Origin of the sequence: Curtobacterium subtropicum (assembly GCF_030362975.1) — a bacterium.
GTDB lineage: Bacteria > Actinomycetota > Actinomycetes > Actinomycetales > Microbacteriaceae > Curtobacterium > Curtobacterium subtropicum.
Genome location: NZ_JAUCMM010000012.1, coordinates 1 through 57176, shown reverse-complemented (window position 1 = coordinate 57176; position 57176 = coordinate 1). Strand labels below are relative to the sequence as shown.

Below are 57176 nucleotides of genomic sequence, written 5' to 3'. Positions count from 1 at the left end.
CCCCGGTGGTCGCCGTGCCGCCCAGGCCGCCCGCGCCGCCGAGGCCGCCAAGACGAGCAGCTCGGCCCGCAAGCGCCGCTTCCTGGCCCCCGTCGTGCTGACCGTCGCCGTCGGCATGTTCGGGACGGTCGCGGTCGCCCCGGCCGTCGCCGCCACGCAGCAGGGCGGTCCCTCCGCCGCCGACGCGCAGCGCCAGGTGCGCGCGACCCAGGCGCAGCAGTTCTCGGTCTCCGACGCGGTCGCACTCGCCGGGACCTCGCGTGACGGCTTCGGTGCCACCTCGCAGTCCACGCTCGACGCCGAGGCAGCGCAGAAGGCCGCCGCCGAGCAGGCTGCTGCCGCGCAGGCGCAGGCCGCGGCGACCCGGGCGGCGCGTGCGCAGACCGCGAAGCAGTACTCGTCCTACAGCGGCCCGTCCGCGAACGAGATCGCGACGACCGCGGCCGCCGCGAACACCCCGTTCTCGCTGCCGGCCGTCGTCGCCACCGCCAAGCAGTACATCGGCACCCCGTACGTCTTCGGCGGCGCCGACCCGTCCGGCTTCGACTGCTCGGGCTACATCATGTACGTGTACGCGCAGTACGGCATCAGCCTGGCGCACTCGGTCCCGCTGCAGGACGCCGCGGGCACCACGATCCCCGAGTCCCAGGCGCAGCCCGGCGACGTCGTCATCTTCAACGACGGCTCGCACGACGGCTTCTACATGGGCAACGGCATGATCATGGACGCGCCGAAGCCCGGCGGTTCCGTCTCGATCCGCCCGATCTGGACGAGCAGCTACCACATCGTGCGCTTCGGGATCTGATCCCGCACAGCCGCGCAGCGGTGACGACGAGTGTGTCGTTCCCGTGAACACTCCCGGAAACCGGTCCGCACACCCTCGTGTCGGGCCGGTTTCCGACGTAGCCTGGGGCTGCACCGGTCCGATCCGGCCCGAACACGGGAGACCTCATGTCAGCGTTCCGCACGACCCGCACCACGGGTCGGCGCGCGCTCGTGGACATACGGTCGACCGCCCCCTGCGTGCACCATCACGCACCTGCATGACGAGAGCACTGCCCATCCGGGTGGTGCTCTTCGTGGTTCAGGGCGTGGTCGCAGGTCGCGGTCCCCTGTCGACGTCGATCGACCCGACGCACCCGCAGCGCCTGGAAGCCGTCCAGGCACCGTCGGAAGGGAACCCATGCGCACTCTCGTCCTCAACGCCGGTTACGAGCCCCTCGCGGTGATCTCGGACCGACGGGCCCTCGTGCTGGTCATGAACCAGAAGGCCGCCGTCATCGCCGCCGACATCGACCACCCGGTCACCGGGTCGACCGCGAGCTTCGATCGTCCGTCCGTCATCATCCTCACCCGCTACGTGCGCATCCCGCACGCGAGACTCGTGCCCGTCTCGCGCCGCGGTGTCCTGCGGCGCGACGCCAACCGCTGCGCGTACTGCGACCGGCACGCCACGACGATCGACCACGTGCAGCCACGGTCGCGCGGGGGCCAGGACTCGTGGGAGAACCTCGTCGCGTGCTGCCTGGCGTGCAACAACACGAAGGGCGACCGCACCCCGCAGGAGATGGGGTGGCGGCTGCGGTTCCGGCCGAAGGCGCCGCACGGTGCGTCCTGGGTGGTCCGCGGGATCGAGCGTCCGCAGTCGGAGTGGGACGAGTACCTGGTGGCCGCGTAGCGGCGACCGTCGCCGCTGACGGACGGGAGGCGCGGGGCGGGGCCGCCACGCGCCTCCCGTCCGTGCCCTGGCCGCTGGCGTGTGCGTGCGTCCGTCGACCGTTTCGCGCGAGGGAGACCGATCCGCTCGTAGGGTGTCGTTCCTTCGGGCCCCCGATGCGCGGATCGTCCTCTCATCGCAAGCGTGATGGGACGGAACGTGCGGGCGTAGCGTGCGGGCCATGAGCGAGACGCCCGTGATCGACCACGCCACGATCGAGGACCTCCGGGCCCGGCTCCGCGCCACGCGGTGGCCTGACGTGCCCGTCGGCACCGGGTGGTCGCTCGGCGTCGACGTCGACGAACTCCGACCGCTGGTCGAGTACTGGGCGGACGGGTTCGACTTCGGTGCGCACCGGGAGCAGCTCGCCGCGCTGCCCTCCGAGTGGCACGACGTCGACGGCGTCCGGGTGCACGTGCTGCGCGCACAGGCCGGACAACCGGATGCGCTCCCGCTGTTGCTCGCGCACGGCTGGCCGGACTCCGGGTGGCGCTACCGCAAGGTCCTGCCGATGCTCGTCGCGGCCGGGTTCGACGTCGTCGTGCCGGACATGCCCGGGTACGGGTTCTCGGCAGCGCCGCCGGGGGTGCTCGACGCCCGCGACGTCGCCGGCATGTGGGCGACGCTGATGACGGATCTCGGGTACGAGCGCTTCGCGGCGTCCGGTGGGGACATCGGCACGCACGTCGTCCGGTACCTCGCGCTCGACCACCCCGACCGGGTCGTCGCCGTGCACCGGATCGACGGCGGGTTGGCCTGGCCGGGGATCGACACCACGTCCCTGTCGTCGGCCGAACGGGCCTTCGTGCAGGAGACCGACCGGTGGCGCACCGCCGAGGGCGCCTACGCGATGATGCACCGCACCAAGCCGCAGACCGCGGCCGTCGGACTGACCGACTCGCCCGCAGGGCTCGCCGCGTGGATCGTCGAGAAGCTCCGGTCGTGGAGCGACTGCGACGGGGACGTGTGGTCGGTGTACACGCGGGACGAGGTCCTCGCGCTGCTGACCGAGTACTGGGCCACGGCGACGATCGGGTCCTCGATGCGGATGTACCACGCGAACGCCGCGATCCCCGCCGAGCAGTTGAGCCGACGGGTGGAGGTGCCGTCGGGGTTCTCCGTGTTCCCCGGTGACATCGTCCGGGCGCCGCGGGAGTGGCTCGAGCGGACGACGAACCTCGTGTACCACCACGAGCTCGACCGGGGCGGGCACTTCGCGCCGTTCGAGCAGCCGCGGCTGTTCGTGGACGAGGTCTGCGCGTTCCTGGAGCCCTACCGCCGCTAGAGTGGACGGGCCAGCCTCTGTAGCTCAACGGAAGAGCAGTTCCGTCCTAAGGAAACGGTTGGGGGTTCGAGTCCCTCCAGGGGCACCAGTAGTCCTGATGAGGGTTCGAGTCCCTGCAGTGCTGATCCAGGGGCACCAGGAGTCGTGATGAGGGTTCGAGTCCCTGCAGTGCTGATCCAGGGGCACCAGGAGTCGTGATGAGGGTTCGAGTCCCTGCAGTGCTGATCCAGGGGCACCAGGAGTCGTGATGAGGGTTCGAGTCCCTGCAGCGCTGATCCAGGGGCACCAGGAGTCGTGATGAGGGTTCGAGTCCCTGCAGCGCTGATCCAGGGGCACTCCTCACCCGCGATCTGTCGCCGGGTTCTCCACAACCGTCGCGCTGGACGGTAGCCGGCCTCGTGCGCCCCGTACGATTGACCCCGTGTCCAAGGTCCTGAGCAGTCTCCCCGTCGGCGAACGAGTCGGCATCGCGTTCTCCGGAGGTCTCGACACCTCCTGCGCGGTCGCCTGGATGCGCGAGAAGGGAGCGGTGCCCTGCACGTACACGGCCGACATCGGCCAGTACGACGAGCCGGACATCGACGCCGTCCCGGGTCGGGCGAAGGAGTACGGCGCCGGGATCGCGCGCATCGTCGACGCGAAGAGCGCCCTGGTGGAAGAGGGCCTCGTCGCCCTGCAGACCGGCGCCTTCCACATCCGCTCCGGCGGCAAGACGTACTTCAACACGACCCCCCTCGGCCGCGCGGTCACGGGCACCATGCTCGTCCGCGCCATGAAGGAGGACGGCGTCGACATCTGGGGCGACGGCTCCACCTACAAGGGCAACGACATCGAGCGGTTCTACCGCTACGGCCTGATGGCCAACCCGCGCCTGCGTGTCTACAAGCCCTGGCTCGACACCGAGTTCGTCGAGGAGCTCGGCGGCCGCAAGGAGATGAGCGAGTGGCTCGTCGCCCGGGGCTTCCCGTACCGCGACTCCACCGAGAAGGCGTACTCGACCGACGCGAACATCTGGGGTGCGACGCACGAGGCGAAGAGCCTCGAAGAGCTCTCGAGCGGCCTGGACATCGTCGAGCCGATCATGGGCGTCGCCGCCTGGCGTGACGACGTCGAGGTCGCCACCGAAGAGGTCTCCGTCCGCTTCGAGGCCGGCCGTCCGGTTGCGATCAACGGCGTCGAGTACGCCGACGCCGTCGCGCTCGTGTACGAGGCGAACGCCATCGGTGGCCGTCACGGCCTCGGCGCGTCCGACCAGATCGAGAACCGCATCATCGAGGCGAAGAGCCGCGGCATCTACGAGGCGCCGGGCATGGCGCTGCTCCACATCGCCTACGAGCGCCTGCTCAACGCGATCCACAACGAGGACACGGTCGCGGCGTACCACAATGAGGGTCGCCGTCTCGGCCGCCTGATGTACGAGGGCCGCTGGCTCGACCCGCAGTCGCTCATGCTCCGCGAGTCGCTGCAGCGCTGGGTCGCCTCGGCGATCACCGGCGAGGTCACGCTGCGCCTGCGCCGTGGCGACGACTACACGATCCTCGACACGACGGGTCCGGCGCTGTCCTACCACCCGGACAAGCTGTCGATGGAGCGCGTCGGCGACGCCGCGTTCGGCCCGGACGACCGCATCGGGCAGCTCACGATGCGGAACCTCGACATCGCCGACTCGCGCTCGCGGCTCGAGCAGTACGCGGCCGCCGGACTCATCGGGGGCGCGACGGGCGAGCTCGTCGGGCAGCTGCAGTCGGGTGAGGCCGAGGAGATCCTCGGCGGGGCGGTCGTCGCCTCCGCGGCCGACGACGCGCTCGGCCGTGCGACGGACGCCGCGTCCGAGGGCGCCGCGTTCGACTCCGGCACCGACTGACGCGCACCGCGCCGACACGAACGGGAGCCCCTGCCACGCGCGGGGGCTCCCGTTCGTCGTACCGGTGGGCGCTGGACATCGGTGTCGGGCGCACCGCCCGACGTCGCGCGCGTCGATCGACAGGTGCGACGTCGTCCTGTGCGCACGCATTGATTGCGTCCGCACGGTGCGACATCGCGCGCGTCGATCGACACGTGCGACGTCGCGGCAGGCGTGCCGACGGAGCCCGCCGCGCCGATCGACACGTGCGACGTCGCGGCAGGCGTGCCGACGGAGCCCGCCGCGCCGACGGAGCGCGCCGGTGGACCTGCCGGCCCGGCTGCCGACGCGCCCGCATGACGGACGGGAGGCGCGGTGCCAGCCGGCACCGCGCCTCCCGTCCGTCCCGTGGGTGCGTCTACCGCCGCTCGGCGGTCTCCGGACGCTTCTGCCGCCACGGCTCCGCCGGCCGGTCCGGGCCGCCCCAGACCTGCACGGCACCCCACGCGGCCGCCAGGAGCGGCACCGAGATGATCGCGCCGGTGATGCCGGCGAGCACCGTGCCCGCCGTCAGGCCGATCAGGATGACCAGACCGTGCAGCTTCAGCGTCTTGCCCATCAGCACCGGCTGGAGCAGGTTGCCCTCGAGCTGGTTCACGAGCACCACGATGCCGACGACGATGAGCGCGGCGACGGGCCCGTTCGCGACGAGGGCGACGAGCGCGGCGAGGATGCCCGCGGCGGTGGCACCGACGATCGGGATGAACGCGGTGATGAACACGACGACGGCGAGGGGGAGTGCCAGCGGGACGCCGACGATCGCCAGGCCGACGCCGATGCCGATCGCGTCCACCGCTGCGACGCTCGCCGTGCCGCGTACGTACCCGCCGAGGGTCTGGACGACGCGGTCTCCGACGCGACGAGCGCGGTCGTAGCGGGCGCCCGTGAAGGGACGGAGGAGGAACTCCCAGATCGCCGGCCCGTCCTTGAGGAAGAAGAACAGCACCACGATCATCAGGACGAGCCCGGTCAGGAAGTTCGCCGTGGCCGATGCGCCGGCCAGGGCGCCGGAGCCGAACTGCGAGCTCGTCAGGAAGCCCTGCACCCCGTCGACGACCTGGTCGACCTGCTGGTCGGAGATCGAGAACGGGAGGTGGTCGACGGTGTCCTGCAGCTGCTGGAACCCGCTGATCGCGGACTTCTGCAGGTCGGGCCACTGGGCGATCACGGCGACGACGATGAGCCACCCGACCAGGCCGAGGACCACGAGGACACCGAGCAGCACCGCGAGGGTCGCGAGCACCGAGGGCACCCTGTGCCGGCGGAGCCACGAGACGACCGGGTGCATGGCAGAGGCGATGATCAGGGCGAGGAGCACCGGGATCGTCACGACGCTCAAGGTCGCGGCGGCGTACACGATGCCGCTCGCGATCACGAGCACGATGATCACCTGCAGGCACCGGGTGGCGAGGCTCCCGAACCCGTCGGTCCACTTGCGGGTGAGCGGACCGGGCTGTCGGTCGGGGTCGGTGTGCGGGCTGCCGAACAGGGGCATGGGGCTCCTCGAGGGTGGTGCGGAGCCTCCACGCTACCGACGCAGCCGACCCGCGGCCGGTGACGTCCGGGGACGCCGCTAAGCGCATCGCCCTGGACGCGCTCCGCACCCGCTTCTACGCTGGGCTCACCGGGTTCACTCACAGGGTCCCGTCGTCACGATGCCCTCGCGGTCCGCGAGGTCTGGCACAGCGGGACGGCCCGGTCGGATCCGGGGTGAGCAACACCTCGATGAAGGGCTGGTCCTCATGACCGCCACGTACCCGTGCCCCGCGCACCGCGACTTCTCGGCGGGTCACACCCGCACCGCCGCCTCCACCTTCGCCGCCACGACCCTGCAGGTGCTCTCGTGACGCCCCGCCCCACCGAGGACTGGCACCGTCACGGCATGCGTTCACCGGAGGAGGTCGCTGAGTTGATCGCAGATCGTGTCGGCGGCACCTCGGACGCCGCCGTGCCCACGGGGCCGGAGCACGACGAGCCCTCGTACGCGGACTTCCTCGGCGACCAGCTCTGACGACGGCGGCCCCCGGACGGGGGCTCGCGCACTCGGCTCCCGGCACGGATGATCCTCGGCAAGGGCTCCGTGCCCCCGTCCCGTCTCACCAGCGGGACCCTGGATCAGGAGGACCCGACGTGCACGACCACGACACCCACCCGTTCGACCGCCACATCGGCCCGCCGCACATCGAGCGCTTCCGGCTCACCCGGACCGACGAGACGCTGCGCGTGGTCTGCACGTGCGCGATCGGCACCGACCACGACAACACCATCCGGCACCCCGCAGCTCCGACGGTCGCCTGAGTCGGACGGGTGAACGCGAGCCGGGTGCTCCCGGTGAATCCGGACGGGTGCGTGCGAGCAGCGGGATACTGAAGCCGTGCGTGAACTCCAAGCCACCATCGCCGCGGACCTCGACGTCCAGCCGACCATCGACCCCGAGCAGGAGGTCGCCCGACGCGTCGGGTTCCTCCGCGACTACCTGACCACCACCGGCGCGAAGGGCTACGTCCTCGCCGTCAGCGGTGGACAGGACTCGACGCTCGCGGGTCGACTCACCCAGCTCGCCGTCGAGTCCCTCCGTGCCGAGGGACGCGAGGCCGAGTTCGTCACCGTCCGCATGCCCTACCGGGTGCAGGCCGACGAGGAGGACGCGCAGCTCGCGCTGCGGTTCATCGCGGCCGACCCGGGCATCGTCGTCAACATCGAGCACGGTGTCGACGGCGTGGTCCAGGACACGACCGAGGCAGGCGTGCCGCTGAGCGACTTCGTCAAGGGCAACGTCAAGGCCCGCACCCGGATGGTCGCGCAGTACGCCGTCGCGGGTCAGCGCGGCCTGCTCGTGGTCGGCACCGACCACGCGGCCGAGGCCGTGACGGGCTTCTTCACGAAGTACGGCGACGGAGGCGTGGACCTCACCCCCTTGACCGGGCTCACCAAGACCCAGGGCCGCCAGCTCCTCGAGCACCTCGGAGCGCCGGCGCGGCTGTACGAGAAGGCTCCGACCGCCGACCTGCTCGACGACCTGCCCGGACAGACCGACGAGGCGAACCTCGGACTGACCTACGCCGAGATCGACGCGTACCTGCAGGGGCACGACGTGCCGGACGAGGTCGCCGAGGCGATCGAGACGCGCTACCGCGCGACCGAGCACAAGCGCCGCGTCCCCACCACTCCCTTCGACAGCTGGTGGCAGCAGGGCGCGTAGGCGCGTCCGCACACGATCCGGCCGGGAGGCGCGGTGCAGGTCCGCCCTGCACCGCGCCTCCCGTCTCGTCTGCGGCAGGAGCGCGCGGTCGCTCCGTTCTCCACAGCCCCGGTCGACGGGCTGCGTCCGCGACGCCGCCGCTCCTAGGATGGTGGCAACGGAACAACAGGTGCGGAATCCCGGTCGCGACCGACCGTGACGGGTCCGCTGGGGGGAATCATGGAAGTCCTGCTCGCGCTCGGTGCCGTCCCGCTGGTCATCGCGGGGATCATCGTCCTCGCCGTGGTCGCGCTCGTGTACGCCAAGCTCGTCTACCGGAACGCCGGTGCCGACGAAGCGCTGATCATCACCGGCAAGCGCTCGCGCAAGGTGCGGAACCCCGACGGCACCGAGACCGTCGAGTCCGGCATCAAGGTCGTGCTCGGCGCCGGCGTGCTCGTCCGTCCGTTCTTCGAGCGGGTGGCGAAGATCTCGCTGTCGTCGCGGGCCATCGACATCAACGTGAACGCGCAGGACTCCCGTGGCGTCACGATCGACGTCGAGGCGGTGGCGCTCGTCAAGGTGGGCGAGGCCGACGCCTCCATCCGTGCCGCGGCGCAGCGCTTCCTCGGCCAGGAGAAGAAGATCGACGACTTCGCCCGCGAGGTCCTGTCCGGGTCCCTCCGCGCCTCGATCGGTGCGACGGACGTGTCGACCATCATCCGCAACCGCGACCAGCTGACCGTCGCGGTGCTCGACGTCGCGAAGGACGCCCTGCACAGCCAGGGCCTCGACGTGGACTCCTTCGAGATCAAGGGCATCTCGGACCGCAACGACTACATCAGCGACCTCGGTCGCGCCGAGCGCGCCCGCGTCCGGCTCGAGGCCGAGAACGCCGAGGCGCAGGCCGACCGCGAGGCGCGCGAGGCCCGGGCGACCGCGGACCAGGCGATCGCCGAGGCCGAGAACACCCTGGCCATCCGTCGTGCAGCGCTGCAGCTCGACGCCGACCGTGCATCGGCCGAGGCGGCTGCGGCGGGTCCGCTCGCCCAGGCGCGGGCGTCGCAGGGCGTGGTCGAGCAGGAACAGATCACCGCGCAGAAGCGCGCCGAGCTCCGCCGCGCCGAGCTCGAGTCCGAGGTCACGGCGGTGGCCGAGGCGAACGCCCGGAAGACCCGCGTCGAGGCCGAGGCCGCTGCGGCGGCCCAGGTCGAGACGGCCCGTGCCCAGGCCGAGGCCCGCCGCATCTCGGCCGAGGCGGTCGCGGCCGAGGCGCAGGCCGAGTCCGAGGCCCGCAAGCTCGCCGCCGACGCCTCGCGTGCCGAGGGCGAGGCGGCCGCCGACGCCATCCGCGCGAAGGGTCAGGCCGAGGCCGACGCGACCAAGGCGCAGGCCGACGCTCTCGCGCAGCACTCCGAGGCGGTGCTGCGGGTCAAGGCGATCGAGACCCTGCCGAGCATCGCCCGCGAGCTCGCCGCCCCGATGAGCAACATCGACAAGCTCACCGTGGTGTCCTCGGACGGTGCCGGTGCCCTGTCGAAGAACGTGGTGAGCCAGTTCAGCGAGGTCGACGCGCTGCTCGGGACCACCGCCGGCTTCACGCTGAGCGACATCGTCAGGAGCACGACGACCGGCCAGGCCGCTGCCCGGGCGGTCGCACGCGAACAGGACGCCGCACCGGTCGACTGACGCCGAGGGTTCGTGCGGGCGGGCGCGCTCGGGGTCAGCCCCGGTCGCGCCCGTCGTCGTCGTGGTGTCGCTGCTGGGTGCCGGCGTCCTCGCGGACGTCGCCGCGGGTGTCGTCGCAACGCCCGTCGTCGGGCGACTCCTGCGGCTGCCCCTGCAGCGCATCCCGCTCGGCGGCCAGGCGCTGCTGCCACACGACACTGCGCGCCGCGCCCTCGAGCACGTCCTCGACGTTCCCGCCGGTCTTGGCCGCGAGCGCTCCGCTCAGTCCGGCCGTGAGCGTCCCGCCAGCTGATGCGAGTCGCTCGACGACCTCCTCCTGCCGGGGCGTCAAGGGCTCGTCGACCATGCTGTCCACGGTCTCGCGGATGTTCTCCTCGCTGGCGTCGAGCGAGGCGTCGTCCCCGGCGTGCAGGGCGGCGGCCTCGCCGACGACGACGAGTCCGAGCCGTGCGGCGTCGTCCTCGGGACGGGGGCGTTCGTTCTCGTCGGTCATAGCGGGGACGCTACGCCCCGGGCGATGTGCGGCCGTCAGCCCGCTGTCCCCCCCCCCACCCCTCGCCGCCCTGCCTCATCCGTGCTCGGACGCGGCGTGCCGTGCTCGTGGCCGTGGCCGTGGCCGTGCCCGTCGTCGCGATGGAGGACGACGAAGGACCCCGGACCGTTTGACGGTCCGGGGTCCTTCGTCCAGCGTGCCCGACGCCCCCACGTCGGTCAGCGGTGCGCGCAGCCGATCAGCGGCGCGCACCCCGACCAGCGAAGCGCGTGTAGAGGAACAGCACGATGACGGCACCGATGATCGAGCCGATGATGCCGGCGGGCTGGAAGAAGCCGTCCATCGGGTCGTGCTGGAAGATCAGGAAGCCGAGGAAGCCACCGACGAACGATCCGATGATGCCGAGCACGATCGTCATGAGGATCGACATCTGCTGCTTGCCGGGGATGATGAGCCGGGCGAGGGCGCCGGCGATGAGGCCGATGATGATGAGGCTGATGATGAGACCGAGCACGGGGTCCTCCTTGGGTCAGACTCGCCGCGGTCCGGGGGTGTCCGCGGTCGTGGTCGGCCCCGATTGAACTCCGGTTGTCCCCAGCATGTTCACAGCCTGCGCGGAGTTACAGGCCCGGGTGGCGGTCAGACCGCGCCGGTGGCCTCGAGTTCGGCCTGCAGCTCGGCGTCCGAGGGCTCCACGAAGTGCTTGCCGTTCGGCAGCACCACGACGGGGATGTTCTTCCGACCGCTGATCGCCTCGGCACGGTCGGCTGCGGACAGGTCGGCCTCGACGTCCACGTAGTCGTAGTCGACGCCGAGCCGGTCGAGGAGCGCCTTCGACCGTCGGCAGTCGCGGCACCAGTCCGCGCCGAACATGGTCACCTTGTCGAACGTCGCATCAGTCATGTCCGTACAGTACGTCGGACGGCGGCCGGACATTCCCGCGACCGACTCCCGCGCAGGGGAGCACGATGGCGCCATGACCGCGATGACGGACGGCGCCGTCCACCCGCACCACCGCCACGGCTGGTGGTGGAAGACCCTGCTCGCCGGCTTCGTGCTGTGGGCAGCCACCATCGTCGTCACCGTCGTGACGAGCAACACGAACCTCGTGCCGACGATCATCCTGCTCGGCAGCTTCCTCGTCCCGTTCACCGTCGTGCTCTTCGTCATCGAACGGGTGACGGGCACCGTGAGCACGATGCAGCTCGTCACGGCGTTCTTCGTCGGCGGGATTCTCGGCGTGCTCGGCGCGTCCCTGCTCGAGGCCGACCTGCGCCAGGACGCCTTCGTCTTCGTGCTCGTCGGATTCGTCGAGGAGTTCGTCAAGGCCGTCCTGCTCCTCGTCGTCGGGTGGCGGGTCCGGCCGAAGTCCGCGCGGCAGGGAGCCCTGCTCGGTGCGACCGTCGGCGCGGGGTTCGCCGCCTTCGAGTCCGCGGGCTACGCCTTCAACGCGGCGATCACCCAGCGCGGCATCGACCTGTACTCCCTGCTGCAGACCGAGGTGATCCGTGCTGTCCTGTCCCCGGTCGGACACGTGCTCTGGACGGCGATCATCGGCGCGGTGCTGTTCGGTGCGGCCCGGGGCGGCGCCCGGTTCCGCTGGTCGTGGTGGATCCCCGGCGCCTACGTCGTCGCGGCGGTGCTGCACGGGCTGTGGGACAGCAACGGGACCCTCTCGACGCTGCTCGCGTTCGTCCTCACCGGGACGCCGCTCTCCGCCGCGGCCGCGGGGGCGGTCCCGCCGGGTCTCGCCGGCGTCGCGACGACCCTGTACGTGGTGGGCCTGGCCGTCGTGACCGCGATCGGCGTGGTCGTGCTCGTGGCGGTGCTCCTGCACCACCGACGGGTGGAGCGGGCACGAGGTCTCGACGACCGTGACGCTGCCGTACCGGTGTGGACGACGACCCCGCCGCCGCACGCGCTCTGACCGCACCGGCTCTCACCGCACCTGCTCCGACCGCACCTGCTCCAACCGCGCGCGACAGACGCCCGCGCGCGACTCCCGGCACACCCGGCTCCCCGTACGACACCGGCCGGACTCCCGCGCCCCCTACGATGGCCCCATGCCGCAGCGACCCGACCCCGAGCGGGCCGCCTGGGCCTCCGCCGCGGTCCGCCGCTTCGCCGCGGCGACGAACCTGCTCGTCGCGGGGCGCGCGGTCCGTGTGCTCGGCGGCGACCCCCGCGACGCCGCTGCGCTCGTCGCGCTGCTCACCGGGCTCGGTGCACGCGAAGCCGCGGACGTCGGAGCGACCGACCAGCTCTGGTGCCTCGGCGACCCGGACGAGTCGACGGCCGCCGTCGAACGCGAGGCCGACCGCCCGCGCGGCGCCACCCTCGTCGTCGTGGACGCCGGCCGGTACGCGCCCGCGGTCGACGAGGACGCCTTCGGCCCGGTCGCCCCGGCCCGACCCGGGGTGCTCGCGGTCCCGACGCTGTCGGACGACGTCTTCCTCGTCTCCACGGGACGGGAACCCGAGGACGACCCGGCCGCCGAGGCACGCATCCGCTGGGCCCGCCGGCACATGCCGGTCGCCCGCACGGTCGCCGCGGAACTCCGCGACGGCGGCCTGCTCCGCGGCACCAGGGTCGGCGTCGCGATGGTGCTCGAGCCGAAGACCGCCGTGCTCAGCCTGCTCCTGCGAGACGCGGGCGCCGAGGTCGTCGTGTACGCCCACGCCGACGAGACCGACGACGCGGTCGCCGAGGTGCTCCGCGGCGCCGGTCTGCCGGTCCACGCGGACAGCACCGCGTCGCTCGCCGAGCAGCACCGTCTGGCCCTCGCGATGCTCGACACCCGCCCGCACGTGCTCCTCGACGACGGCTCGCACCTGATCCGCCTCGCGCACCAGGAGCGGCCCGACCTGCTCCCGACGATGCTCGGCGCGGCGGAGGAGACGACGAGCGGCCTCCGCCCCGTGCGCGTCATGGCCGAGCGCGGCGCGCTCGGCATCCCCGTTGTCGCCGTGAACGACGCCCGCGCCAAGACCTGCTTCGACAACCGCTTCGGTACCGGCCAGTCGACGGTGTTCGCGACCCTCGACCTGGTCGACGCGCTCCCGTCGGGCGGGCACCGTGTCCGGTCTGGAGGCACCGCCGTCGTCGCCGGGTTCGGTCCCGTCGGCGAGGGGGTCGCCCAGGTCCTCGTCGCGCTCGGTCTCCGGGTCACCGTCGCCGAGGTCGACCCGGTCCGCGCCCTGCAGGCGCGCTTCGCCGGGCACGCGGTCGCGCCGCTCGTCGACGCGGTCCGCGACGCCGACCTCGTGGTGAGCGCCTCCGGGGTCGCGGACACCGTGGACCACGTGGTGCTGCGGGCCTGCGCCGCCGGAGCGGTGGTGTCCGTCGCCGGAGGCGTCGACGACGAGGTCGCCCTGATCGCGGCGACCGACGCCGGCGCGGTCCGGACGACCGAGGCGCAGCACGTGGAGCGCCTGACGTGGCCGGACGGCCACCACGTGCTCGTGCTCGCCGGGGGCAGCGGGGTGAACACGAGCGCCGCCGAGGGCAACCCGGTCGAGATCATGGACCTGTCCTTCGCGGTGCAGCTCGGCGCCCTGCGGATGCTGCTCGAACACGGGGACGAGCTCCCGCGCACCGTCGTGCCGGTCGACCCGGCGGTGGACGAGGCGACCGCCCGGGTGGCGCTCGCCGCCTGGGGGAGCCGGGTCGCGCCTCTCCCCACCGGCACGGCCGGTCTGCCGCTGGCGCGTCAGCCCGGAACCGGCGGCGTGGGCCCCGTCCGGATCGCGGAGCAGCCCGCCGACCGCGAGCCGGACGTCCGGACGCACCGCTTCGGGACGCCCCGGTGACGGCCCCGTCCGTCGTCGTGCACTCGGCGCGCGTCGTCGTCCCGATGACGGCGCCGCCGATCGCCGACGGGGCGGTCGCGGTGCAGGACGGACGGATCCTGCACGTCGGTGACCGGTCCTGGGTCGTCGACCAGCTCGGCGCAGCCGGGCGCACGTGGACCGAACGCCGGTGGCGGGGTGCGCTCCTGCCGGGCCTCGTCAACGCGCACACGCACCTGCAGTACACCGGCATGTCCGGTGTCGGCCAGCGGCAGTACAGCGGTTTCGAGGACTGGGCGGCCGCCTTCAACGTGGACTACGCGCTCCCGCACGACTGGCGGGCCGAGGCGTCCGCAGGCGCGGTCGCGTCGATCGCGGCGGGTGTCACGAGCATCGCCGACGTGGTGACCGACATCGAGGCGGCGGACGTCCTGGAGCGGCACGGTCTCGGCGGCATCGCGTACTGGGAGGTCATGGACTGGGAGAACGCGGCGTGGGAGTCCCACGGGCGCACCCAGGTCCTCGACGAGCTCGCACGCATCCCGACCACGCCGGGAGCCGGGCTGTCGCCGCACGCGCCGTACTCCCTCGACGTCGCGCCGCTGCTCGAGCTCCCCGACATCGTCCGCCAGCGGGGCCTCCGACTGCACCTGCACCTGGGTGAGGCGGCGTTCGAGGGGGAGCGGGTCGCGCTCGGACCGGTCCCGGGGCTCGAGGGCGTCGACGGTGTCGGGCACACCGCGGACTGGCACCTGGCGAACGTGCCGTCCTTCCGGGCCATGCGCGCGCTCGGGTTCGGTGCCAGCGCCACGGCGTTCGTCGACCGCCTGGGCGTGCTCGGGCCCGACTGCCACATCGCCCACGGCGTGTACGTGACCGCGTCCGACCGGGCGCTGCTGCGGGCACGTGGCACCGCGGTCGCGCTCTGCCCGCGGTCCAACGCCGTGATCGGCCTCGACCCGCCGCCCGTCGCGGACTACCTGCGCGAGGGCAGCCCGATCGCGATCGGCACGGACTCGCTGTCGTCGTCGCCGTCCCTCGACCCGATGGCGGATGTGACGGCGCTCCACCGCATCGCCCGGGCGCAGGGGTACGCGCACCGCGACCTGCACGAACGGCTGCTCGCAGCGGCGACCCTCGGCGGCGCCCACGCCATGGGGCTGGCGGTCGGACCCGACCGGACCGGGCACCTCGCCGTCGGGGCGCGCGCCGACCTCGCCGTGTTCGACGTCGACGCCCGGACCGTGCCCGACGCGCTCGCCGAACTCGTGGAGGACGGGGCCGGCCGTGCCGTCGCGACCGTGGTCCGGGGCGTCGTGCGAGCCACCGACGGCGTCGTGCACCCGACCGTCCCCGATGCCCGCTCCGCATCCGCGCCGGAGCGCGAGCCCGCTGCCGGCCGGGTCGTCGCGCCCGCGCCCGTCCCCGACCCCGCCCGTCCCCAGGAGGAACGATGACCGACACCGCACCCCGCCCCGGCATGGTCGCCCGCCGCACGGTCGGCGGCGAGCTGATCGAGTGGCTCGACGTCCCGCAGCGTGCCGCCGCCCTCAGCATGGACCCCCACCCGGAGGGGGGTTGGTACGTCCGCACGTGGACCTCGCCGTCGACCGTCGAGATCCCGGCCGGCGAGCGCCCCGCCGCGACCCTGATCCACTTCCTGCTGCCCCCCGGCGAGGCCTCGGCCTGGCACCGCGTGACGAGCGACGAGATCTGGATGTGGCACGGGCCGGACACCGTCGTGCTCGAGCTCGGTGGGTCGGGTGACCGCCCGGAGCCCGGAGACCGGATCACCCTCGGCCCGGACGCCGGACGGCACCGGCTGCACGACGCCCAGGCCTTCGTCCGCGGCGGCGTCTGGCAGCGCACCCTGCCCGCAGACGGCGAGGTGCTCCTCAGCTGCATGGTCTCGCCGGGCTTCTCGTTCGACGACTTCACGATGGCGTAGCGACCGGCGTCGCGGGCGGTCATCCGCATCGCGCTGGTATCCCAGTGACCGGTACACTGCGTCCTGCCCCCGCTCCACCCGTCCTGTCCCGCTGACGAAGGCCCTCCCGTGACCCGTACCCGCCGTCTCTCCCTCGCCGTCGCCACCGCCGCGGTCGCCGCCCTCGCGCTCGCCGCCTGCTCCGCCGGCGGCAGCAGCACCGGGAGCGACGGCACCGTCACCGACGGCAAGCTCACGATCGCGACCGGCCAGCCGGCGTACTCGCCCTGGGTCGAGGACGACGACCCGCAGTCCGGCAAGGGCTTCGAGTCCGCCGTGGCGTACGCCGTCGCGAAGGAGATGGGCTACGCGAAGGGCGACGTCGTCTGGAAGCGCAGCACCTTCGACAGCGCCATCGCCCCCGGCGCGAAGGACTGGGACCTCAACGTCCAGCAGTTCTCGATCGACGCGAAGCGCAAGAAGGCCGTCGACATGTCCACGCCGTACTACACGACGACCCAGGCCGTCGTGACGACGTCGGGGTCGAAGGCCGCGAAGGACACCACGGTCGCCGCGCTGAAGGGCGACACCATCGGCGTCGCCGCCGGCTCGACGAGCATCACCTCGGTGAAGGACGTGCTCGGCGTCACCCCGCAGGTCTTCAACTCGAACGACGACGCGGTGCTGGCGCTGAAGTCGGGTCAGATCGACGCCATCGTCACCGACCTGCCGACGGCTTTCTACATGGCCGCCGCGCAGCTCGACGACGGCAGGGTGTCCGCGCAGTTCCCCGAGGACGGCTCCGGCGACCAGTTCGGCTTCGTGCTGCCGAAGGGCTCCGCGCTGACGAGCAAGGTCGACGAGGCGCTCGCGAAGCTCGAGCAGGACGGCACGCTCGCCGCCCTGCAGACGAAGTGGCTCTCCTCGGCGACGAACACCCCCGTCCTGGAGTAGCCCGGTGACCGTCCCAGCAGGCGCCGGTGCACCGGTGACCGCTCCCGCACCGAGCCAGGTCGAGCTGGAGCGACGGCTCTACCGTCGGCAGCGCGGCCGTCGCTCGGTCGTCGTGTCGGTCGTCTCGACGCTCGTCGTGATCGCCGTCGTCTGGCTCGGCGTCGTGAACACACCCGGCTGGGCTGCGGTGCAGCAGTCGTTCTTCGACCCGCAGACCGCGGTCGACACGCTCCCGGCCGTCCTGCTCGGGCTCTGGCTGAACATCCGGATCCTGTTCTTCAGCGCGATCGGCGTCGCGGTGCTCGGGACCCTGCTGGCGGTCGTGCGCGGCCTGCGGAACCCGGTGTTCTTCCCGCTGCGGGTGCTCGCCACCGCGTACACCGACCTGTTCCGCGGGCTGCCGCTCATCATCGTGCTGTACCTGGTCGGGTTCGGCATCCCCGGGCTCGGCATCGTCCCGCGGCAGCCCCCGGAGGTCTGGGGCACGATCGCGATCGTGCTGACCTACTCGTCCTACGTCGCCGAGGTGCTGCGGGCCGGCATGGAGGCCGTGCACCCGTCCCAGCGTCTGGCCGCCCGGTCGCTCGGCCTGTCGCACGCCGGGACGCTGCGGCTCGTCGTGCTGCCGCAGGCGATCCGCAAGGTCACCCCGGCGCTCATGAACGACTTCGTGTCGATGCAGAAGGACGTGGGGCTGGTGTCCATCCTCGGTGCCGTCGACGCGGTGCGCAGCGCGCAGATCGCGCAGGCCGAGACCTACAACTTCACGCCGTACCTGGTCGCCGGACTGCTGTTCGTCGTGATCAGCCTCCCGCTCATCCGGGTGACGGACGCGATCGCGCGCCGACAGCAGCGCCGCGAGCAGATCGGGGGGACGGTGTGAGCGAGTCGGTGGTCCTGGAACTGCGCGGGCTGCGCAAGACGTTCGGCGAGCACGAGGTCCTGCGGGGGATCGACCTGACCGTGCACCGCCACGAGGTCATCTGCGTCATCGGGGCGTCCGGCTCCGGCAAGTCGACGCTGCTCAAGACGGTGAACCTGCTCGAGGGCATCGACGACGGCGAGATCCTGCTCCAGGGGACGGACATCGCCGATCCGCGGACCGACGTCGACGCCACCCGAGCCCGGATCGGGGTCGTCTTCCAGCAGTTCAACCTGTTCCCGCACATGCGCGTGCTCGACAACGTCACGCTCGCGTCCCGTCGGGTGCACGGCATCGCGCGGGCCGAGGCCGAGGCGACTGCCCGCCGACTGCTCGAGCGCATCGGCCTGGCCGAGTTCGCCGACGCCTACCCGGACCGGCTCTCCGGCGGGCAGCAGCAGCGCGTGGCCGTCGTCCGGGCGATCGCGACGTCGCCGGAGCTCCTGCTGCTCGACGAGGTGACGAGTGCCCTGGACCCGCAGCTCGTCGGCGAGGTGCTCGACCTCGTCCGTGAGCTCAAGGAGCAGGGCGCCACGATCCTGATGACGACGCACGAGATGTCCTTCGCCCGGAACGTCGCCGACCGCATCGTGTTCCTGCACCGCGGCGAGGTGGTCGAGCAGGGCGCTCCGGCCGACGTGCTCGACCGGCCGCAGCACCCGGCGCTCGTCGAGTTCCTCTCCCGCGTCCACGCCTGACCCGGGTCACACGGCGAGGAGCACCTTGCCGATCACCTCGCCGTCGCGGACCCGGCGGTGTGCCTCGGCCGCCTCAGCGAGCGGGACGACCGAGTCGACGACCGGCCGCACGCTGCCCTCGGCGACGAGCGGCCAGACGTGCTCGCGGACGGCGGCGACGATCGCGGCCTTCTCGTCGAGCGGACGGGCTCGGAGCGTGGTGGCGCTGATGGTCGCGCGCTTCCGCATCATCGCGCCGAAGTCGAGCTCGCCCTTCGCACCGCTGCCGGCGGCGATCACGGCGATGTGCCCGTTCGGGGCCAGGACCTCGAGGTGCTTCGCCAGGTAGTCGGCGCCGACGACGTCCAGCACGACGTCGACGCCGCGGCCGTCGGTGAAGTCGAGCGCCCGCTCGACGAAGTCCTCGGTGCGGTGGTCCACCACGAGGTCCGCGCCGAGCGCCTCGGACGCCCGCACCTTCCGCTCCCCGCCGCTCGTCGCGATCACCCGGGCCCCGAGCGCCTTCGCCCACACGACCGCGTGCGAGCCCATGCCACCGGTGCCACCGTGCACGAGCAGGGTCTGCCCGGGCCGGAGCCCCGCGATCATCCCCACGTTCGAGTACACCGTGCACGCTGCCTCGGGGAGCCCGGCGGCCTCGACCAGGTCCACCCCGTCGGGCACGGGCAGCACCTGGGCCGCCGGGACCGCCACCATCGTCGCGTAGCCTCCACCGGAGAGCAGGGCGCACACCCGGCCGCCCACGGCGAACCCGTCCACGCCGTCGCCGAGCGCGCGGACGGTGCCGGAGACCTCGAGTCCCAGGACCTCGGACGCCCCGGGCGGCGGCGGGTAGTTGCCCGCGACCTGCTGCAGGTCGGCGTTGTTCACCCCGGCAGCGGCCACCTCGACCAGGACCTCGCCGGGGCCCGCCACCGGGTCCGGGTGCTCGTCGAGTCGGAGTCCGCCGTCGTGTGCCGTGATCGCCTGCATTCCATCGACCGTACGCCCCGGCACGGGACGCCTCGGAGCGGCCCGCGGACGTCGGGGGCGACGCGCGCCGTGTACCGTCGGTGCCGATCCGCGACGTTCCGTGGCGCGGACACGACCAGGGGGGACATCCATGTCCAGGAAGACCATCGCCGTCGCGACCGCGGCACTCGCCGTCGCACTGCTCGCCGGCTGCTCGAACAGCGGCTCCGGGAGCGCGGGCTCCGAGGGCTCCGACGGAGCCGGTTCGGCCGTGTCCGCTGCGCCGAGCTCCGCAGCACCGCAGGCCGCGTCCCAGAGCAAGTCCGAGGCATGCACCGCGTTCCAGTCGAAGGTCGAGGACGCCGCGGAGGGCCTGCAGTCGCAGGTCACTGAACTGCAGTCGGACCCGCAGGCCGCCGTGGCGAAGCTCGAGGAGTTCGACCAGTCGCTGTCCGACGGCGTCGACGCCGTGCAGAACGCGGACGTCAAGCCGAAGGCAGAGGCCTTCCGGTCGGCGTACACCGACATGCTGACGCAGATCAAGGCGATCACGGCGGACCCGGGCTCGGCGGACCTCTCCGCGTTCTCGGCGACGACGCAGAAGGTCCAGGACGCGGGGACCGAGTTCCAGCAGGCCTGCACCTCCTGACGACCGCAGCGCCACGCCGCCGCGGTCGACCGTCGCACCGCACCGGCACGACGACGCCCCGCCCACCGATCGGTGGGCGGGGCGTCGTCGTGCAGGCGGAGGAGCGCCTCAGGCCGCCGGACGGGCCGCGTCCAGCCGGGCGACGTCCTCGTCGCGGAGCTTCACCGTCGCCGCGACGACCGAGTCCAGGATCGACTGCGGCCGCGACGCCCCCGGGATCGGGATGACCACGTCGCTCTTCTGCAGCTCCCACGCCAGCGCCACGACCTGCGGGGACACGTCGCGCTCCCGGGCGATCACGGCGAAGTCCTCGTAGGCGGTCCCGAGGTCGGCCGCCTTCGCGATGCCGCCGAGGGGACTCCACGGCAGGAAGGCGATGCCGAGCTCGTCGCAGAGCTCGAGCTCCGGCTCACTCGACCGGAACGCCGGCGAGAACTGGTTCTGCACCGACGCCAGACGCCCGCCGAGGACCTCGTTCGCCTCGCGGATCTGGTCGGGGTCGGCGTTCGAGATGCCGGCCATCCGGATCACGCCCTCGTCGAGGAGCTCCGCGAGCGCACCGACCGAGTCCGCGTACGGCACGGACGGGTCCGGCCGGTGGAACTGGTACAGCCCGACGGCGTCGACACCGAGCCGCTTCGCCGAGGCCTTCGCGGCCTCCTTCAGGTACTCCGGTCGGCCGTCCTGCGCCCACGCGCCCGGCTCCGGCCGCAGGTGCCCGCCCTTCGTGGCGACGAGCACCGCGTCGGTGTCGCCGTGGAACGCACGGATCGCCTTCGCGATGAGTTCCTCGTTGTGCCCGACCTCGTCCTTCGCGGCCTGGTGGTAGGCGTCCGCGGTGTCGATGAGCGTCACGCCGGCCTCGAGTGCCGCGTGGATGGTCGCGATCGACTGCCGCTCGTCGGGCCGCCCCTCGATGGACATGGGCATGCCGCCCAGCCCGATCGCGCTGACCGACACGTCTCCGATGACTCGTTGCTTCATGCGCCCAGCATGCGCTGACGGGTCGGCACAGCGCCCAGCGTGCGCCGATGGGACAGCGTGCGCCGATGGGACAGCGTGCGCACCACCGTTCGGTGGGACGGGGCGGACGGGAGGCCCGTGGCCGGGCCCGCCCCGCGCCTCCCGTCCGGCGGGTGTGCGGCTAGTGCAGCGGCAGTGCGGTGACCTGGTCGGTTCCCGTCACCGGGTCGGTCGCCTGCGCGAAGACGACACCGCCCCAGGTGACGACCACGATCGCCAGGACGAAACCGAGGGCGGCGATCCACCACGACGTGCGACGGCGCACCCACGCACCGACCGCGAGCACGACCGTGGCGACCCCGATCACGAACGAACCACCGACCGCGATCGCCGCTCCGCCGAGGAACCGGCCGGGTGAGCACCCGGTGGCCGCGTCGCAGCCCGAGGTGGCCGAGACGACCGCGATGATCCCGACCACCAGGGTGAGGAGCGTCAGCAGGGCACCCGCCACGAGCAGCAGCACGGTCGACACCCGGTCGGCGACGCGGCCGGCGGGGAACAGCGTCGTGCCGCCGCGGGCCCACTCGGCGCGCTCGGTGCTGCCCGGGCCGGACTGCGACGGTCCGGGCTGCGACGGGTCGGACGGCGGAGACGGGTGCGACCAGGTCATGCGACCGGTCTACCGCGCCTCGACGCCGAACGCCTGGGCGAGCCGCTGGATCTTCTGCGCGCGGCCGAGTCGCGGCAGGTCGGAGCCGTCGCGGATGACCTGCCCGCGTGCCTCGAAGTCGTCGAGGAAGTCCTGCGCCCACGCGACGTCGGTCGGCGTGGGGGAGATGACCTCGTTGATGACGGGCAGCTGCTCGGTGTCGAGGCAGAGCTTGCCGGTCAGGCCGAGGGACACCGCCACCTGGGACTGCTCGCGCAGGATGGCGTGCGCCGAGCCGACCGTGGGGCCGTCGATCGGGCCGGGCAGGTCGCCCACGCGCGAGGCCACGACGAGCCGTGAGCGCGGGTAGGCCATGGCGAGCGTGTCGGCCGAGGTACCGGTGTCGCGGCGGTAGTCACCCGAGCCGAACGCCAGGCGGAACGCGCCCTGGGCCCTCGCGATCGACGTCGCCTCCTCGATGCCGAGCGCCGATTCGACCAGGGCGATCACCGGGGTGTGGCCGCCGAGCCGGTGCCACGTGTCGGTGACCTGCGCCGGTGACTCGGTCTTCGCGAGCATCACGCCCTGCAGGCCGGGGAGCCCGCGGAGCTCCTCGACGTCGTCCGCCCAGAACTCCGTCGTCACGTCGTTGATCCGGACCCAGGCCTCGCCGCCGCCGGCCAGCCACGACGCGACGGTCGTGCGGGCACCCGGCTTCGCAGCGGGGTCGACGGCGTCCTCGACGTCGAGGATGATCTGGTCGGCGCGCGACCGCTGGGCCCGTTCGAAGCGGTCGGCCGCGGTGCCGGGGACCAGGAGCCACGACCGGGAGATCTCGGCGGGGACCGACCGGCGCCGGTCCGGCCGGGCCGACGAGGGTGCGGGGGCGGACGGGGCGGTGCGGTCGTCGATGGCCATGTCCACGTTGGTACCACACCGGCTGGTCGGACGAGGTGCCGGGCCCGCACGGAAAGCCGGAAACGTCGGGTCATTGCCAGGGAGGCCGCCCGCTTCCGCCTACAGTGTCGGATGTGTGGCGAGACAGGGTGACCGACGGCGCGGACGACGCGGATGACGACGTCCCCGTCCAGGGCGCCGACGCGCCCGCGGGCGGGCGCGAGCAGCGGGAGGGCGACCGGACCGACGAGCCGGACCGCACCCTGCGCCCGGAACTGCAGCTCACGAGCCCGCAGGCGATCAGCCTGGGTGACCCGCGCCTCCAGGCCGGCAACGCTGCCGAGCCCACGTGGGACGCCTGGCGGACACAGCTGACCGGCGTCGGCGGCGCCAGCCCGCTGACCCACTTCAGCGACCACCCGCGCGCCCGGATCGAGCTGTCGACCACGCACCCGGGTGGGCTCGCGCAGTTCATCACCGGCAAGACGACCCTGCTGTCGAGCCTGATCCGCGACGAGGTCGCGCTGCGCGCCGCGCGTGTCGCCGCCGCCCAGGTCGAGGCGAAGGGCACCGAGCTCGCGACGGTCCGGGGCATCGACGCGGTGAAGCTCGGCATCGGCATGGCCGACTGGCAGCACGGCGACGAGCACTTCCGCGGGCCGGTGCTGCTCCGCCCGCTCGCGATCCGTCGGCACGGCCGCGACTTCGAGGTCCGGCTGCTCGGCGAGCCCGTGCTCAACCCGGGTCTCGCGGACGCCCTGCACGAGCAGTACGGCGTCATCCTCGACGCGCAGTCGTTCGTCGCGCTCGCCCAGCAGGACGGCTCGTTCACGCCGAACCCGGTCATCGACCGCCTGCGTGGCCTGACCGCGCACATCCCCGGCTTCTCGGTGCACGCGCGCCTGGTCGTCTCGACCTTCGCCGAGGTCGCCAGCGGCATGGTCGAGGACACCGGCGACCTGTCCCACCCGGTGCTCGACGCCCTCGCCGGCAACCCCAGCGCGAAGTGGCAGGTCGAGCAGTCGTACCACCCGGTCGAGCAGACGCCGTCGGACGAGCGCAGCCCGGAGACCGACACGCTGCTGCTCGACGCCGACGACGAGCAGGAGAACGTGATCGCGCAGATCACGGCCGGGAACTCGATCGTGGTGAAGACCCTGCCGGGCACCGGTGGCACGCAGACGATCGTCAACGCGCTCGGCGGCCTGGTCGCCGCGAACAAGCGCGTGCTCGTGGTGAGTCCGCGCCGGGCGACCCTGCGGGGCATCGCCGCACGGTTCGCCGAGGTCCAGCTGCCGGGCGTCGCCGTGACGCCGGGCACCCTGCGCCGCGACGTCGTCCGGGCCATCGCGCGGAACGAGAAGGCCGCGCGTCCGAACCTCCGTGAGGTCGACGACGCCCTGGTCCGGCTCCGCAAGGTCCTGACCGACTACCGCGGCTCGCTGACCCGCGTCGACCCGGACTTCGGCGTCTCGGTGCTCGACTGCCTGGTCGAGCTCTCGCGCCTGTCGCTGCTGCCCGTGCCGCCGTCGACGACCGCGCGGCTGTCGAAGCGGTCCGTGACAAGCATGGTCGAGGGGCGTTCGCGCGTCGCCGAGACGATGGTCAGCGCCGCGAACCTCGGCGAGTTCCGCTACGGCCCCGACGACTCGCCCTGGTACGGCGCGAAGTTCGGCTCGAGCGACGGCGCGCAGCGGGCGCACAAGACCGCGAAGGACCTCGACGCCGACGGGCTGCCGACGCTGCTGCGCCGGGCGCACGACCTCGTGGCGTCGACGCACATGCGGCAGTTCACGACGATCAACGAGCTCGGCATCTACCTCCGCCTCCTCACCGAGATCCGGGACACCCTCGACCGCTTCCTGCCCGTCGTCTTCGACCGCTCGGTGTCCGAGCTCGTCGCCGCGACCGCCCCGCGCGGCGAGGGCGCCCCGATGTCGTCGACGAACCGTCGTCGGCTGAAGAAGCTCGCCCGCGAGTACGTCCGCCCGGGCGTGCACGTCTCCGACCTGCACGAGGCACTCACCCGCGTGCAGCAGCAGCGCGTGCTCTGGCAGCGGTACGTCGCCGCCGGCGTGAACCCCGAGGTGCCCACGGGCATCGGCGACGTGCAGGTGCTCTTCTCGAACGTCGTGCAGGACCTCGCACGCCTGGACGAACCGCTCGGCCGGACCGCACGCGAGGAGCAGCTGGCGAACCTGCCGATCGACGAGCTCGTGCCGACGATCGCGCGCCTGGCCGAGGAGTCCGACGTCCTGCACAACCTGCAGGAGCGCACCGAGCTCATGCAGACCCTGCGCGACCTCCAGCTCGAGCCGCTCATCACCGACCTGGCGAACCGGCACGTGCCGGACACCCAGGTGCCGGCCGAGCTCGAGCTCGCCTGGTGGCAGTCCGCGCTCGAGACGATGCTCGAGTCCGACCGGGCGCTGCTCGGCGGCAACACCGACATGCTCGACCGGGTCGAGGCCGACTTCCGGCTCGTCGACGACGCCCACGCCGCCGGGGTCTCCCAGGGCCTGGCGTGGCAGCTCGCCGAGAACTGGAAGGTCGGGCTCGTCGACTGGCCGGACGAGGCCACGGCGCTGAAGACGCAGCTCAAGGAGGGCGCGATCACCTCGCGCCTGCTGCAGGACTCCGCGCCGCACCTGTCCCGGTCGATCGCCCCGGTGTGGCTCGCCTCGCCGTACGAGGTCCCCGAGATCGCCGACACGATGCCGTTCGACACGGTGATCCTCGTCGACGCCGGGGCCGTCACGATCGCCGAGACCGTCGGCGCCGTCCGTCGTGCCCGTCAGACCGTCGTGTTCGGGGACCCGGTGACGCAGACGCCGTCGCCGTTCCGGACCGCGGTCGACCCCGACCGCCGGGCGCTGCAGGTGGACGAGGGCACCCTCGACGCCCTGCACGCCGACTCCGCGCTCGCGAAGCTCTCGACGCTCCTGCCGACCCTGTCGCTCACGCGGTCGTACCGCGCCGGCGGCGAGGACCTCGCCGAGCTCGTGAACCGGCGCTTCTACGGCGGCCGCATCGAGTCGCTGCCGTGGGCCGGTTCGTTCCTCGGGCACGGCTCGATCGCGATCGACTACGTCAGCGACGGCAAGGCCGTGCCGGACCCCGACTCGGGAGCGGTCGAGAGCGTCGACGCCGAGGTGGACCGCGTCGTCCGGCTCGTCACCGAGCACGCCCGCACCCGCCCGACCGAGTCGCTCATGGTGATCACGGCCTCGGCGAAGCACGCGGTCCGCGTCGAGCAGGCCGTCCTCACCGCGGCGCAGGGCCACAAGGACCTGACCGAGTTCGTCATCGGCGACCGCGCCGAGCCGTTCATCGTCGCGACGCTCGAGCAGTCCGTGGCGCAGAGCCGCGACCGCGTCGTGTTCTCCATCGGCTACGGCCGGACCCCGCACGGCCGTGTGCTGCGCGACTTCGGTCCGCTCGGCAAGCCGGGCGGGGAGCGCCTGCTCGCGGTCGCGATGACCCGGGCCCGACGCTCGATGGTCATCGTCACGTGCTTCCAGCCGTCGGACATCGAGGCCGAGCGGATGGGCCACGGCACCGTCGCGCTGGCCGAGATCCTCGCCGAGGTCCGTGCCCGCACCACCGCCGAGTACGTGCCGGACGACTCCGACCCGCTGCTCGTCGACCTCGCCCGACGCCTCGAGATGCGCGGCATCCCGGTCGCGCTCGGGCACCGCGGCAAGCTCGGCCTGGTCGCGGCGCACGGCGGCGTCTGCGTGACGATCGAGACCGATGCGTCGCTCGTCCGTGGCTCGCTGCGTGAGTCGCTGCGGCTCCGCCCCGAGGTGCTGCGTCGCCTCGGGTGGCACTACGTGCGCGTGCACGCCTTCCAGCTGTTCTCCGACCCGGACCGGGTCGCGGACACGGTGGCGTCGGTGCTCGGTGTCGACCGCGGCGCGACCCAGGAGATCTCGATCCCTCCGATCCCCGCCCGCCGGTGAGCACGTCGGATCTCGGTCCCAGCGTGCCCGCGTCGGGCCCCGCCCGCCGGTGAGCGGGTCCCGGCGCGCATCCCGCGCGGCCGGACCGGTGACGCCGGAGACGGACCAGCTGGTGGGCACGTGGACGCGGGCCGACGACGCGGCGCCGGTCGCGCCTCCCGTCCGCTCCGCGTCGTCCGCAGGAGCAGTCGCAGCGGCAGACGCAGCGGCAGACGCGAGCACGGATCCGGACGGCGATCCGGACGACGGGGTGGACGGACCGGCGGCCCGGCCGGGAGGCCCGACTCGCCGGAACCGGCGCGTCACCACCCAGCCGGCGCCGGGCAGCGACCCCTCACCGGCCCCGGGACCGGCCCGCCACCGCGACGGCGAGAACGACGCCCAGCTCCTGCGCGACGTGCCCCCACACTGGTGACGGGTAGCCTGGGGGCGATGACTGACACCACGCGGCAGCGACCCGACTGGCAGACGTGGCCGAACCTGATCACGCTGGTGCGCTTCCTGCTCATCCCGGTGTTCATCGGCTTCGTCGTGTCCGGGCACCCTGGGTGGGCGCTCGTCACGCTCGTCGTCCTCGGCGTCAGCGACTGGGCGGACGGCTTCATCGCACGTCGGTTCGACCAGGGCTCGGAGCTCGGCAAGGCCCTCGACCCGATCGCCGACCGGCTGGCGATCATCGCGATCGTGCTCTCGCTCGTCCTCGTCGGGCTGCTGCCGTGGCCGAGCGTCGCGATCATCGTCGTCGTCGACGCGGTGCTGGCGCTGCTGTCCGGCCTGTGGTTCCGCGGCAACCCGGACCTCGACGTCACCTGGACCGGCAAGGTCCGATCGGCACTCCTCTTCGTCGGGCTGCCGCTGCTGCTGTTCTCGTCGACGTCCTGGGCGTCGGAGCACGACTGGATCCGCGTGCTCGCGCTCGTGTTCGTCTGGGCGGGCACGATCGGCCACGTGGTCGCGGGCGTGCAGTACGCCACGGCCCTCGCCGCGAAGCACCGCACGGTCGCCCGCACCGCCTGACGCCCGGCCGGCCGCGGGAGTTCGGCCGGCGCCCTCCTGCCCCGTCGAACCAGGAAACCGACATCGAACCAACCCCGGGGGCTGGTTCGATGTCGGTTCCGTGGTTCGGTACGACCGAGGCTAGAGCTTCGTCGAGCCGCTGATCCCCGGTCCCTCGGGCGCCGTGGACGGGGCGACGTGCGCTCCGCCGCCCGACGTCGTCGCGGCGCCGTCCTGGGTGCGGAGCAGGTCGCGGATCTCGAGCAGCACCTCGACGTCCGTCGGCGGGACGTCCTGCGGCGTCTGCTCCTCGTTCTGCTGCACCCGCTCGAACGCGAGCTTCTTCAGGCGGTTGACGGGGACGACGAGCGCGAAGTACACGACCGCTGCGACGATCACGAAGTTCAGGACGGCACCGATGATCGCGCCGAACAGGATGTCGGCCGACCCACCGGAGACCGTCGGGATCGAGACGATCAGCGCCTTGTCCAGGCTCGACGCGTTGAAGACGGCGCCGATGAGCGGGTTGATGAGCGCGTTCACGATGGTCGTGACGATCGCGGTGAACGCCGCACCGATGACGACCGCGACCGCCAGGTCGATGACGTTCCCGCGCAGCAGGAACTCCTTGAAGCCCTTCACGTGAGCCTCCTTCCGTGTCGAGGAGACCCCACCGTACCGACGGGGACGAGCCCTCGTCAGGAGGCGCTGGGCGCGGCCGGCTTCGACTCGGACTTCGCCGGTGTGCTCGACGACGACGAGGACGACGACGTCGAGGAGGACGAGGCCGCCGACCCCTCGGCCTTGGGTGCCGACCGCGAGTCGGTGCGGTAGAAGCCGCCGCCGTTGAAGGTCACGCCCACCGGCGAGAACACCTTGCGCAGGGCGCCGCCGCACACGGGGCACTCGGTGAGGGTGGCGTCGGAGAACGACTGCTTGACGTCGAAGGCGTTGTCGCACTCGGTGCAGCGGTACGAGTAGGTGGGCACCCTAGCTCCGGAAGGTGATGATGCGCGACGGCGTGATGATGCCGTCGACGGGTTCGTCGTGGGCCTCGCGCGGGACCTCGTCGAGGTACTCCGCGTCGAAGATCACAGCATAGACGGGCGGCCGGTTCGCCATCGACCCGAGCGTCTTGTCGTAGTAGCCGCGGCCCCAGCCCATCCGGCACCCGTCGTGGCCGACCGCCGCCGCCGGGGTCAGGATCGCGTCGACGTCCCCGAGGGCGAGCGGGGAGAGCACCTCGCCGACGACCTCCGGCATGCCGTGCAGGCCCTGCTGCTCCGACACCCCGTCGCCGACGGCCCAGTCGAGCAGGCCGTCCTCGCGGGTGATCGGCAGGAGCACCCGGACACCCTGCTCGTGTGCCCACCGCAGGAAGGGGCGGACGTCGGGCTCGTCGGGCGCCGACAGGTAGAGCGCGAGCGAGCGGACCTGCCGTTCCTCCACGAACCGCTGCAGTGTCGCGGTCAGGGCGGTCGTGTCGGTGTCGCGCTCCGTCGTGGTCCGGGTGCGCCGCCGCTGCCGGAGCTCGGCTCGCAGGGCGCGCTTCTCGTTCCCGAGGTCGGCGGTCATGGCCGGGAGTCTACCGAGCGCGGGTTTGCGGCTTCCCGCCGTGGCTCGCGCGATGCCGTGTCCCCCGAAAGGCCCATGTCCCGGCCCAGCGGCCGTCCGGTACGTTCGCTCACATGGGTTTCCAGATCTCGAAGGCGGTGATCCCGGCGGCAGGGCTGGGCACGCGCTTCCTCCCCGCGACCAAGGCGATGCCGAAGGAGATGCTCCCCGTCGTCGACAAGCCGGCGATCCAGTACGTGGTCGAGGAGGCCGTGAACGCCGGCCTCACCGACGTCCTGATGATCACCGGGCGCAACAAGAACGCGCTCGAGAACCACTTCGACCACGTGGCCGAGCTCGAGGAGACCCTCAAGAAGAAGGGCGACCACGAGAAGCTCCAGAAGGTCAACCAGTCGACCGACCTCGCCGACATGCACTACGTCCGCCAGGGCGACCCGCTCGGTCTCGGCCACGCCGTCCTCCGCGCGAAGATGCACGTCGGCCGCGAGCCGTTCGCCGTGCTGCTCGGCGACGACATCATCGACGCCCGTGACCCGCTGCTCCAGCGCATGATCGAGGTCCAGGGCGAGAAGAACGCCACGGTCGTCGCGCTGCTCGAGGTCCCCGCCTCGCAGACCCACATGTACGGCATCGCGACCGTCGAGGAGACCGACACCGACGACGTCGTGAAGATCACCGGCCTGGTCGAGAAGCCCCCGCAGGGCGAAGCCCCCTCGAACCTCGCCATCATCGGCCGGTACGTCATCCGTCCCGAGGTCTTCGACGTCCTCGAGAAGCAGGAGCCGGGCAAGGGCGGCGAGATCCAGCTCACCGACGCGCTCATGAAGATGGCGGGCGCCGAGGAGTGGACCGGCGGCGTGTACGGCGTCGTGTTCCGTGGACGCCGGTACGACACCGGTGACAAGCTGGACTACATCAAGGCGATCGTGCAGCTCGCCTCGGACCGCGACGACCTCGGCCCGGACCTCAAGGCCTGGCTGAAGGACTTCAACGCGGGAGAGTAGCCACCCCGTCACGAACGGGTCCGGGGTCCGCCCCGGGCCCGTTCGTGCGTCCACCCGGCCGACCGCCGGGCACCGGAGGAACCACAGCGATGACGACGATCCCGACCCTGTCCCACGGGCGGGTCACCATCCGGCCCCTCCGGCTCCGCGACACCCGTGACCTCGACGTCGCCCTCGCGACGAACCGCTCGTGGCTGCGCACGTGGGAGGCCACCAACCCCTCCGGACACGTCTCCACCGACGTCCGGGGCAGCATCCGCGCGCTGCAGGCGAACGCCCGCGCCGGGCTCGGTCTGCCGTTCGCGATGGAGCTCGACGGCCGCTTCGTCGGCCAGCTCAACGTGTCCGGCATCAGCTACGGATCGCTGGCGAGTGCGTCCATCGGCTACTGGGTGGTCGAGGGCGCCGCCGGACACAACGTCACTCCGATCGCGGTCGCCATGGCCGTCGACCACTGCTTCCGCGTGGTCGGCATCCACCGCATCGAGATCTGCATCCGGCCGGAGAACGCGCCGAGCCTGCGCGTCGTCGAGAAGCTCGGCTTCCGCTACGAGGGCCTGCGCCGCCGGTACATCCACATCAACGGGGACTGGCGCGACCACTTCTGCTTCGCCCTCGTGGCGGAGGAGGTGCGCGAGGGCGTCCTCGACCGCTGGGTCGCCGGCCGGGTGCCGCCGGGTGTCGGGAGCGTCCCCGACTCCGCCCGCGACGAGGCGGCGACACCGCTCGACACCCGGCCGCGCACCTGACGGTCCGCCCCGTCACACCCGCGCACCGTCCGGGAGGCACGACCCACCGCCCGCGGATTCCGTCGCGACTCGCGCAACACGCGTCCGGCAATGGGCCGTCCGGGGAACGTGCACCCCTACCGTGTCCCCATGGCAGGTATCGGCTCCTGGGGCGGCGGCATCGTCCTGCTCATCGCGGCCGTGCTCTGGGTCGTCTACCTCATGCCGTCGTGGGCGGCTCGACGGCAGTACCTCGCCACCGAACGCAACGCGATCCGGCTGCAGCAGACCCTGCGCATCCTCGCGCAGACCGCCGAGCTCCCCGACGAGGTCCGGGTCGAGATGAACGCGAAGTCCCTGGCCGAGGCGCAGCGGGTCGCCCGGTCCGAGGAAGCGAAGCGCGCCGCGATCGTCCGCGCGCACGAGGCCGCCCGGCAGCGTGAGATCACCCGACGGCTCGCGGAGCAGCAGCCGAAGCTCGAGCGGGCGTCCTCGGTGCCCGCGCTGACCGCGATGCGGATGCGTCGTTCCCGGCTCGGGGCGACCCTGTTCGGCACGCTCGGCGTCGTCGTCGCGGTCGTCGTGTTCGTCGCGGCGCCCGGGGCCTGGCTCGTCGGCGTCGCCGGGCTCGTGGCGGCCGGTGGGTCCGCAGCCGTCCTCGCGCAGCTGCACCAGGTGGCGCAGGCGCGGAAGGCGCGTGCCGCGGCCGGTGCTGCGGAGGCGACCCGCGCCTCCCGGCCGGCGACCACCTGGACGGACCCGGCACCGCCGCTGTCCACCGAGCAGTCCGCGGAGCCCGCGCGCGACCGGAGCTGGACCCCGGCCCGCGTGCCGAAGCCGCTGTACGTGGAGCGACCGGCCGCACCGCCGGCGTCGCCGGAGTCGTCGGCCGAGCTGGCTGCGCGGCTGCGTGAGCGCGTGGCCGAGGCGAAGGCCGAGGCCGAGGCCGAGGCGGCTGCGATCCGGGCGGGGGAGACCGACCCGACGCTCGCGCGGGTGTCGCGGATGCGCTCCGACGTCGAGGAGGCGGCCGCGTCGCTGTCCGCACACGACCAGGGCCGGCTGGCGGAGCGCCTGGGCCTGCGCGCCCCCGCCGCTGCGGCGCGCCCCGGCGTCCACGCTCCTGCGGCGGCTCCGGCTCCCGCTGCGGCCGAGACGCCGTCGGCGTCGGAGCCCGAGCAGCCCGCGGCTCCGAGCCGCTGGGCCGGGATGGGCGTCATCGACGACGAGGCCTACCAGCAGACCGACCTCGACGCGATCATGCGTCGTCGCCGCGCGGTCTGACGCGACGCTCGGGGCTCCCGGGACGCGGCGCGCCCGGACGTGGCGAGCCGATTTCGGATCGCGCTCCCGGTGGTGCTAGTGTGGTCGAGCACTTGGGGCTATGGCGCAGTTGGTAGCGCGTCTCGTTCGCAATGAGAAGGTCAGGGGTTCGAATCCCCTTAGCTCCACCAAGCAGCAGCGAAGGGCCACCCGATCGGGTGGCCCTTCGTCGTTCCCGGTGGCGACGGCGTCAGCTCGGGATGCTGTCCGTCAGGACGCCCGCCTGCGCGAGTGAGGCGTGGATCGCGTTCGCGGCCTGTTCGAACGCCCGGTTGCCCCGCGCGACGCCGAGTGCACCGCCCTTGACCGCCGACCGGCCGGACCCGCGGAGCAGTCGCGCGACCGCTCGTCCGTCGGGCGCGACCATGAGCTGTACGTCGAGGCGGGTGTGGAAGGTCCGGTCGTTCAGCAGGCCGCCGACGATCAGGGTCAGTGCCAGGCTGCCGCGGGTGGCCAGCAGGGTCCCCTGGTCGCCGTCGGCGACGGTGTAGCCCTCGCGGACGAGGGCGTCGCGGACGATCGCTCGGGTGGACTCGGGATCGGCGGCGACGAAGAAGTCGTGGCTCTCGGGCATGTGCGGTCTGATCCTTCCGGCAGATGGTGTGCTGCCAGCGATCCTGCCGTACCGTCGCCTACCCTGGTCGGGACATGACTGCTTCGTTCACCCGCCGTTCCCTGCTGTCGCTCGTCGGCGTCGCCGGCATCGGGGTCGCCGTCGCGGCCTGTTCACGCGGTGACGATGCCTCGCCGAGCGCGACCGGTCGCGCCGGAGCCGGGTCCGACGGGACGCCCGCGAGCGGGTCGTCGTCGGACGCCCGCCCCGTGGCCTCCTCGATCGAGCCCGCGCAGGTCCCGCTCGCCGGCGGCGTGCCGGTGACGGTGACGGGGACGGGCCTCGCGGCGGTGCGGGGCGTCACGGTCGGCGGGATCGCCGCGCGTGACGTGCAGGCCTCCGCCACGACGGTCACCTTCACGGCGCCGCACCAGGCGATGTACACGGCCGGGTCCGCCGACGTCGCGCTGTTCACCACCGCGATCGAGCCGAGCCCGTCGGCGAACCAGTCCTCGGACGGCAACGGCAGCGCCGCGAACGACGGGCAGGCCGGCGCCACCCAGGACCAGGCGACCGCGAGTCCGACGCCGACCGCCGCGTCGACGCCGGACGCCTCCGCCGCGGTGGCGACGACGTCGGTGGCGTACACGGCGCTCACGGCGGTCGACCGGCAGCTCGAGTACGCGATGCGGTACTGGAAGGACTACAACCTCGCCGAGTACGGCACGATGAACCCGATCGGCGGGGACTGCGCCAACTACGTCAGCCAGACGCTGATCGCCCGCGGGTGGCAGCAGCGCGACGACTGGTACAGCCGCGCCGCCGGCGCGCAGCACAGTGCGACGTGGACGTACTGCCCGGCGATGGACCCGTGGATGACGAAGAACGCCGCGACGTTCGGGTTGACCCGCCGGTCCCTCGACGAGCGCAGCAAGGTCAAGGTCGGCGACATCGTGTTCTACGACTGGAACGACAACCAGTCGCCCGACCACGTGACCATCGTCTCCGAGGTCTTCACCGAACCGGACGGCACGGTCCGCATCAAGTCGGCGAGCCACAACCAGGACGGCCCGTACCGCGACCTCGACGAGATGATCACCGTGCAGCACCCCGGCGGCACGGCCTGGTTCCACACGTTCGACGCGTAGCGGCGCCGTCGCCGCTCAGGGGTAGCCGAGGAACCAGGTCAGCACGACCGCGACCGCCTGCAGGCACACGCCGACGACCAGCCACGCGACGGTCCGTCGCCGGGTCCCCGTGAACAGGTCCGCCCCGAGCAGCGGCGCCGTCGGCATGAGCAACCGCGGCAGGCTCTGCTGCGGCAGGAACACCGCCACCAGGTAGAGCGCGTACGCGGCGGTGAACGAGACGACGTCGACGCCGAGCGCCCGCACACCCCGGCGCGTCCAGAACCACAGCCCGCCGGCGAGCACGACCACCACGAGCACGACCCCGAGCGCCCCGAGCCACGTCGAGGCCATCGTGAACCACGGTGTCAGCGGCGCGAAGTGCTGCCGCCCGACGAACCCGACCCACCACGACAGCTCGGTCTCGAGGTACGCGTCCGGCCGCCCCGTCACCGCCGAGGCCACGACCGGCCACGCCAGCCCCGCCGCCGCGATCCCGAGCCCCGCGACGACGATCGCCACGGCGTCCCGGACCGGGAGCGCCCGACGCTCCTGCACGAGCCGCACGCCCAGGTGCACGGCGAGGGCCACGGCGAGCGCGAGCACCCCCGGTTTCGTGAACGCCGCGACGAGCCCGAGCGGCAGCACGAACCGGTACCGCCGCCGCACCAGGGCCAGCAGGGCGCCGAACAGCAGGAGCAGGAAGGTGCTCTCGGCGTAGGCCACCTGCAGCAGGAACGCGGTCGGTGCGAACGCGAACAGCGCCGTTGCCCGGGTCGCCCGGTGGTCGTCGGACACCGCACGCACCAGCCGCCAGAGCACGACGCACGCTCCCGCCCCGGCGACGGTGGCGACGAGCACGCCGGCCGCCCAGAAGGACCCGCCCACGAGCGGCTGCACCACCCGCGCCAGCGCCGGGAACACCGGCAGGAACGCCCACGGGTTCGGCAGCACGTGCCCGTCGGCGTCGGTCGGCAGCGTCGCCGGGTAGCCGTGCTCCGCGATGGTCCGGTAGAACGAGCCGTCCCACGACCCGAGGAACGACAGGAAGGTCCCCTCGCGTCGGTACGACGCGAACGGCCAGCCGTTCGCCCGGGCGAGCAGCCAGACCGTGAGCAGCAGGACGGTGCTGACCACACGGGAAGCCAGCCACACGGTCAGGGGAGCCGTCCACCCGCGGTGCCGTCCCTCCAGGCCGACCGCGAGCAGGCGACGGGCGCGAGCCGGCAGCCTCGGCCGGGAGGCTCGGGTCGTCTCCGCCGTGTCGGTCACCGACCGATCCTCCCACCTCCACCCCGCGGCGCCGGCCCGTGCGCTCCTGTCCGGTCGCCGCACGGGGGCCGCGGCGGTCAGGAACCGCCAGGCCGCGAGGCGTTGCATCGGGCACGTTCCCTGGAAACCATCGACAGGAGGAATCATGCCCTTCATCACCGTCGGCGCCGAGAACGGCCACGACATCGACCTGCACTACGACGACCTCGGCTCCGGCGACCCGGTCGTCCTGGTCCACGGCTGGCCGCTCTCCGGCCGCTCGTGGGAGGGCCAGGTGCCTGCACTGGTCGAGGCCGGCCACCGCGTCATCGCCTACGACCGTCGCGGGTTCGGGCAGTCGTCGCAGCCGTGGGGCGGTTACGACTACGACACCTTCGCCGCGGACCTCGACAAGCTCATCACCGAGCTCGACCTGACGAACGTGACCCTGATCGGGTTCTCGATGGGCGGCGGCGAGCTCGCGCGCTACGTCTCGACCTACGGCACCTCGAAGATCGGGAAGCTGGTGTTCGCCAGCGCCGTGCCGCCGTACCTCTGGAAGTCGGACGACAACCCCGACGGCGCAGTCGACCAGGACCTCGCCGACTGGTTCTCGAACGGCATCACGGGCGACCGTCCCGCGTTCCTGCACCAGTTCGTCGACATGTTCTACACCCCGGGTGGTGAGCCGGGTCTGCTGAAGAAGCCGCTCGTCAGCGACGACCAGCGCGCCTACGACCTGGCGATCGCAGAGCTCGCGTCGCCGAAGGGCACGCTCGACTGCACGGTGGCGTTCGCGACGACCGACTTCCGCGACGACCTGACGAAGGTCGACGTCCCGACGCTCGTCATCCACGGCGACTCGGACGGCATCGTGCCCTTCGAGGCGTCGGGCAAGCGCACCGCCGAGGCGATCCCGAACGCGCAGATCCACGTCATCGAGGGGGGTCCGCACGGCGTGCTGGCCTCGCACACGGACGAGTGGAACGAGGCGGTCCTGCGCTTCCTGGCGTCCTGACTCCTTCCCGTTGCGTCTCTCGCACGACGCAACGTGGGCGGCTCCTCGCAGCGGTACGGCGCTGCGCAGGGTCGCCCACGTTGCGTCCTGCGGGCAGCTCGCCCGAGCCTCCGTGCCCGCGCGCGTCTCAGCGCCCGGTGACCGCGGCGCGGATGCGCTCGATCGGGACCTTCGGGGTGCGGTCGGCGTTGAGCAGCCCGTTCGTCTCCTGCACCGTGTCCGTCAGCTGCGTCCAGCACGAGCCGGCCAGGAACGCGCTCGCCCGGACCCCGTCGTAGAGCGCCGTGATCCGCGCCACCCAGTCGTCGTCGTCGACCGCCGAGGTGTAGCCCCACCCGTCCTCACGCTTCGCGCCGGGCTGGAAGTCCACGCCGCCGAACTCCGTGAGCATGACCGGCTGGCCCTCGTCCACCGCGCCGCCGACCAGGATCCGACGGTCGGCCGGGCCGCGTCCGCCGAGCAGCGCCGTGCGTGCGGCGTCGTCGGCGTAGGTGGTCGCGAGCCGGGCACCGTCGCCCTCGTAGTCGTGCACGGTGACGATGTCCGAGTTCGTGTGCTCCCACCCGTCGTTCGAGATCACGGGCCGGGTCGGGTCGAGCGCCCGGGTGACGTCGGCGAGCGACCGGGCGTAGGCCTGCTGCGCGGGGTCGGTCGCGACGTGCTGCACGCCCCAGCTCTCGTTCGCCGGTACCCAGGTGACGATCGAGGGGTGGGAGGCGTCGCGCTCGACGGCGTCCATCCACTCCCGCACCAGTCGCTGCACGGCGAGCGGGGAGAAGGCGTAGGCGCCGGGTGCCTCACCCCAGACGAGCAGCCCGAGCCGGTCCGCCCAGTACAGGAACCGCGGGTCCTCGATCTTCTGGTGGTTCCGTGCGGCGGTGAAGCCGAGCTCCTTGATGAGCTCGACCTCGCGGCGGAGTGCCTGCCGTGACGGCGCCGCCAGGTGCGACTCCGGCCAGTAGCCCTGGTTGAGCACGCTCCGGACGTCGTACGCGCGGCCGTTCAGCAGGAAGGCCCCGCCGTCGACGCCCACCGTGCGGACGCCGAAGTAGCTCGAGACGGCGTCGAGGGGCTCGGGTCCCTCGGCGGGGAGCAGGCTGACGACGGCGTCCACCAGGCGCGGGGTCTCGGGCGACCAGACGAGTTCGTCCTCGGCCTGGCCGTTCTGCTGCCGGGCGACCGGCACGACGACCTCGACCTCGTGCGCGTGCACCGGGACGACGGCCTCGACGGTGGCGAGGTCCTCGTCGCCTTCGTGCCACCGTGCCGTGATCCGGACGCGGGCACCGGCGGGGCGCTCGCCGGAGAGCCGCACGGTCAGGCGCATCGTCGCGTGGTCGACGTTGGTCCAGCGCAGGCCCGCGATCGACGCCGTCGGCACGGCCTCGAGCCACACCGTCTGCCAGATCCCGGTGGTGCGGCGGTACCAGATCGCGTGCGGGTGCTCGTGCCAGTCCTGCTTGCCGCGCGGCTGGGTGACGTCGTGCGGGTCGTCCTCGGCACGGACGACCAGGGTGTGCGCCGTGTCCGGGTCGGTGCCGAGCGCCTCGGTCACGTCGAGCGTGAAGGGGGTGTGCCCGCCCTCGTGCTCGCCGATGAACTGTCCGTCCACCCAGACCCGCGCGCGGTGGTCGACGGCGCCGAAGTGCAGCAGGAGCCGGGGTGCCGCACCGCCGTACCCGGCGGCGTCGAGCTCGGCGCGGGTGATCGTCCGGGCGTACCAGACCACGGGGTGGAACCCGGGCTCGTCGATGCCCGACGCCGGTGACTCGGGCGGGAACGGCACCACGATGTCCCGCGCGTCGGGGAACCCGGTGCGCCAGGCGGGGTCGTCGCCGGTGTTCCGGAACGACCACGTCCCGTCGAGGTCGGCCCACGCCCCGCGGAGCATCTGCGGTCGCGGGTACGAGCCGTCCTGGTCGGACGCGCGAGGGAGCCGCGAGGACGGACGGGGCGGGGACAGTGGGGCGGCGACGGTGCCGTCGAGCGAGCTCATGCGACCATGTTGGCGGGTCCGTACATCGTTGTAAAGACCGTCGGGCGCGGCGGGGACCCATCGTCCGGGACGCGTCCCGGCACCGGCGCGTACCGTTCGCTGCATGAGCGCCGAGGCACCCGAGCACGTCGACGACCGCACGCTGGAGGGCTGGATCGCACGCCAGCGCTGGTACGCCGCGAAGGGCGGGACCCCGGCCCTGCGCACGGTCGCCGAGACCGACGGCACCCGGCTCGTGCTCGACGACGCCCCGACCGGCGCCGTGCTCTACCAGGTGCCCGTCACGGCCGGGGGTCCGCCCGGCGCCGATCCCGTCGACGCCACCACCGACACCGACTGGGTGCAGCAGCTCGCCGCGCGCATCGACGCCGACCCCGAGAGCCTCCGACCGATCGGCGAGGTCACCGCGTCCCGGGTCCTCTCCGGCGAGCAGTCCAACACCTCGGTCATCTGCGACACGGCGTCCGGCGACCAGGTCATCATCAAGGTCTTCCGCGTCCTGCACCACGGCGACAACCCCGACGTCACCACGCAGCTCGCGCTCTCCGCCGCGGGCAGCGCGCGCGTACCGACCGTCCACGGCGCGCAGCGGGTGACCTGGCCCGACCCCGGCCGTCCCGACGGCACGGCGTCCGGACACCTCGCCTTCGCGCAGGAGTTCCTGCCCGGGCTCGAGGACGCCTGGCGCGTCGCCCTCCGCGACGCCCGGACCGGCACCCCGTGGGACGACCGGGCGGCCGCGCTCGGTGCGGCGCTCGCCGAGGTGCACCGCACGCTCGCCACCGCCCTGCCGACCGAGCCCGCCGACGAGGCCCGCCGCGAGGCCGCGGTCGCGACGATGCGGGCCCGCCTCGACGCCGCCGTCCGCGAGGCCCCGACCGTCGAGCCGCACGTCGATGCGATCCGTGCGGTGTACGACCGTGCCGCCGCCTCGCACTGGCCGGACCTGCAGCGCATCCACGGCGACCTGCACCTCGGTCAGGTGCTCGCCGCACCGGAGCCGCGCGGGTGGGTGTTCCTGGACTTCGAGGGGGAGCCGCTCCGCCCGCTCGCCGAACGGTCACTGCCCGACTCGACGCTCCGGGACGTCGCCGGGATGCTCCGGTCCTTCGACTACGTCGCGGGCGCCCTCGCGCACGACGCCGAGTTCGTCGACGCGGGCGTCTGGGCGCAGGCGGCACGGCAGGCGTTCCTCGACGGCTACCGCCGAGGCACCGGCGGCGACCTGGTCGAGCACCGCGCACTGCTCGACGCCTTCGAGCTCGACAAGGCCGTCTACGAAGTGGTCTACGAGACGCGGAACCGGCCCGACTGGGCCGGCATCCCCCTGGCCGCGGTCGCCCGACTGGCCGCGGACGCAGCCCGGTCCGACCCGGCGTGACCCGCTGACGGGCGGGAGGCGCGGTGTCGGCCGACACCGCGCCTCCCGTCCGTCACGTGGTGACGTCGACCGTCGTCGTCAGTTGACGGGTCCGGTGTACTTCTCGCCCGGACCCTTGCCCGGTGCGTCCGGGATGCTCGACGCCTCGCGGAACGCGAGCTGCACCGACCGCAGGCCGTCGCGGAGCGGACGGGCGTGGTGGTCGCCGATCTCGGTCGCCGCCGCGGTGACGAGTCCGGCGAGGGCCGTGATGAGCTTCCGTGCCTCGTCCAGGTCGGTCTGTTCCTGCGGGTCGTCCGCAAGACCGACCTTGACGGCGGCCGCGCTGAGCAGGTGGACGGCCACGGTGTTGATCAGCTCGACCGCGGGGACCTCGGCGATGTCGCGGGCCTCGTCGCCGGCGTCGTACCGCTCGTCGGCCTGCACGGTGTCGGCCTGCACGATGTCGTCCTGCGCGGTGTCGTTCTCGGGGGTGTCGGGCACGGTGCTCCTCTGCTAGACTCGTCGGCGGCAGATGCTGTCCGCGTGCCCCGGAACCTGTTCCGAGGTGTTCGAACGGCGTCGTAGAAGAGGAGTCTCTCCCACCCGCGGCCGTGCACCACAGGCTACCGGGTCCCAACCGCTCCGCCGGCGTCCGCGCCGGTCGGTCGTTCCGTACGGGGCGGCGTCGGGCGGCTGCCGAACGGGTTCCGATCCGTGCGTCAGATCTCCTCTCTCGTGCCGTCGTCCAGCGCAGCAGCGCCGGACGGCCACCACTTGATTGAAGGAGCTCCGCATTCCCGATCCCCGCACCAACGACCGAATCCGCGTTCCCGAGGTCCGACTCGTCGGCCCCCAGGGTGAGCAGGTCGGCGTCGTCCCGATCGCCATGGCCCTGCGTCTCGCGCAGGAAGCCGAACTGGATCTGGTCGAGGTCGCCCCGAACTCGAAGCCGCCCGTGGCCAAGATCATGGACTACGGCAAGTTCAAGTACGAGGCAGCGCAGAAGGCCAAGGAAGCGCGTCGCAACCAGGTGAACACCGACCTCAAGGAGGTCCGGTTCCGCCTGAAGATCGACACGCACGACTACGAGACCAAGCGCAAGCGCGCCGAGGGCTTCCTCCTCGGTGGCGACAAGGTGAAGGCGATGATCCTCTTCCGTGGTCGCGAGCAGTCGCGTCCGGAGCAGGGCGTCCGTCTCCTCCAGAAGTTCGCGGAGGAGATCGCCGAGTTCGGCGTCGTCGAGTCGCGTCCGACCCAGGACGGCCGCAACATGACGATGATCATCGCCCCCCTCAAGAACAAGTCCGACGTCAAGGGCGAGCAGAACGCGAAGCGTGCTGCGCAGAAGGCCGAGCGACGTGCGTCGGAGCACGCGGCGAAGGGCAAGGAGGCCGACGAGGCCACCGAGTCCGCGCCGGCGGAGACCTCCGCCGAGTAGGTCCCTCCGGACCACCGCGCGCAACGCTCCCACCGCAACGGCGCGGCCCACCCACCCACCCCACGGAAAGGCACCACGATGCCCAAGCAGAAGACCCACTCCGGGTCGAAGAAGCGCTTCAAGGTCACCGGCAGCGGCAAGATCATGAAGCAGCAGGCCGGTATGCGTCACAACCTCGAGGTCAAGAGCGCCAAGCGCAAGGCCCGCCTGAACGAGGACCAGGTCCTCGCCAAGGCCGACGCGAAGAACGTCAAGAAGCTTCTCGGCCACTGAGCCGGCGGAAACGTAAAGGAACAGATCAATGGCACGAGTAAAGAGAGCGGTCAACGCCGCCAAGAAGCGCCGCGTCATCCTCGAGCGCGCCGAGGGCTACCGCGGCCAGCGTTCGCGGCTCTACCGCAAGGCCAAGGAGCAGGTCACCCACTCCCTCGTCTACGCGTACCGGGACCGTCACGCCAAGAAGGGCGAGTTCCGTCGCCTCTGGATCCAGCGCATCAACGCTGCGTCGCGTGCGAACGGCCTCACCTACAACCGCCTCATCCAGGGTCTGAACCTGGCCGGCGTCGAGGTCGACCGTCGCATCCTCGCGGACCTCGCGGTGAACAACCCCGACACGTTCGCGGCGCTCGTCGAGACCGCCAAGAAGGCCCTGCCGGCCGACACCTCGGCCCCGAAGGCCGCGTAGTCACGCCAGCTCTCGAAGCCCCCGCTCCGTCCACGGAGCGGGGGCTTCCTGCATGCTGCGACACTGGACCCGTGAGCGATCTCCTCGAGAACCCCCGTGCCGGACGCGTGAAGGCCGTCGCGGCCCTGGCGAAGAAGGACGTCCGTGCCGACACCGGGCTCTTCCTGCTCGAGGGGCCGCAGGCCGTGCGCGAGGCGATCGAGTACCGCCCCGAGCTCCTGCGGGAGCTGTACGTCACCCCGACGGCAGCCGCCCGCTACGGGCTCGACGACGCACCGGTCGACACGTGGTTCGTGACCGAGCAGGTGCTCGACACGATGGCGGACACCGTCACCCCGCAGGGCGTCGTCGCGGTGTGCCAGCAGTTCCCGACGTCGGTGCGTGAGGTCTTCCCGGACGCCGGCGACGGCCTGGAGGCACGGGGTGCGTCCGCCACGGACGGCGCCCTGCCCGGTCTGGTCGCGATCCTCGAGCAGGTGCGGGACCCGGGGAACGCGGGCACGATCATCCGCGCCGCGGACGCCGCTGGCGCCGACGCCGTGGTGCTCACCGGTCGCTCGGTCGACCCCTACAACCCGAAGGTGGTGCGCTCCACCACGGGGTCGTTGTTCCACGTGCCGGTCTCGGTCGGGGTGACGCTCGCCGACACGGTCGCCCGCGCGAAGGCCCTCGGCTACACGGTCCTCGCCGCCGACGTGTCCGGCGACGACCTGCCGGACGTGCGGGCCGACGGCATGCTCGACGGCCCGACCGCCTGGGTGTTCGGCAACGAGGCCCGCGGACTGACGACGGAGGACCTCGAGCTGGTCGACCGCGCCGTGAAGGTCCCGATCTACGGTCGGGCAGAGTCGATGAACCTGGCGACGGCCGCCTCGGTCTGCCTCTACGAGTCGGCGTTCGCGCAGCGGGTGGCTTCTTCCTCCACAGCGCGCTGACCCGTCCTGCTCCTCCACCGTCCGCCCAGTGCAGGACGGCGGTATCCCGGGGGCCGGTAGGCTTGGGCCTCGTGTCAGAACACCTCGAGATCAGCGAAGCGGCCGTCGCCGACGCGGTCGACCGGGCCCTCGCCGCGGTCCGCGCGACGACGACCGTGGCCGAGCTGAAGCAGGCCCGGGCCGACCACACCGGCGAGCAGTCGGCGCTCGCGCGGATGAACGCGTCGATGCGCAGCGTGCCGAAGGAGCAGAAGGCAGCGGCCGGCAAGCTCGTCGGCCAGGCGCGCGGTCAGGTGAACGCCGCGATCGCCGAGCACGAGTCCGTCCTGGCCGAGTCCGAGGAACGCGCCCGGCTCGAGGCCGAGCGGGTCGACGTCACCGCGCTGCCGGTCCGCCGTGCGCCGGGCTCCCGTCACCCGCTCTCGGTCCTCAACGAGACCGTCGCCGACATCTTCGTCGGCATGGGGTGGGAGGTGGCAGAGGGCCCCGAGCTCGAGCACGAGTGGTTCAACTTCGACGCGCTGAACTTCGACCCGGACCACCCCGCGCGGGCGATGGCCGACACGATCTTCGTCGAGCCGGTCGACCGGCACCTGGTCATGCGCACGCACACCTCCCCGGTGCAGGTGCGCTCCCTGTTGTCCCGCGACCTGCCGCTCTACGTGATCGCCCCGGGGCGCGTGTACCGCGCGGACGAGCTCGACGCCACCCACCTGCCGGTCTTCACCCAGGTCGAGGGCATCGCGATCGACAAGGGCCTGACGATGGCACACCTGCGCGGCACGCTCGAGCACTTCGCGCGCCAGGTCTTCGGCGCCGAGGCACAGATCCGCCTGCGCCCCAACTACTTCCCGTTCACCGAGCCCAGCGCCGAGATGGACGTCTGGCAGCCGAACGCCAAGGGCGGCCCGCGGTGGGTCGAGTGGGGCGGCTGCGGCATGGTGAACCCCAACGTCCTGCGTGCGGCCGGCATCGACCCGGACGAGTACCAGGGCTTCGCGTTCGGGATGGGCATCGAGCGGACCCTGCAGTTCCGCAACGGCCTGAACGACATGCGTGACTTCCTCGAGGGCGACATCCGCTTCTCGCAGCAGTTCGGAACGGTGGTCTGATGCGCGTCCCACTCCGCTGGCTCGGCGAGTCCGTCGACCTGCCCGACGACGTCTCCCTCGAGCACGTCCACGCGGCACTCGTGTCGGTGGGCTTCGAGGAAGAGGACGTCCACACCTACGACCTCACCGGACCGATCGTCGTCGGTCGCGTGCTCGAGCGCGAGCCCGAGCCGCAGAAGAACGGCAAGACGATCAACTGGTGCCAGGTGGACGTCGGCGACGGCGAGCCCCGCGGCATCGTCTGCGGCGCGCACAACTTCGACGTGGGCGACCTCGTCGTCGTGACGCTGCCCGGTGCGGTGCTGCCCGGCCCGTTCCCGATCGCCGCGCGCAAGACCTACGGCCACGTGTCCGACGGCATGATCGCCTCGGCGCGTGAACTCGGCCTCGGCGACGAGCACGACGGCATCCTCCGCTTCGCCGACCTCGGCATGGAGCCCGAGGTCGGGGCCGACGCCATCGCGCTGCTCGGCCTCGACGACGCCGCGGTCGAGATCAACGTGACCCCGGACCGCGGCTACGTGATGAGCATGCGCGGCGTCGCCCGCGAGTACGCGCACGCCACCGGGGCGAGCTTCCACGACCCCGCCGATCGGGTGACGCCCCGCGCGGGCGAGGGCTTCCGCGTGACGATCGACGACCGGGCACCGGTCCGCGGTCGCGTCGGCGCGCACACCTTCGTCACGCGGACCGTCCGTGGGATCGACCCGACCGTGAAGACACCGGCATGGATGGTGTCGCGACTGGCACTGGCGGGCGTCCGCTCGATCTCGCTGCCCGTCGACATCACGAACTACGTCATGTTCGAGCTCGGCCAGCCCCTGCACGGCTACGACCTCGCGAAGGTCCGCGGCGGCCTCGGCGTGCGTCGCGCGGCGGCGGGGGAGACCCTGGTCACGCTCGACGACGCCACCCGCACGCTCGACCCCGAGGACCTCGTCATCACCGACGACGAGGGCCCGGTCGGTCTCGCCGGCGTGATGGGCGGTGCCCGCACCGAGATCTCGGACACGACGACCGACGTGCTGATCGAGGCCGCGGGCTTCGACCAGGTCTCGATCGCCCGGACGGCCCGTCGGCACAAGCTGCCGAGCGAGGCGTCGAAGCGCTTCGAACGCGGGGTCGACCCGCTCGTGGCCGAGGCCGCGGCGAACCGCGCGGTCGAGCTCCTCGTCGAGCTCGCGGGCGGCGCGGCCGACGCCCTCGGGTCGACGCTCGTCGACACCGCGCCCCGCCCGACGATCACGATGCGTGCGTCCCGACCCGCCGAGCTCGTCGGTGTCGACTACACCGACGCCGAGGTCGTCGACACCCTCCGTGCGATCGGCGCCACGGTCGACGTCGACGGCGAGCTGCTCGTCGTCACGCCGCCGTCCTGGCGACCGGACCTCACCGACGACACGACCCTGGTCGAGGAAGTGGCCCGCATCGTCGGCTACGACCGCATCCCCAGTGTCCTGCCGATCGCGCCGCCCGGGCGCGGTCTGGCCCGGCACCAGCAGGTCCGCCGTCGCGTGTCCGCCGCCCTCGCGGCGCAGGGCCTCGTCGAGGTCGTGGCCGCGCCGTTCGTCTCGCAGTCGACGCAGGACGCGTACCCGGGCATCGACGGCGACGGTGGGCCGAGCGTGGTGCTCGCGAACGCACTGGACAGCGAGCAGTCGCTGCTCCGTCGCAGCGGGGTCCCCGCCCTCGTCGACGCCGCACGTCGGAACGTGTCGCGCGGGCTCGTCGACGTCGCCCTGTACGAGACGTCGCGCGTGTTCCTGCCGACGACGGACGCGCAGCTCGGGACCGACTCCGTGCCCGCCGGTGCGGCTCGACCCGATCAGGACACCCTCGCCGCGCTCGACGCATCGCTCCCGCCCCAGCCGTTCCACGTGTCGGCGCTGCTGACCGGCAACCGCGTCGTGAAGCAGCCCGGGGTGCAGCCGGAGCAGTACGGCATCGCGGACGCGCTCGACGTCGCCCGCGAGGTCGCCTGGGCGGTCGGTGTCGAGCTCCGGGTCGCCCAGACGAGCCACCCGTCCCTGCACCCGGGGCGTGCGGCCTCGCTGCTCGTGGGTGACACCGTGGTCGGCGTCGCCGGGGAGCTGCTGCCCGTCCTGACCGAGGCCGCGGTGCTCCCGCGCGTGGTCGCCGTCGTCGAGCTCGACCTCGACGCGCTGGTGGCAGCGGCACCGGAGCTCGTCGCGGTCGCACCGATCGTGTCCTACCCGGCGGCGACGCAGGACCTCTCCCTCGTGGTCGCGGTCGACGTCCCGGCGGGCGACGTGCTCGAGGCCGTCCGCTCTGGCGCCGGGGAGCTGCTGGAGTATGCTCGGCTCGTGGACGACTACCGGGGCACGGGCGTGGACGAGGGACAGAAGTCCCTGACGTTCGCCCTGCGCTTCCGTGCCACGGACCGCACGCTGACCGCTGCCGAGGCCTCCGAGGCCCGTGACGGCGCCGTCCGACGTGCCGGCGAGCGATTCGGGGCGACCCTGCGCGACTGATCCACCGGATCACCGCCCGGGGCCGCCGCCTCCGACTCTCTCGACGACCAGTCCGACCAAAGGTGGAACCCATGTCCGTATCCGTCGCCGTGGCGGGAGCCTCCGGCTACGCGGGCGGTGAGCTCCTGCGCGTGCTCACCGCTCACCCAGAGTTCGACGTCAGGACGGTGACGGCCTTCTCGAACGCGGGGCAGCCGCTCATCGCCACGCAGCCGCACCTGCGGTCGCTGGCGCACCTGACGCTGGTGGAGACGACGGCGGAGAACCTGCGCGGACACGACGTGGTGTTCCTCGCGCTGCCGCACGGACAGTCGGGCGCGATCACGGCCGAGCTCGACGACGACACCCTCGTCGTCGACTGCGGCGCTGACCACCGCCTGACCGACCCGGCGGCGTGGGACGCGTTCTACGGCGGCGAGTACCACGGCGCGTGGACCTACGGGCTGCCCGAACTGCTCCACGCGGCCCCGGTTCCGGGCACCGCCGACGAGTGGCGTGACGTCGACGACATCACCGGGCTCGGTCGGCAGCGCACGGACCTCGCCACGACGAAGCGGATCGCGGTGCCGGGTTGCAACGTGACGGCCGTGACGCTCGGCATCCAGCCCGGGGTCCAGGCCGGACTCGTCGAGACGGACGACCTCGTCGCGGTGCTGAGCGTCGGACCGAGCGGTGCCGGCAAGAAGCTCGCGACCACCTACCTGGCGTCGGAGATCATGGGGTCCGCCAGCGCCTACGCGGTCGGGGGCACCCACCGGCACATCCCGGAGATCCAGCAGAACCTGATCGCTGCGGGGGCCGGTGACGTCCGGATCTCGTTCACGCCCGTCCTCGTCCCGATGGCACGCGGCATCCTCGCGACCACCACGGCACGACTGTCGCCCGGGGTCAGCGCCCGCGACGTCCGGCTCGCCTGGGAACAGGCCTACGCCGACGAGCCCTTCGTGCACCTGCTCCCGGAGGGCGAGTTCCCGCGCACCGCGGACACCGTCGGCGCGAACACGGCGCTCGTCGGCATCGCCGTCGACGAGGCCGCCGGCCGCGTGGTGGCCGTGAGCGCCCTCGACAACCTGGCCAAGGGCACCGCCGGCGCGGCCGTGCAGTCGGCCAACATCGCCCTGGGCTTCCCGGAGACCCTCGGCCTGAGCGTGGACGGAGTCGCACCGTGACCGACGTGACCGCGACGGACCAGGCCGGAGCGGGCCTCCAGGGCGTGACCGCGGCGGCGGGGTTCCGCGCCGCCGGGGTGACCGCCGGACTCAAGGCGAGCGGGAAGCCCGACGTCGCCCTCGTCGTGAACGACGGCCCCGACGCCGCCGTGGCGGCGGTCTTCACGAGCAACCGAGCGCAGGCGCACCCGGTGATCTGGTCGCGCCAGGTCGTCGGTGACGGCGTCGCCCGGGCCGTGGTGCTCAACTCCGGTGGCGCGAACTGCTTCACCGGCCCGTTCGGCTTCCAGACCACGCACATGACGGCCGAGGCCGTCGGCGACGCCCTCGGCATCGGCGCCGGTGACGTCGTCGTGTGCTCGACCGGGCTGATCGGCCGCGGGGACCAGACGTTCCGCGACGGCGTCCTGCGCGGCGTGGACCTCGCGAGCGCTGCGCTGACGGCGGACGGCGGGCCGGACGCAGCGTCCGCGATCATGACGACGGACACCAGACCGAAGCAGTCCGTCGTGACCGAGGACGGCTGGACGGTCGGCGGCATGGCGAAGGGCGCCGGCATGCTGGCGCCGGGGCTCGCGACGATGCTCGTGGTGATCACGACCGACGCCGTGCAGACGCCGGACCAGCTCGACCAGGCACTCCGCGCCGCGACCCGGGTGACGTTCGACCGCGTCGACTCGGACGGCTGCATGTCGACGAACGACACGGTCGTGCTGCTGTCGTCCGGTGCAAGCGGGGTCACGCCCGAGGTCGGTGACTTCCAAGAAGCGCTGACCGCGGTCTGCGCCGACCTCGCCCGCCAGCTCCAGCAGGACGCCGAGGGTGCGAGTCACGACATCACGATCGAGGTCACCGGCGCGGTGTCCGAGGACGAGGCCGTCACGGTGGGGCGCAGCGTCGCCCGGAACAACCTGTTCAAGGCCGCCGTGTTCGGCAACGACCCGAACTGGGGCCGGGTGCTCGCGGCGATCGGGACCACCGACGCCGAGTTCGACCCGTACGCGGTCGACGTCAGCATGAACGGCGTCCGCGTCTGCCACGCCGGTGCCCCGGACCGCCCGATCGACGAGGTCGACCTGACCCCGCGCGACACCCACGTCCTGATCGAGCTCGGGGTCGGCGTGCACGCGGCGACGATCCTGACGAACGACCTGACGCACGACTACGTCCACGAGAACAGCGCGTACTCCAGCTGATGAGCGACGACCTGACCAAGGAAGAAGAGCACGAGCTCGCCGCCGTCAAGGCCGCGACGCTCATCGAGTCCCTGCCGTGGCTGAAGCGGTTCTCGGGCAAGACCGTCGTCGTGAAGTTCGGCGGCAACGCGATGGTGAACGACGACCTGAAGCGCGCGTTCGCCGAGGACATGGTCTACCTGCGCTACGCGGGGCTCCACCCGGTCGTCGTGCACGGCGGCGGCCCGCAGATCTCGGCAGCCCTGAAGGAACAGGGCATCGCGTCCGAGTTCCGCGGCGGCTACCGGGTGACGACGACCGAGGCGATCACGGTCGTGCGCGACGTGCTGGCCGGCGAGGTCAACCGCGAGATCGTCGACCTCGTCAACGAGCACGGTGACGGCCTGGCGGTCGGGGTGTTCGGCGACGGCGGCTCGCTGTTCACCGGCGAGAAGAAGGGCGTCGTCGTCGACGGCGAGCACTTCGACCTCGGGCACGTCGGCGACATCACGCACGTCGACCCGTCCGGTGTCCTCGCCGCGATCGAGGCCGGACGCATCCCGATCGTCTCGAGCATCGCGATCGACGACGCCCACCCGGACCAGGCGCTGAACGTCAACGCCGATGCCGCGGCCGGCGCCCTGGCCATCGCACTCGGCGCCGCGAAGCTCATGATGCTGACCGACGTGCCCGGCCTGTACCGCAACTGGCCCGACCGCGACTCGATCATCGACCTCATCGCCGTCGACGAGCTGCGCGAGCTGCTGCCGAGCCTCGAGTCGGGGATGATCCCGAAGATGACCGCGTGCCTCGACGCCGTGGTCGGCGGGGTGGGCGGCGCGACCATCATCGACGGGCGCATCCCGCACTCGATCCTGCTCGAGGTGTTCACCCTGCGCGGCGCCGGCACCGAGGTGATCCCGGACCCGAGCCGTCGAACCGAGAACCAGAACACCCACGCCGAGGTCGGCCGACGGGTGCCCGAGTCCGCAGCGGACCCGGGACGCCACGCAGCGACCGACCACGCGAGCACGACGCCGCAGACGAGCACGACGCCGCAGACGAGCACGACGCCGCAGACGAGCACGACCCACCAGACGAGCACGACGCAGAAGGGGACCGAGCAGTGAGCACCGAGACGCAGACCCAGACCTGGAACGACCGGTTCGGGGCGTCGCTCATGCGATCCCTGACCCCGCCGAAGATCATGCTCGACCACGGCCAGGGCTGCCGCGTGTGGGACGTCGACGGCAACGAGTACCTCGACTTCCTGGCGGGCATCGCCGTGAACTCCCTCGGCCACGCCCACCCGGCGCTCGTCGAGGCCGTGGCCGACCAGGCCGCGAAGCTCGTGCACGTGTCGAACTACTTCGCGACGCCGCCGCAGCTCGAGCTCGCCGAGCGCCTGAAGCGCATCACCGGGGCCGGTGACGCGGGTCGCGTGTACTTCGGCAACTCCGGCGCCGAGGCGAACGAGGCCGCGTTCAAGCTCGCGCGGCTGAACAAGGGTGCCGACGGTCGGAAGACCCGCATCCTCGCGCTCAAGCAGGGCTTCCACGGCCGCACGATGGGCGCGCTCGCACTCACCGGCAAGCCCGCGCTGCAGGAGGACTTCCTGCCGATGGTCCCCGGTGTCGAGCACATCGACTCGACCGTCGAGGCACTCGAGTCGGCGATCGACGACACCGTCGCCGCGCTGATCCTCGAGCCGATCAAGGGCGAGGCCGGCGTGGTCGACCTGCCCGAGGGCTTCCTGCTCGCCGCGCGGCGCCTGACCGAGGAGCACGGTGCGCTGTTCATCCTCGACGAGATCCAGACCGGTGTCGGTCGGACCGGCAACTGGTTCACCTTCCAGGGCCACGGCTTCACCCCGGACGCCGTGACGATCGCGAAGGGCATCGCCGGCGGGTTCCCGATCGGCGCCCTCGTGACGTTCGGCTGGGCGTCCGAACTGTTCTCGGCCGGTCAGCACGGCTCGACCTTCGGCGGCAACCCGCTCGGCACCCGCGTCGCGAACGCGGTGCTCGAGGAGATCGAACGCGCCGACCTGGTCGCCGGCGCGGTCACCAAGGGCGAGCGCATCCGTGCCGGCATCGCCGCCCTCGGTTCTCCGCTGGTGCACGAGGTCCGCGGCACGGGCCTGCTCGTCGGCGTCGGCCTGACCGCCCCCGTCGGCCCGGCCGTCAACGCAGCCGCCCTCGAGCGCGGCCTCATCATCAACGCCCCGAACGAGTCGAGCCTGCGCATCGCACCGCCGCTCGTCGTGACCGACGCCGAGATCGACGAGTTCGTGTCGATCCTCGGCCAGAGCCTCGCGGCCGTCGCCGCTGAGCAGGAGACCTCCGCATGACCCGCCACTTCCTCCGCGACGACGACCTGACCCAGGCCGAACAGTCCGCGATCCTCGACCTCGCCGCCCGGATGAAGGGCGACCGCTGGGGCGAGAAGCCGCTGGCCGGCCCGCAGACCGTCGCGGTGATCTTCGACAAGTCGTCGACCCGCACGCGGGTGTCCTTCCACGTCGGCATCTCCGACCTCGGCGGGAGCCCGCTCGTGATCACGACGGCGAACAGCCAGCTCGGCGGCAAGGAGACCCCCTCGGACACCGCCCGGGTGCTCGAGCGCATGGTGTCCGCGATCGTCTGGCGCACCTACGCCCAGGCCGGGCTCGAGGAGATGGCGGCGGGCACCCGTGTGCCGGTCGTCAACGCCCTGTCGGACGACTTCCACCCCTGCCAGCTCCTGGCAGACCTGCTCACCATCCGTGAGCACCGCGGCACGCTCGCCGGGCAGACCGTCGCCTTCGTCGGGGACGGCGCGTGCAACATGGCACACTCGTACCTGCTCGCCGGCGCCACCGCGGGCATGCACGTCCGGGTCGCCGCGCCGGCCGCGTTCAGCCCCGACCCCCGGGTCGTCGCCGACGCCGAGCGTCGTGCCGCCGAGACCGGAGGGTCCGTCCTGGTCGTCACCGACCCGGTCGCCGCCGTCGCCGGCGCCGACGTCGTGGTCACGGACACGTGGGTGTCGATGGGCAAGGAGGACGAGAAGCAGGCGCGACTCGACACCTTCGCGGGGTACCGCGTCGACGACGAGCTGATGGGGCACGCCGCCGACGACGCCGTGTTCATGCACTGCCTGCCGGCGGACCGCGGGTTCGAGGTGACCGCCGAGGTCATCGACGGGCCGCGGAGCATCATCTGGGACGAGGCGGAGAACCGCCTGCACGCGCAGAAGGCCCTGCTCGCCTGGCTCCTCGCCACGAACGCGACGGGCGGCCCGGCCACCGCGACCGCCTCGGTCTCCGCGAGCATCGCGACCGCGGCGACCAGCCCGACCGCCTGACCTCACTCGACAGGAGTCCCGTGACCGACCGCATCGTCGTCGCCTGCTCCGCCGGGGTGGACCCGGCGGCGGCCGTCGAGCACTTCGCCGTCCACCACGAGGTCCTGGCCCTCGTGGTGGACCTCGGCGGTCGCTCGCGCGAGGTCGACGCGGTGCGCGAGCGCGCTCGGGTCGCCGGCGCGGTGGACGCCCTGGTGGTCGACGCGAAGACGGAGTACGCCGAGCGGTACGTCGTCGGCGCCGTGCAGGCGAACGCCGGCGGTCCCGGTCGGCCGCTGGTGCCGGCGCTGCGTCTGCCGATCATCGCCGACCACCTGACCCGGACGGCGCGGCAGCTCGGTGCCGTCGCGGTCGCGCACCTCACGTCCGCGCCGGACCAGGTCGCCCTCACGACGACGGCCGCCGGGTACGACCCCGACCTCCGGGTCCTCCCCGTGCCGAACAGGGTCGTGCCGGTCGGCGGTACCGAGCACGACGTCTGGGGCCGCCTGGTCGCCGAACCCGATCCCGAGGACCCGTGGGTCGCGGTCGACGCGGCGGGCTGGGCGCGGACCGCTGACCCGGCCGCGCAGCCGGACCCCGAACCCGACGAGGTCACCGTGACCTTCGAGCACGGAGTCCCGGTCGCCCTCGACGGGCAGCGCTTCCCGGTCCTGCGCCTCCTGCGCGAGCTCGACGCCCTCGCCGGCCGCCACGGCATCGGGCGGCACGACCTCGTCGTCGACCTGCTCGACGGTCGCAAGGCCCGCCGCCTCGCGGAGACCCCGGCCGCGACGGCACTCGTCGCGGCGCACCGGGACCTCGAACGCATCACCCTCGAACGCGAGGTGCTGCGCGTCAAGGACGGCGTGGACCGCGAGTGGGCCGACCTGGTCGAGGGCGGTCGCTGGGCGAGCGGGCTCCGCCGTGCACTCGACGCCTTCATCGAGGACACGCAGCGGCACGTCTCCGGCGACGTGCGGCTCCGGCTGCACGGCGGGGTCGCCGCGGTCACCGGGCGCCGGTCGGAGCAGAGCCTGCTCGACTTCGAGCTCGCCGGGGTCGCGACCACCGCCGGTCCCGCGTTCGCCGACGTCCGGGCCCGGCCGACCCGGACCGCCACCCGCCGCGACCGCGCGAACTGACGACCGACCGCCACACGCCGCGACCGCGCGACCTGACAGCCGACCGCCCCGCGAACCCCGCCCCACGAACCCCGCACCACCGACCAGCACCCCTCCCAGGCAGGACGACATGACCGACGCGACGCAGCCCAGCAAGACCGACGCCACGAACACGGGCGCCCTGTGGGGTGGCCGCTTCGCCGACGGCCCCAGCGCCGAACTCGCCGCGCTGTCCCGGTCGACCCAGTTCGACTGGCAGCTCGCGCCGTACGACATCGCCGGTTCGCGGGCCCACGCCCGGGCCCTGCAGGCCGCGGGGTACCTGACCGAGGACGAGCTGGAGCGCATGATCGCCGGCCTCGACCGCCTGGCCGATGCGCACGCGACGGGCGAGTTGCAGCCGGACGACTCCGACGAGGACGTCCACGGTGCCCTCGAGCGCCTGCTCATCGCCGACCTCGGACCGGAACTCGGCGGGAAGCTCCGGGCCGGCCGGAGCCGCAACGACCAGATCGCCACCCTCGGCCGCATGCACATGCTCGACCACGGTCGGCGGATCGGGCGTCTCGTCATCGACCTCGTCGACGCGATCTCCCAGCAGGCCAGCGAGCACCCCGCGGCGATCATGCCCGGTCGCACCCACCTGCAGCACGCCCAGCCGGTCCTCCTCGCCCACCACCTCCTCGCCCACGCCTGGCCGCTCGTCCGCGACCTCGAGCGGCTCCGCGACTGGGCCGACCGTGCGAGCGTCAGCCCCTACGGCGCCGGAGCCCTGGCGGGCAGCTCGCTCGGACTCGACCCGGCGGCGATCGCCCGCGAGCTCGGCTTCGCCCGCCCCGCGGACAACTCCATCGACGCCACGGCCGCCCGCGACGTCGTCGCGGAGTTCGCGTTCGTCCTCGCGCAGATCGGCATCGACGTCTCCCGTCTGGCCGAGGAGATCATCCTGTGGAACACGAAGGAGTTCGGGTTCGTCCGGCTCCACGACGCCTTCTCGACCGGGTCGAGCATCATGCCGCAGAAGAAGAACCCGGACATCGCGGAGCTCGCGCGCGGCAAGTCGGGTCGACTCGTCGGCAACCTCACGGGCCTCCTCACGACGCTCAAGGGCCTGCCGCTCGCGTACAACCGCGACCTGCAGGAGGACAAGGAGCCGGTCTTCGACTCGGTCGCCCAGCTCGAGGTGCTGCTCCCGGCCTTCACCGGCATGGTCGCGACGCTGACCTTCGACACCGAGCGGATGGCCGAGCTCGCACCGCAGGGCTTCTCGCTCGCGACCGACGTCGCCGAGTGGCTGGTCCGGCAGGGTGTGCCCTTCCGCGACGCCCACGAGGTCTCGGGCGCGCTGGTCCGGTACTGCGAGGAGCGCGGCCTCGAGCTCGACGAGCCCGGCGACGACGAGTACCGCGCCGTCTCCGAGCACCTCACACCCGAGGTCCGCGGGGTCCTCACGATCGAGGGCAGCGTCGCGTCCCGCGCCGGTGTCGGCGGCACGGCGCCGGACCGCGTCGCGGAGCAGCTCGCCGCCCTGACCCGCCGCGTCCACGACCTGGCCGAGGGCGCACCCTTCACCCGATGACCGACGGGCTGCGCGCGCTCCTGGCCGAGCCCGCCCCGGTCTGCGCACCGGCTCTGCTCGGCGCGACGATCGCGGGGCGCGGCGTGACGCTGCGCATCACCGAGGTCGAGGCCTACTGGGGCCCGACCGACCCGGGCTCGCACGGCCACCGCGGCCCGACACCACGCAACCGGCACCTCTTCGGGCCGCCGGGAACGCTCTACGCGTACCGCTCGTACGGCATCCACACCTGCGTCAACGTGGTGAGCGGGCCGGAGGGCACCTCGTCCGGCTCGCTCCTGCGCGCTGCCGAGGTGGTCGACGGCATCGAGGTGGCCCGGGCACGCCGCGGCCCGTCCGTCACGGACGTCGCCCTGGCCCGGGGACCCGGCAACCTCGGACAGGCGCTCGGCGCCGTGCTCGGCGAGGACGACGGGACCTCGCTCCTCGACGGGTCCGGGCCGTTCCGGCTCACGCTCGCCCCCGGTCTGGAGGCGCGGCTCACCGCCGCCGACCCGGCCGACGTGGTCGCGGAGCTGCTCCGAGAGACGGTGGCCGGTCCCGTGGGCGCGGCTCGGGTCCGGCGGATCTCCGTCGGCCCGCGCACCGGCGTCGCCGGTGTCGCCGGTGGGGCGACGTTCCCCTGGCGCTCCTGGTGGACCGGTGACCCGACGGTCTCGGCGTACCGACGGCACCAGCGGGCGGTCGACTGACGGGGACGGGCCGCGCCTCCCGGCCGTCGTCACCGGCCCGCCGGTCGCTACGATGGTCCGGTGTCCAGCGCAACCGATCCCGATGTCCTGACACGCCAGCAGAACGACCCCACCTTCGCCTCGGTGTGGGACGAACTGCGCTGGCGCGGTCTGGTGCACGTCTCCACCGACGAGACGGCACTCCAGGAGGCCCTCGACGGCGGGACGGTCACGTACTACTGCGGGTTCGACCCGACCGCACCGTCGCTGCACTGCGGCAACCTGCTGCAGCTGCTCACGATGCGGCGGCTGCAGCTCGCCGGGCACAGGCCGCTCGCGCTCGTCGGCGGCTCCACCGGGCTCATCGGCGACCCGCGACCGACCGCGGAACGAACCCTGAACACCCCGGAGACCGTCGCCGAGTGGGTGAACCGGCTGCAGGCGCAGGTGTCCCGGTTCCTCAGCCCCGACGGCGAGAACGGCGTCCGGCTCGTCAACAACCTCGACTGGACGGCGCCGCTGTCCGCCATCGACTTCCTGCGTGACATCGGCAAGTACTTCCGCGTGAACACGATGCTGAAGAAGGACGCCGTCGCCGCGCGGTTGAACTCCGACGCGGGGATCAGCTACACGGAGTTCAGCTACCAGATCCTGCAGGGTCTGGACTACCGCGAGCTGTACCGGCAGTACGGCTGCACGCTGCAGACCGGTGGTTCCGACCAGTGGGGCAACCTGACCTCGGGCACGGAGCTGATCCGGCGCACCGAGGGTGTCGCCGTGCACGCGCTCGGCACCCCGCTCATCACGAACTCGGACGGTACGAAGTTCGGCAAGAGCGAGGGCAACGCGATCTGGCTCGACGCCGAGATGACGTCGCCGTACGCCTTCTACCAGTTCTGGCTCAACACGGCGGATGCCGACGTGATCGCCCGGCTCCGGGAGTTCACCTTCCTCGACCGCGCGGAGATCGGGCGGCTCGAGCAGGCGGTGGCCGACGAGCCGTTCCGTCGCGAGGCCCAGCGCACCCTGGCGTCCGAGGTCACCTCGCTGGTGCACGGAGCGGCGGCGACCCAGGCGGCGATCGACGCCTCGGCGGCGCTGTTCGGGAACGGCGACCTGGCCGCGCTCGACGCGGCGACCCTGCGTGCCGCGGTCGCCGAGCTGCCCGGGACGGTGTCGCTCCCCGGCGACGCCGACGTCGCTCGCGCCCTCGTCGACACCGGCCTCGTGAAGTCGCTCGGTGAAGCGCGCCGTGCGGTCGACCAGGGCGGTGTGTACGTGAACAACGTCCGCGCCGACGACACGACCGCACAGCTCGCAGGCCTCGCGTTGCCCGGGGGAGTCGTCGTGCTCCGCCGCGGCAAGAAGACCCTCGCCGGCGTGACGCTCGGCTGACCCGCCCACCCCCGCTGCACCCGGTGCCCGGTCTCCCGACGGAGGCCGGGCACCGCTGCGTCCGCTGGGTGCCGGCGTGCAGTTGCAGAGTGCGACACGCCCGGACGACGGCCCGGTTGGCGCTCCCCGCCGTCGCTGCGTAGAGTTCTTACTCGTCACCCCAAAGGTGCGGCGGAGCGGCTGGAGCGAGAGCCCAGAGCCTGCCGGCCTCAAGCGGGACCATCCTCCACCGAAGTTCAGATCAGGCCTTGTGCTCGATCGCTTCGACGCTTAGGATGACTACTCCACCGGCCCTCTCCTACGGGATGAGCCACAGGACTCCGGTCCGACGAGTTGCCGGTGACACCAAGAACACAATGCCCCTCTGGCGGAGCTCCTTCTGGGAGTCGAGTGGGGGGTGCGTCTGGTCCTTGAGAACTCAACAGCGTGCACATTGTCAATGCCAATTATTTTGACCCCGTGCCTGGTCGGTTTGCTGACCGGGTCGGAGACAATTCCTTTTGGATTGAATTGAT

At 72.5% G+C, this 57176-nt stretch carries 53 protein-coding genes, 2 tRNA genes and 1 pseudogene (1 of these 56 running past the window's edge); 41 read left to right on the top strand and 15 right to left on the bottom strand.

Annotation, left to right across the window (positions count from 1 at the left end; translation table 11 throughout):
• From QUG98_RS14535 to argG, 5 genes are all read left to right on the top strand, one after another.
• On the top strand, positions 1-805 hold the 3' portion of the coding sequence (locus QUG98_RS14535; RefSeq protein WP_289471241.1) for a C40 family peptidase. It extends 143 nt beyond the left edge of the window; 805 of the gene's 948 nt are visible here — the last part of the coding sequence; its start codon lies beyond the left edge, outside the window; it ends in the stop codon at positions 803-805.
• A 378-nt stretch (positions 806-1183) separates the two neighbouring features.
• Positions 1184-1678 carry an HNH endonuclease gene (locus QUG98_RS14530; RefSeq protein ID WP_058729644.1) on the top strand — a complete coding sequence of 165 codons (495 nt, stop codon included), beginning with the start codon at positions 1184-1186 and terminating at the stop codon, positions 1676-1678.
• 220 nt (positions 1679-1898) lie between these two features.
• The gene (locus QUG98_RS14525) at positions 1899-3002 is read left to right on the top strand and encodes an epoxide hydrolase family protein (protein ID WP_289471240.1); all 1104 of its coding nucleotides are present in this window, start codon (positions 1899-1901) and stop codon (positions 3000-3002) included.
• Positions 3003-3015: 13 nt separating this feature from the next.
• Positions 3016-3090: transfer RNA gene (locus QUG98_RS14520), tRNA-Arg, on the top strand.
• Between the two features lie 333 nt (positions 3091-3423).
• Positions 3424-4866, top strand: a complete 1443-nt coding sequence (gene argG, locus QUG98_RS14515) for an argininosuccinate synthase (protein ID WP_289471239.1) — start codon at positions 3424-3426, stop codon at positions 4864-4866.
• Positions 4867-5263: 397 nt separating this feature from the next.
• Here argG and QUG98_RS14510 read toward each other — a convergent pair whose 3' ends face one another.
• Positions 5264-6400, bottom strand: coding sequence for an AI-2E family transporter (locus tag QUG98_RS14510; RefSeq protein WP_289471238.1), 1137 nt, complete (start codon positions 6398-6400; stop codon positions 5264-5266).
• Between the two features lie 387 nt (positions 6401-6787).
• Here QUG98_RS14510 and QUG98_RS14505 point away from each other — a divergent pair, with 387 nt between their 5' ends.
• The 4 genes from QUG98_RS14505 to QUG98_RS14490 all read left to right on the top strand — a co-directional run bounded on the left by QUG98_RS14505 (position 6788) and on the right by QUG98_RS14490 (position 9775).
• The gene (locus QUG98_RS14505) at positions 6788-6916 is read left to right on the top strand and encodes a hypothetical protein (RefSeq protein ID WP_289471237.1); all 129 of its coding nucleotides are present in this window, start codon (positions 6788-6790) and stop codon (positions 6914-6916) included.
• 119 nt (positions 6917-7035) lie between these two features.
• The gene (locus QUG98_RS14500) at positions 7036-7203 is read left to right on the top strand and encodes a hypothetical protein (RefSeq protein WP_161968445.1); all 168 of its coding nucleotides are present in this window, start codon (positions 7036-7038) and stop codon (positions 7201-7203) included.
• 76 nt (positions 7204-7279) lie between these two features.
• Positions 7280-8107 (top strand): NAD(+) synthase, encoded by an 828-nt coding sequence (nadE, locus tag QUG98_RS14495; protein ID WP_289471236.1) that lies wholly within the window; start codon positions 7280-7282, stop codon positions 8105-8107.
• A gap of 219 nt (positions 8108-8326) precedes the next feature.
• Entirely contained in the window at positions 8327-9775 is a 1449-nt protein-coding gene (locus QUG98_RS14490) for an SPFH domain-containing protein (RefSeq protein WP_289471235.1), read from the top strand.
• A 34-nt stretch (positions 9776-9809) separates the two neighbouring features.
• Here QUG98_RS14490 and QUG98_RS14485 read toward each other — a convergent pair whose 3' ends face one another.
• From QUG98_RS14485 to QUG98_RS14475, 3 genes are all read right to left on the bottom strand, one after another.
• Entirely contained in the window at positions 9810-10268 is a 459-nt protein-coding gene (locus tag QUG98_RS14485) for a hypothetical protein (RefSeq protein ID WP_289471234.1), read from the bottom strand.
• A gap of 238 nt (positions 10269-10506) precedes the next feature.
• Positions 10507-10782, bottom strand: coding sequence for a GlsB/YeaQ/YmgE family stress response membrane protein (locus QUG98_RS14480; RefSeq protein ID WP_058730098.1), 276 nt, complete (start codon positions 10780-10782; stop codon positions 10507-10509).
• A gap of 125 nt (positions 10783-10907) precedes the next feature.
• A complete protein-coding gene (locus QUG98_RS14475; protein WP_058749273.1) occupies positions 10908-11171 on the bottom strand; it encodes a glutaredoxin family protein in 264 nt (87 codons plus the stop codon).
• A 73-nt stretch (positions 11172-11244) separates the two neighbouring features.
• Here QUG98_RS14475 and QUG98_RS14470 point away from each other — a divergent pair, with 73 nt between their 5' ends.
• The 7 genes from QUG98_RS14470 (at position 11245) to QUG98_RS14440 (ending at position 18557) form a co-directional block, all read left to right on the top strand.
• Complete coding sequence (locus QUG98_RS14470) at positions 11245-12195, top strand: PrsW family intramembrane metalloprotease (protein ID WP_289471233.1); 951 nt, start codon at positions 11245-11247, stop codon at positions 12193-12195.
• 136 nt (positions 12196-12331) lie between these two features.
• Positions 12332-14077 carry an adenosylhomocysteinase gene (locus tag QUG98_RS14465; RefSeq protein ID WP_289471232.1) on the top strand — a complete coding sequence of 582 codons (1746 nt, stop codon included), beginning with the start codon at positions 12332-12334 and terminating at the stop codon, positions 14075-14077.
• On the top strand, positions 14074-15513 hold the full coding sequence (locus QUG98_RS14460; protein ID WP_353067857.1) for an amidohydrolase family protein: 1440 nt from the start codon (positions 14074-14076) through the stop codon (positions 15511-15513). Before QUG98_RS14465 ends, QUG98_RS14460 begins: the two co-directional genes overlap by 4 nt.
• Positions 15510-16004 carry a cupin domain-containing protein gene (locus tag QUG98_RS14455; protein ID WP_289471231.1) on the top strand — a complete coding sequence of 165 codons (495 nt, stop codon included), beginning with the start codon at positions 15510-15512 and terminating at the stop codon, positions 16002-16004. The genes QUG98_RS14460 and QUG98_RS14455 overlap by 4 nt, the downstream gene beginning before the upstream one ends.
• 108 nt (positions 16005-16112) lie before the next feature.
• Positions 16113-16937, top strand: a complete 825-nt coding sequence (locus QUG98_RS14450; protein WP_289471230.1) for an ABC transporter substrate-binding protein — start codon at positions 16113-16115, stop codon at positions 16935-16937.
• A 4-nt stretch (positions 16938-16941) separates the two neighbouring features.
• Positions 16942-17820 (top strand): amino acid ABC transporter permease, encoded by an 879-nt coding sequence (locus QUG98_RS14445; protein WP_289471229.1) that lies wholly within the window; start codon positions 16942-16944, stop codon positions 17818-17820.
• Positions 17817-18557, top strand: coding sequence for an amino acid ABC transporter ATP-binding protein (locus tag QUG98_RS14440; protein WP_289471228.1), 741 nt, complete (start codon positions 17817-17819; stop codon positions 18555-18557). Before QUG98_RS14445 ends, QUG98_RS14440 begins: the two co-directional genes overlap by 4 nt.
• 6 nt (positions 18558-18563) lie before the next feature.
• Here QUG98_RS14440 and QUG98_RS14435 read toward each other — a convergent pair whose 3' ends face one another.
• Complete coding sequence (locus tag QUG98_RS14435) at positions 18564-19529, bottom strand: NAD(P)H-quinone oxidoreductase (RefSeq protein WP_289471227.1); 966 nt, start codon at positions 19527-19529, stop codon at positions 18564-18566.
• A gap of 130 nt (positions 19530-19659) precedes the next feature.
• Between QUG98_RS14435 and QUG98_RS14430 the strand changes: the two genes are divergently transcribed.
• Positions 19660-20157 carry a hypothetical protein gene (locus tag QUG98_RS14430; RefSeq protein WP_289471226.1) on the top strand — a complete coding sequence of 166 codons (498 nt, stop codon included), beginning with the start codon at positions 19660-19662 and terminating at the stop codon, positions 20155-20157.
• A gap of 108 nt (positions 20158-20265) precedes the next feature.
• Here the strand turns inward: QUG98_RS14430 and QUG98_RS14425 are convergent, their stop codons facing one another.
• The 3 genes from QUG98_RS14425 to QUG98_RS14415 form a co-directional block, all read right to left on the bottom strand.
• A complete protein-coding gene (locus tag QUG98_RS14425) occupies positions 20266-21141 on the bottom strand; it encodes an aldo/keto reductase (RefSeq protein WP_289471225.1) in 876 nt (291 codons plus the stop codon).
• A 160-nt stretch (positions 21142-21301) separates the two neighbouring features.
• Positions 21302-21790 carry a DUF6264 family protein gene (locus QUG98_RS14420; protein ID WP_289471224.1) on the bottom strand — a complete coding sequence of 163 codons (489 nt, stop codon included), beginning with the start codon at positions 21788-21790 and terminating at the stop codon, positions 21302-21304.
• Positions 21791-21799: 9 nt separating this feature from the next.
• Positions 21800-22687, bottom strand: coding sequence for an HpcH/HpaI aldolase/citrate lyase family protein (locus QUG98_RS14415; protein ID WP_175416044.1), 888 nt, complete (start codon positions 22685-22687; stop codon positions 21800-21802).
• Positions 22688-22929: 242 nt separating this feature from the next.
• Here QUG98_RS14415 and QUG98_RS14410 point away from each other — a divergent pair, with 242 nt between their 5' ends.
• Entirely contained in the window at positions 22930-26628 is a 3699-nt protein-coding gene (locus QUG98_RS14410) for an AAA family ATPase (RefSeq protein WP_434533451.1), read from the top strand.
• A 432-nt stretch (positions 26629-27060) separates the two neighbouring features.
• Entirely contained in the window at positions 27061-27645 is a 585-nt protein-coding gene (locus tag QUG98_RS14405; RefSeq protein ID WP_289471222.1) for a CDP-alcohol phosphatidyltransferase family protein, read from the top strand.
• A 120-nt stretch (positions 27646-27765) separates the two neighbouring features.
• Here QUG98_RS14405 and mscL read toward each other — a convergent pair whose 3' ends face one another.
• From mscL to QUG98_RS14390, 3 genes are read right to left on the bottom strand one after another with little or no spacing between them, the layout of a single operon-like run.
• Positions 27766-28266: a large conductance mechanosensitive channel protein MscL gene (gene mscL, locus QUG98_RS14400; RefSeq protein ID WP_289471221.1), complete on the bottom strand. Its 501-nt coding sequence runs from the start codon at positions 28264-28266 to the stop codon at positions 27766-27768.
• A 56-nt stretch (positions 28267-28322) separates the two neighbouring features.
• The gene (locus tag QUG98_RS14395; RefSeq protein ID WP_289471220.1) at positions 28323-28613 is read right to left on the bottom strand and encodes an FmdB family zinc ribbon protein; all 291 of its coding nucleotides are present in this window, start codon (positions 28611-28613) and stop codon (positions 28323-28325) included.
• A 1-nt stretch (position 28614) separates the two neighbouring features.
• Positions 28615-29199 carry a 5-formyltetrahydrofolate cyclo-ligase gene (locus QUG98_RS14390; RefSeq protein ID WP_058729913.1) on the bottom strand — a complete coding sequence of 195 codons (585 nt, stop codon included), beginning with the start codon at positions 29197-29199 and terminating at the stop codon, positions 28615-28617.
• Positions 29200-29312: 113 nt separating this feature from the next.
• Between QUG98_RS14390 and galU the strand changes: the two genes are divergently transcribed.
• The 4 genes from galU to QUG98_RS14370 all read left to right on the top strand — a co-directional run bounded on the left by galU (position 29313) and on the right by QUG98_RS14370 (position 32385).
• Positions 29313-30203, top strand: a complete 891-nt coding sequence (gene galU / locus QUG98_RS14385; RefSeq protein ID WP_289471219.1) for a UTP--glucose-1-phosphate uridylyltransferase GalU — start codon at positions 29313-29315, stop codon at positions 30201-30203.
• A gap of 89 nt (positions 30204-30292) precedes the next feature.
• Positions 30293-30952, top strand: coding sequence for a GNAT family N-acetyltransferase (locus QUG98_RS14380; RefSeq protein WP_289471218.1), 660 nt, complete (start codon positions 30293-30295; stop codon positions 30950-30952).
• A gap of 129 nt (positions 30953-31081) precedes the next feature.
• A complete protein-coding gene (locus QUG98_RS14375) occupies positions 31082-32215 on the top strand; it encodes a hypothetical protein (protein ID WP_289471217.1) in 1134 nt (377 codons plus the stop codon).
• Between the two features lie 94 nt (positions 32216-32309).
• Positions 32310-32385, top strand: a tRNA-Ala gene (locus QUG98_RS14370).
• Between the two features lie 59 nt (positions 32386-32444).
• Here QUG98_RS14370 and QUG98_RS14365 read toward each other — a convergent pair.
• On the bottom strand, positions 32445-32828 hold the full coding sequence (locus QUG98_RS14365; RefSeq protein ID WP_289471216.1) for a hypothetical protein: 384 nt from the start codon (positions 32826-32828) through the stop codon (positions 32445-32447).
• A gap of 74 nt (positions 32829-32902) precedes the next feature.
• On the opposite strand from QUG98_RS14365, the gene QUG98_RS14360 reads away from it, so the two are divergent.
• Complete coding sequence (locus QUG98_RS14360; protein ID WP_289471215.1) at positions 32903-33955, top strand: amidase domain-containing protein; 1053 nt, start codon at positions 32903-32905, stop codon at positions 33953-33955.
• Between the two features lie 15 nt (positions 33956-33970).
• On the opposite strand, the gene QUG98_RS14355 is transcribed toward QUG98_RS14360, so the two are convergent.
• A complete protein-coding gene (locus QUG98_RS14355; RefSeq protein WP_289471214.1) occupies positions 33971-35206 on the bottom strand; it encodes a hypothetical protein in 1236 nt (411 codons plus the stop codon).
• Positions 35207-35351: 145 nt separating this feature from the next.
• Here QUG98_RS14355 and QUG98_RS14350 point away from each other — a divergent pair, with 145 nt between their 5' ends.
• Positions 35352-36203 (top strand): alpha/beta fold hydrolase, encoded by an 852-nt coding sequence (locus QUG98_RS14350; RefSeq protein WP_289471213.1) that lies wholly within the window; start codon positions 35352-35354, stop codon positions 36201-36203.
• 127 nt (positions 36204-36330) lie between these two features.
• Here the strand turns inward: QUG98_RS14350 and QUG98_RS14345 are convergent, their stop codons facing one another.
• Complete coding sequence (locus QUG98_RS14345) at positions 36331-38199, bottom strand: glycoside hydrolase family 2 protein (RefSeq protein WP_289471212.1); 1869 nt, start codon at positions 38197-38199, stop codon at positions 36331-36333.
• A 103-nt stretch (positions 38200-38302) separates the two neighbouring features.
• On the opposite strand from QUG98_RS14345, the gene QUG98_RS14340 reads away from it, so the two are divergent.
• Positions 38303-39580: a phosphotransferase gene (locus QUG98_RS14340; protein ID WP_289471211.1), complete on the top strand. Its 1278-nt coding sequence runs from the start codon at positions 38303-38305 to the stop codon at positions 39578-39580.
• A gap of 78 nt (positions 39581-39658) precedes the next feature.
• Here the strand turns inward: QUG98_RS14340 and QUG98_RS14335 are convergent, their stop codons facing one another.
• On the bottom strand, positions 39659-40024 hold the full coding sequence (locus QUG98_RS14335) for a DUF1844 domain-containing protein (RefSeq protein WP_289471261.1): 366 nt from the start codon (positions 40022-40024) through the stop codon (positions 39659-39661).
• A gap of 316 nt (positions 40025-40340) precedes the next feature.
• Here QUG98_RS14335 and infC point away from each other — a divergent pair, with 316 nt between their 5' ends.
• The 15 genes and pseudogenes from infC (at position 40341) to tyrS (ending at position 56661) form a co-directional block, all read left to right on the top strand.
• Entirely contained in the window at positions 40341-41000 is a 660-nt protein-coding gene (infC, locus tag QUG98_RS14330; protein WP_082687698.1) for a translation initiation factor IF-3, read from the top strand.
• A 78-nt stretch (positions 41001-41078) separates the two neighbouring features.
• Positions 41079-41273 (top strand): 50S ribosomal protein L35, encoded by a 195-nt coding sequence (rpmI, locus tag QUG98_RS14325; protein ID WP_022903519.1) that lies wholly within the window; start codon positions 41079-41081, stop codon positions 41271-41273.
• Positions 41274-41301: 28 nt separating this feature from the next.
• Entirely contained in the window at positions 41302-41685 is a 384-nt protein-coding gene (rplT, locus tag QUG98_RS14320; RefSeq protein ID WP_058730008.1) for a 50S ribosomal protein L20, read from the top strand.
• Between the two features lie 71 nt (positions 41686-41756).
• Positions 41757-42620, top strand: a complete 864-nt coding sequence (locus QUG98_RS14315) for a TrmH family RNA methyltransferase (RefSeq protein ID WP_289471210.1) — start codon at positions 41757-41759, stop codon at positions 42618-42620.
• A gap of 71 nt (positions 42621-42691) precedes the next feature.
• Positions 42692-43732 carry a phenylalanine--tRNA ligase subunit alpha gene (gene pheS, locus QUG98_RS14310; RefSeq protein ID WP_289471209.1) on the top strand — a complete coding sequence of 347 codons (1041 nt, stop codon included), beginning with the start codon at positions 42692-42694 and terminating at the stop codon, positions 43730-43732.
• Positions 43732-46224, top strand: a complete 2493-nt coding sequence (gene pheT, locus QUG98_RS14305; protein WP_289471208.1) for a phenylalanine--tRNA ligase subunit beta — start codon at positions 43732-43734, stop codon at positions 46222-46224. The genes pheS and pheT overlap by 1 nt, the downstream gene beginning before the upstream one ends.
• Before the next feature lie 71 nt (positions 46225-46295).
• The gene (locus QUG98_RS14300; protein ID WP_289471207.1) at positions 46296-47393 is read left to right on the top strand and encodes an N-acetyl-gamma-glutamyl-phosphate reductase; all 1098 of its coding nucleotides are present in this window, start codon (positions 46296-46298) and stop codon (positions 47391-47393) included.
• Positions 47390-48589 carry a bifunctional glutamate N-acetyltransferase/amino-acid acetyltransferase ArgJ gene (argJ, locus tag QUG98_RS14295; RefSeq protein ID WP_289471206.1) on the top strand — a complete coding sequence of 400 codons (1200 nt, stop codon included), beginning with the start codon at positions 47390-47392 and terminating at the stop codon, positions 48587-48589. Before QUG98_RS14300 ends, argJ begins: the two co-directional genes overlap by 4 nt.
• Positions 48589-49491, top strand: a pseudogene (gene argB / locus QUG98_RS14290) (acetylglutamate kinase); the annotation flags it as partial. The gene argJ and the pseudogene argB, both read left to right, overlap by 1 nt.
• Positions 49492-49694: 203 nt before the next feature.
• A complete protein-coding gene (locus QUG98_RS14285) occupies positions 49695-50918 on the top strand; it encodes an acetylornithine transaminase (RefSeq protein ID WP_289471204.1) in 1224 nt (407 codons plus the stop codon).
• Positions 50915-51913 (top strand): ornithine carbamoyltransferase, encoded by a 999-nt coding sequence (gene argF / locus QUG98_RS14280; protein WP_289471203.1) that lies wholly within the window; start codon positions 50915-50917, stop codon positions 51911-51913. The genes QUG98_RS14285 and argF overlap by 4 nt, the downstream gene beginning before the upstream one ends.
• Before the next feature lie 20 nt (positions 51914-51933).
• On the top strand, positions 51934-53037 hold the full coding sequence (locus QUG98_RS14275) for an argininosuccinate synthase domain-containing protein (RefSeq protein ID WP_289471202.1): 1104 nt from the start codon (positions 51934-51936) through the stop codon (positions 53035-53037).
• A gap of 109 nt (positions 53038-53146) precedes the next feature.
• Positions 53147-54595, top strand: a complete 1449-nt coding sequence (argH, locus tag QUG98_RS14270; protein ID WP_289471201.1) for an argininosuccinate lyase — start codon at positions 53147-53149, stop codon at positions 54593-54595.
• Positions 54592-55287: a DNA-3-methyladenine glycosylase gene (locus QUG98_RS14265; protein WP_289471200.1), complete on the top strand. Its 696-nt coding sequence runs from the start codon at positions 54592-54594 to the stop codon at positions 55285-55287. Before argH ends, QUG98_RS14265 begins: the two co-directional genes overlap by 4 nt.
• A 60-nt stretch (positions 55288-55347) precedes the next feature.
• Positions 55348-56661: a tyrosine--tRNA ligase gene (gene tyrS, locus QUG98_RS14260; protein ID WP_289471199.1), complete on the top strand. Its 1314-nt coding sequence runs from the start codon at positions 55348-55350 to the stop codon at positions 56659-56661.
• Positions 56662-57176 lie beyond the last annotated feature (515 nt).

Excerpts from the sequence above, each read along its gene's own strand:
- QUG98_RS14380 (WP_289471218.1), top strand. The coding sequence starts at position 30,293 with ATGACGACGATCCCGACCCTGTCCCACGGGCGGGTCACCATCCGGCCC.
- pheT (WP_289471208.1), top strand. The coding sequence starts at position 43,732 with ATGCGCGTCCCACTCCGCTGGCTCGGCGAGTCCGTCGACCTGCCCGAC.
- argF (WP_289471203.1), top strand. The coding sequence starts at position 50,915 with ATGACCCGCCACTTCCTCCGCGACGACGACCTGACCCAGGCCGAACAG.
- QUG98_RS14350 (WP_289471213.1), top strand. The coding sequence starts at position 35,352 with ATGCCCTTCATCACCGTCGGCGCCGAGAACGGCCACGACATCGACCTG.
- QUG98_RS14505 (WP_289471237.1), top strand. The coding sequence starts at position 6,788 with ATGCGTTCACCGGAGGAGGTCGCTGAGTTGATCGCAGATCGTGTCGGC.
- QUG98_RS14375 (WP_289471217.1), top strand. The coding sequence starts at position 31,082 with ATGGCAGGTATCGGCTCCTGGGGCGGCGGCATCGTCCTGCTCATCGCG.
- QUG98_RS14435 (WP_289471227.1), bottom strand. The coding sequence starts at position 19,529 with ATGCAGGCGATCACGGCACACGACGGCGGACTCCGACTCGACGAGCAC.
- QUG98_RS14470 (WP_289471233.1), top strand. The coding sequence starts at position 11,245 with ATGACCGCGATGACGGACGGCGCCGTCCACCCGCACCACCGCCACGGC.
- QUG98_RS14485 (WP_289471234.1), bottom strand. The coding sequence starts at position 10,268 with ATGACCGACGAGAACGAACGCCCCCGTCCCGAGGACGACGCCGCACGG.
- QUG98_RS14390 (WP_058729913.1), bottom strand. The coding sequence starts at position 29,199 with ATGACCGCCGACCTCGGGAACGAGAAGCGCGCCCTGCGAGCCGAGCTC.
- argH (WP_289471201.1), top strand. The coding sequence starts at position 53,147 with ATGACCGACGCGACGCAGCCCAGCAAGACCGACGCCACGAACACGGGC.
- QUG98_RS14300 (WP_289471207.1), top strand. The coding sequence starts at position 46,296 with ATGTCCGTATCCGTCGCCGTGGCGGGAGCCTCCGGCTACGCGGGCGGT.
- QUG98_RS14530 (WP_058729644.1), top strand. The coding sequence starts at position 1,184 with ATGCGCACTCTCGTCCTCAACGCCGGTTACGAGCCCCTCGCGGTGATC.
- QUG98_RS14455 (WP_289471231.1), top strand. The coding sequence starts at position 15,510 with ATGACCGACACCGCACCCCGCCCCGGCATGGTCGCCCGCCGCACGGTC.
- QUG98_RS14365 (WP_289471216.1), bottom strand. The coding sequence starts at position 32,828 with ATGCCCGAGAGCCACGACTTCTTCGTCGCCGCCGATCCCGAGTCCACC.
- QUG98_RS14265 (WP_289471200.1), top strand. The coding sequence starts at position 54,592 with ATGACCGACGGGCTGCGCGCGCTCCTGGCCGAGCCCGCCCCGGTCTGC.
- QUG98_RS14405 (WP_289471222.1), top strand. The coding sequence starts at position 27,061 with ATGACTGACACCACGCGGCAGCGACCCGACTGGCAGACGTGGCCGAAC.
- QUG98_RS14340 (WP_289471211.1), top strand. The coding sequence starts at position 38,303 with ATGAGCGCCGAGGCACCCGAGCACGTCGACGACCGCACGCTGGAGGGC.
- QUG98_RS14420 (WP_289471224.1), bottom strand. The coding sequence starts at position 21,790 with ATGACCTGGTCGCACCCGTCTCCGCCGTCCGACCCGTCGCAGCCCGGA.
- QUG98_RS14465 (WP_289471232.1), top strand. The coding sequence starts at position 12,332 with ATGCCGCAGCGACCCGACCCCGAGCGGGCCGCCTGGGCCTCCGCCGCG.
- rplT (WP_058730008.1), top strand. The coding sequence starts at position 41,302 with ATGGCACGAGTAAAGAGAGCGGTCAACGCCGCCAAGAAGCGCCGCGTC.
- QUG98_RS14525 (WP_289471240.1), top strand. The coding sequence starts at position 1,899 with ATGAGCGAGACGCCCGTGATCGACCACGCCACGATCGAGGACCTCCGG.
- QUG98_RS14360 (WP_289471215.1), top strand. The coding sequence starts at position 32,903 with ATGACTGCTTCGTTCACCCGCCGTTCCCTGCTGTCGCTCGTCGGCGTC.
- galU (WP_289471219.1), top strand. The coding sequence starts at position 29,313 with ATGGGTTTCCAGATCTCGAAGGCGGTGATCCCGGCGGCAGGGCTGGGC.
- QUG98_RS14475 (WP_058749273.1), bottom strand. The coding sequence starts at position 11,171 with ATGACTGATGCGACGTTCGACAAGGTGACCATGTTCGGCGCGGACTGG.
- QUG98_RS14415 (WP_175416044.1), bottom strand. The coding sequence starts at position 22,687 with ATGGCCATCGACGACCGCACCGCCCCGTCCGCCCCCGCACCCTCGTCG.
- QUG98_RS14490 (WP_289471235.1), top strand. The coding sequence starts at position 8,327 with ATGGAAGTCCTGCTCGCGCTCGGTGCCGTCCCGCTGGTCATCGCGGGG.
- QUG98_RS14430 (WP_289471226.1), top strand. The coding sequence starts at position 19,660 with ATGTCCAGGAAGACCATCGCCGTCGCGACCGCGGCACTCGCCGTCGCA.
- rpmI (WP_022903519.1), top strand. The coding sequence starts at position 41,079 with ATGCCCAAGCAGAAGACCCACTCCGGGTCGAAGAAGCGCTTCAAGGTC.
- QUG98_RS14345 (WP_289471212.1), bottom strand. The coding sequence starts at position 38,199 with ATGAGCTCGCTCGACGGCACCGTCGCCGCCCCACTGTCCCCGCCCCGT.
- QUG98_RS14510 (WP_289471238.1), bottom strand. The coding sequence starts at position 6,400 with ATGCCCCTGTTCGGCAGCCCGCACACCGACCCCGACCGACAGCCCGGT.
- QUG98_RS14425 (WP_289471225.1), bottom strand. The coding sequence starts at position 21,141 with ATGAAGCAACGAGTCATCGGAGACGTGTCGGTCAGCGCGATCGGGCTG.